Here is a 57,671-nt window from a genome sequence, read left to right as displayed (position 1 = left end):
CGCAATTCCGATATTCGCTGTGGCCAATGCCGGGGCATCGTTCACGCCGTCTCCCACCATCGCAACTTTACCCGATTGACTTAATGATTTAATCATCTCAACCTTTTGCTCCGGCAGTAATTCCGCTTTCACTTCAGACAGCCCCAGCTGCGCACCGATTGCAGCAGCTGTCGTTTCGTTATCGCCTGTCAGCATGACCGTTTTCTTGCCCATTTCATGAAGCTTTTGAATAACAGATAAGCTGCTTCCCCGAACTTGATCCGCTACAGCAATCATTCCGTCAAGACCTGCTTCAGACCAAACAAGCATGACTGTTTTCCCTTGTTTTTGCAAAGCCAGAATCTGCTGTTCCACGCCGTCATCCGTCATATTCATTTCTCTGAATAAATTCGGACTCCCGACATATACTGTACGCTGTTCGATATTCGCCTTCGCACCTTTGCCTGTGATGGACTGGAATTGGTCCACTTCGTGCAATGGAGCCGGCAATTTCTCGGCAGCCCGCATAATGGATGTTGCCAGCGGATGCTGAGAAAATTTTTCAATGGAAGCCGCAATACGCAACAGCTCGTCTTTTGTTAACTTCGAGACCGCAATTACATCTGTAACTTCGGGACGGCCTTCTGTCAATGTACCCGTCTTGTCGAATGCTACTACGTTAATCTGGCCGGTTTCTTCCAAATGAATACCGCCTTTGATCAGGACACCATTACGTGCCGCATTCCCGATGGCAGTGACAATTGCAATTGGGGTTGAAATCACTAGCGCACACGGACAGCCCACAACTAATACGACAAGCCCTTTGTAGAACCATTCACCCCATAGGCCTCCCATTGTGAGCGGAGGAATAATCATGATCAGGACAGCAATCGCAAGAATAGCAGGTGTATAGTATTTGGCAAAACGATCAACAAATTGCTGGGTAGGCGCTTTTTCTGCCTGTGCCTCTTCCACTAAATGAATAATTTTCGCGATCGTTGTATCTTCCGCAAGTTTTGTCACTCGAACTTGCATTACACCTTCTTCATTTAACGTACCGGCAAACACTTCATCTCCGGTCACTTTATGAACAGGCACTGATTCTCCAGTGATTGCCGCCTGATTAACGGATGAATCGCCTTGGATGACTTCCCCGTCCATCGCGATTTTTTGGCCCGGCTTGATCAAAATGACATCATTAATACGCAGATCTTCCACGTCTACCTCGAATTCATTGCCTCCGCGAAGGACGGTCGCTGTAGTCGGTGCGATTTCAATTAATGATGTTATGGAATTCCGCGCTTTGTCGATGGAGTAGCTTTCCAGTGCCTCACTGACAGAAAACAGAAAGACGACTACAGCCCCTTCTGCCCAGTCGCCAATCAATGCTGCACCAATGACCGCAATCGTCATAAGCGTGGACATATCAAATTCCAGTCTGATGAGATTGGTCAGCCCTTCTTTCAGCAGACTGTAGCCGCCAATTACAATCGCAGCCAGAAATAATCCGATCGACAGCCAGTTATTATCACCATTCGCGGCGGATACTGCATATCCTGCCAGTAATAATATCAACGAAGCGATTGTCGTTTGGTTTTCGCGCTTTTTCCAGAAAGGCAGGTGCTGTTTGATCACTCGCTGCTTTTCAGGAAAGACTTTGATGCCATCAAATGCGCCAGCTTCTTCTAATTGCATAATGGACGCATCCCCTGCAACTGTCAGTTTGGAGGCGCCAAAGTTCAATTGGACATCTTCCACAGAATCAATCTGCCGAATGTTTTTCTCGAATTTGGCGGCACAACTTGTGCATGAAAGTCCCTGCAAACGATAGACGTTTTTCTCAGAAGCCATGTTATCAGTCCCTTCAAAAGTTCATTCTTTTCTATTCATATCTTCATTCAATTGTTCATTTGATTGATTGCTTTCAGTATATGCAAAGTAAGGTATTTTGTCAATTTACACACTCAAACAATGGTTTGAATGTAACGCAAAAAAAAACAATCCCCGGATCGCATCCAGCAGGATTGTTTATAAAAATATACAGCCGTAAAAAGATTATCGCACAAGCCGGTTAAATTCATTATAAAGATCGCATAATAAAAGCCTTCGGCACTTCTGCTTCAAAGCGCACCAATTCTCCTGTGCGGGGGTGCAAGAACGATAAAGCAGTTGCATGCAAACCTAATCTGCGGAGCGGATTAGTCACGGAACCGTATTTTTTATCCCCAACAACAGGATGTCCCAGCTCCTCCATATGTACACGAATCTGGTTTTTGCGACCAGTTTCAAGCAGAACTTCCAGCAATGAGTATTCTTTGTTTGCCTGCAGTCTTCTATAGTGTGTAACAGCGTGCTGCCCGCCGTTATCTGTCGGACTTGAATATACTTTGAATGCACTGTTTTCAGTCAGCCAAGAACTGATTGTTCCCAATGCGTTTCTCACTTTCCCTTCGACAAGCGCTGTATACATTCGTTCTTTCACGGAGTCGTTCCATGTCTTCTGCAGCGCTTGCTGCGTTTCTTCATTTTTAGCAAACATCATCACACCTGATGTATCCCGGTCCAATCTATGTACTACAAAAATTCTGTTTTCGGGGTGATTTCTCCGTACGTAGTCTGTTACTTGCCGGTAGGCGGTCATATCTTTTTCTTTCGCAGAAGCAACAGACAGGATACCTGCATCTTTATTGATCACAATCAGATCTTCATCTTCATGCAAAATCGTTACACCCGTCATCTTAGAAATATTTCTGGCGGTCTGATTACTTTGTATTTCAACCTTCTGACCTGGCTGTAATGAGTAATTATGCTGTGTGGTCGTTTGGCCGTCCACTGCTACTTGTCCGCGTTTCAAAATGGACTTCACCGAATTTCGGCTGTTTTTAGAAAGCATTTTCAATAAAAACGGCAGTAGCTCCGTCTGCTCATGCACCGTATATACTGCCGCACCGAATGGCTTTTGTTTTCTTTTCATTTATAGTTGCCCCCACTGAACTGATGTAGTTGAATTATCATTAAAAGCTTGCAGATAGATGTTTGTTACAACGATTTTCACATAATCGGCTGCTGCATTTCAATCCAAGACATAAAAAAAACAGCCCCTAGACATTCGGTCTAATAGGACTGTTATTGTTATAAACCGTGTTCCGACGGTAAATAACTTAGGTTTGGCACCTATGACTCCGACTGGGCTCGAACCAGCGACCTCCACCCTGTCAAGGTGTCTTCCTATGTAAGTCGCTTCATCTTGAATTACTATGGAATGCGCTGTTATGGGTTTTCCGAAAATAACAGTGAATCCTTTTATATCTATTTTTAACACCTTACAATGAATTTTAACACCAATTTAACACCATCGAGTTAACTACCATCAGTGAATTTAATTTATCGATAGTTTATAATTGAGATGTAGGAATGACTTCATAAGCCAACTCGCCGATCCCAAGAATATTATTAAAAACCATTTTAGTGAAAATTGATTCGGTATTTGAAATGGTATATGACTTAACTTTCCAACCATCTACTATTGCTCTTTCACCCATTTTCTCAATATCATAAACAACTTTTTCACTTAGATTTATTGCATCATTATTTTTTGTTTTTACTCGAGCAGTTACTTTAAATACAAAATTATAAATTTGTCTTATTGAAAAATAATCAAGTAAATGATCAAAGACTCGATAATGTTTTTTCTGGATTTCATAGTTACTACCCATTTCTTCTAACCGCCGATATAATAAAGCTACAACCTCATCAATTGCAACATTCTTCCAGATCATATAACAGAACTCTTTGTCTCCTAAAAACTCATCAGCTTTTGGATAAATGAGTCTCTGAATAAAGTAATAGTTATTATCATCAAAAGGGCTTACATTTATTTTATATTTCATTTTAGCTATATCGTATTCAACTCTATCTCCTTCTGCAATTATGAAATATTCGATAGGCATAGTTGAACTTGGCAAGATTATTCTTTCCGCTAGTAAATGTTTAACTATCGACCAAAAAAATAAAAAAGTGGCGGTAGGTCGTTGACTAATATTATTAAAATTCAACTCTTTCGTTTCTTCTACATAGCAAACCTTCACTACTAGGCCCAGGAATAATTTCTCTATTAACCCTAGCTCTTTTTCTGCTATTTTATTTGTTAAAGATCGGTGTATAGTAACCAATCTTTCTCTTTTCTCTTTAGCCTCTTGATGTCGTAGAACTTTTTCAATTAACTCTTTCTCTTTATTTTTTTTAATTGTCTCTAACCGTACGCGCTCCTGCTCTTTTTCGGTTTCTCTCCGATCAATGCATATAGCGTTATCACATATACAGTTTAAATAGTCCTCATCATGTAAACAATGTTCGCAAATTACATTTTTAACCATTAGACTATAGAAATTCTCTCCAAATACATCTCTCACCGGTAATTTCATCCATTTTTCTTTATTACATATTGAACAACTATTAAAAGAAATAGCTGGAAATACTTCTAATAACGGAACCAATGATGTAATCTCAAATATTTCTTTTATGTCTTCTTCTTCTAGATTATTAATATAATAGTCCAACAAGACTTTTCTGAGTTCATTTTCCGATAAATGTTTCAATTGATCACTGAGACATGTACAATTAATCTTCATCTTATTTAAATTCATTCTTTTGTCCTCCAGAAAGAATCAATACTTACTCATCTTCATTGAAAGAACTAACATTGTCAAATACCTATAACTACTAAAATAAAATAGACAGTGTTCTGCTCAGTAGAACTGAACACTTTACCATCGCAAAGATTACAAACGGTTGTAAATATAAATTGCAATTTCTTTAAATGAAAAACACCTTTACTTTAAGTAACTAGGATCTTTTGTTATAATAGTAACCAATAGAGTTTTTTGATCAAACACATTTGTGAGTGGCCTAACCAATTAATCTGCCTAGCAGGACTCTTGTTGGAGTATAAAGACTACCCCTCTTTAAGTGTGCCCAAATGAATATTATAATTTAGAGTTATGAGCTTAGCGGACCTTCAGCAAGCTCTTTTTTGTTTTTATTTTTATTATTTCATTTCAAATCACAGGAGGTGCCTTTTTATGGCATATACTTTTGGTTACTCACTCAGTCCAAAAACAGAACGACTATTAACACTTTTATTATTGTATCGTGGTATGACCGCACGACAGTTAGCTGATTTTTTTTATAAAACACACCAGATTAGTTTATCACAGGAAAAATCTATTTATAATGATCTGGCTAAACTAAAGAAACAGGGGTTAGTTAAATCTATGCGTTTACAACAGAGCGTATCTAAAGGCTCGATATATTATTTAACCCCCTCAGGATATAATTTTACAAAAGATTTACTAAACGTACAGCAAGGGCAAAAAGCTACAGGTTGGATGCCACCCGATTACGGAGTGTATGATGTCGCGGATTTATCATACGAACTCTATTTGCCTCCTTTAAAACAAACGGCTCATCATTTAATGCTAATTGACTTTTATATTAAACTTCATACCTCTAGGGATGATCTATGGGAAGTGCTTCCTCATCGTCACAATCTATATGCAGCAAGAAAATACAAGACAGAAAACGGTGAACAACAATATCGCCCTGATGCTGAAATTTTGATTAACGGAGAGCTTTTCACAGTAGAAATCGACCGTGCAACCGAATCACATGAGCAGCTTCTACAAAAGTTTCGCACTTATAAGAATTACTTAGATAGCCATGCTAACGATTCGAATAAGGACAAATTGGCAGGTATCCTATTTGTTGTAGAATCACGTAGACGAGATCAAGGTATCCGGAGGCGCTGGCACAATATTTTGTCTGCTTTTTTCAAAGTTTTGTTTGCATACAGTAATCAAGTAAATCTGATTCTGACTACCATGGACCAAGTATCGGACACTCTTCATTTTGAACAGCAACGCACTTCTTATAAGGGTCAAATTGAAGAGCGTTTAGACGATTATCTTCCAGATAATCAAGAAGCATATATTCTTTCTCCGCAGACATTTAATGATGCACTAATAGCTTGCGTTCCTATTTCACATTCTAAATACAGATTATTGTTTTGCGAAGTAGCCCATGAATTCGAGAGTGCTATTTATATAAAATATATCCAATTTCAAAAGAGACAGTTACCGAATTATAAGACGAAAATACCCCTGCCGAATTGGGATGATTTGAAATATGTTGATCATTTGAATGTGATTTTCTATCCACAATACAAACCAGTTATCATGGACTCATTTATTAATTATAAAATGAATGCGCAGTTGGAAGATTTATTGTCCTTGTTGTCAAGGAATCTTGATTTCCATAGCTTTAACCCAGTGCTTAATATGCCAGTTAGCTATTAAATACTTATTGGGGCTGTCCTAAAAGTCGAGTCGAAATCACTTCCAGGACAGCCCCAATAAAATTGATGTCTTTTCTGCATAGCAACTCAACAATCTATTCTGCTGCTTCCCACAAAAAACTGAGCTTATTGTGGCTTTCAATTAAAGATTGATCATTTTGAATAAAGTTCGATAACTTATAAAAAAGTTTGATATAATTTACTTGGTATGCTGAATGCCTTAGTTCTGCAAACGGGCCAGATTGTTGAACAAAAAAGGAAATTAGATGGCTCATATTGAATGTTAAAGTTATGCAAATGTAGGTTAAGTAAATAAACATTTTGAGGAATGAGGAGATTTTAATATTTAATGTTAAAACGGGGACCGTTAAAGGGTATAAGGGGTTAGATATTCCTTTTAAAATACTGAGCAGAAGTGAAGTTACTAAAAGCCTAGCAATAATACTTCCAGGTGCAGGATATACCACACAGGCACCACTTCTTCACTACTCAACAGGGGTGTTTTTACATAAATCGTTTGATGTTTTACAAGTTAATTATGGACTACACGAAGTATTTGAAAATTGGTACAATTAACATTGCGAGGAAATTATATTCTGTTTAAGGGGGGAATTTTTTGAAGCTAAAATCTATGGGATTTATTTTCGGAAAATCAACCCTTTTACTTTAACTACATGGATTCAACGCATACACATCAAATCGAAAATATGACGATAAAGAAATTTACTCAAATTTTAAAGGGATAACAAATGTTATCCCTCAGAGTGTAGACAAACTCCGGAAATTTGGAGTTTGCCTACAGTCTTTTTTCTTTTACAATAGAGTAAACACCAGGAAAAGTTGATTTCCGCTGCGGATGGACGCTTTCCGCGGGCACGTCCTCAGCCGCTTCCCTCGCTGCGCTCAGTCCAGGGTCTTCGGCTCGTGCTGTTCCCGCAGGAGTCGCCATCCCATATACGTCAACTTAAGAAAAATTTAGTAATTTATGATTGATCTCCTTTATTTGTTGGTATAAATCCTTACCACGACAAATAAAAGGAGGGATACCTCATGAAGCCTAAACATCCTTTTTATCAGCAGCGTCGATTGTTTACTCTTCTGTCACCCAAAAGAACTTACCGCTATCGCTAGAGAGACTAAGTTTATTCAACGGGAACGCAAGCTGGATATGAATACATTCCTTCATCTTCTGTTTGACCAGCCGGGGGCGGTTGCGGGCTGTTCGTTAATCCATCTGTGTGCGAAGCTGGCCAAACGGAATCGGACGCTATCCAAGCAGGCGCTGGATAAGCGGTTCAACAAAAATGCCGTACAGTTTTTGGAACAGATTTTTCTCCGGTTATTTGACAGCCAATTCCAGATGGCATTCTCTAAGCTTCCCATCGCTACCACTCATCCATTTAGAAGCATGAGAATTTTGGATGGCAGCTCCATTAAATTGCCTGACGCGCTTCACACCATGTTCCCCGGAACCACGGGGGCTGGCGTTAAATGCCAATTGGAATTTGATTATCTGACAGGAAAGTTCTATTATGTGGAACTCCAGCCTGGAAAAGCAGGAGATTCCCCTTCAGGGCTCAGCCGGTTAGAGAGCGTGCAGAAAGATGATCTGCTTCTTCAAGATCTAGGCTATTTCAAATGTGATCTGTTCAGGAAGATTGAAAAGAAAGAAGCATTCTATGTATCACGCGCACGTGCCGACACCATGTTTTATGTGAATTCGCCACATCCGCGTTATCATAAAAATGGAGAACTCATGAAAAAGTACGCACATATCCGGTTGTATCTGGAAGAAGAAGTACAGACCATGAAACCGGGAGAAAGCAGAGAGTTTCCGCGAGTGTATATAGGAAAACATGAACGGATGCCAGCCCGCTTAGTGATCTACCGGATGACAGCCGAGGAACAGAAGCGGCAGGAATTTCGTATCAAACGACGCAAACAGACGAAGCCCGGAACCATTAAACAAAAAGCAAAGGACTTGTCTAGCCTGTCTCTATATGTGACCAATCTGCCCACAGACATTCCGGCATCGGAAATCTGTACACTCTATCGATACAGGTGGCAAATTGAGCTCCTCTTCAAGTCATGGAAATCCGACTTAGGGGTCGCCCCTCATCGAAATATGAAACTGGAGAGATGGATGTGTCATTTGTATGCGGAGTTAATTATTTTCTTATTGAGTGTGCTGCTTACGTATCAAATCCGTCATTACTTTTGGCGAGAGAAACAACTGATACTGAGTGAGCGGATTGCGATCCGGGAAGTGAGTGAACGAGTGTGGAAACTGGTGCAGGCGCGTGCTTCTCCTAAGTGGAGGGAACTGGTGGATGAACTACTCAACGTATTAGCCAGCAATGGCCGGAAGAATGTGAGGGGATCCGGACCCATTCGCTGGCTAACATAAGCACACTATTTTAAAAAAGAACATACTGGGGGTTATTTACTGTGCCTTCAAATCTGTAAAGTGAAGGTTACTAGAGACATTCCCGTATTCCAGCAAATTCAAACCGTTCCAATCAAGAAATAGCTGGTCACAGAACGAGTAAAAAGAAGAAATACACCTTAAGTTGACGTATATGGTCGCCATCCTCCGCTCCAATCAACTGGATACTTGTTGAACATTTATTTGAGGTGATGGAAATGATGACGAAAAATCAGATCAATGAACGCGAACAGTTGGAAATACTGACAATTGAACAGTTGGTGCCGCAAGATCACCTAGTACGGAAACTGGACGCAGCCATCGACTTTTCGTTCATCTATCCACTCGTCGAGGATTTATATTCACCCATCGGCCGCCCGAGTATCGATCCGGTGGTCCTGATCAAGATGACGTTTATCCAATATACCTTCGGCATCCGCTCCATGCGGCAGACCATCAAAGAGATCGAAACGAACGTGGCATACCGCTGGTTCCTTGGCTTCGGTTTTCATACTGAGGTTCCTCATTTCTCGACGTTCGGCAAGAACTACATTCGCCGATTCGCAGAGACGGACTTGTTTGAACAGATTTTCTATCGTGTGTTAAAAGAAGTCGCTGACCGAGGATTACTAAGTCCAGAACACGTTTTCATCGATTCGACTCACGTAAAGGCGAGCGCGAATAAGCGGAAGTTCCAAAAGAAGGTCGTCCGAAAAGAGACCAAAGCGTACGAAAAGAAACTGCAGGAAGAATTGAATATTGACCGCGTGGAAAATGGAAAGAAACCATTCCCGCCGGAAAAGTTTGAGAAGGAAGAGTACAAGGAAATTAAGGAATCAACGACAGACCCCGAAAGCGGCTACTATGTAAAAGATGAACGGACCAAGCAGTTCGCCTATTCCTTCCATGCGGCTACAGACGAGAAAGGATTTGTGCTGGCGAATATCGTGACACCTGGTAATATCCATGACAGCCAGCTGCTGGAGCCATTGGTAGAGAAAATCATTGATCAAGTCGGACGGCCGGTTGCCGTTGCTGCCGACGCTGCCTACAAGACACCGGCTATTGCGAATTACCTGCTGGAAAATCAGATGCTTCCCGTTCTTCCGTACAAGCGGCCCATGACGAAGAAAGAGTTTTTCAAGAAGAGTGAGTATGTCTATGATGAATACCATGATTGCTATCTCTGTCCGGAAGGGCAGATCTTGAGCTACCGCACTACCACAAAAGAGGGTTATCGACAGTATGCCTCTCAGCCTGCCATCTGTGCAGCCTGTCCGGTCATCGACCAGTGTACGCACAGTCAAAATCAGCAGAAGATGATTTTGCGACACATCTGGCAAGACCACTTAGATGTAGCGGAAGACTTGCGGCATCACGATGAAATCAAAGAGATCTACGGCAAGCGCAAAGAAACGATCGAGCGTGTATTTGCCGATGCCAAAGAAAAGCATGGCATGCGATGGACTACCCAGCGAGGGTTAAAAAAATTGTCCATGCAGGCGATGCTGACTTTTGCTGCCATGAATTTGAAGAAGCTGGCCAATTGGACATGGGGAATGCCAATCATGGCGTAAACCATATGGCTATCTAAGTTGAAAATGGAGCTATTCCTCAGTTTTCACTGACGAAATGATAAAAGGGTTGGAAATCGTCACGATTTCCAACCCTTTTGTCTACACTCTGAGGGATAACAAATGTTATCCCTTTCTTCTTTAAATATAATTTTTATTCTTTACTTTTTAATAGCCTTAAGCTGTTTAGCGTTACAAGTAATGTTGCTCCCATATCGGAAAATATCGCTATCCACAGCGTTAACCAACCAGGTATAACTAACAGTAATGCCACTAATTTAATTGCTAATGAGAAGGTAATATTTTGTTTTATAATCGCCAAAGCCTTACGGCTTAAATTAATGGTATATGGCAATTGGCTTAAGTCATCTGACATTAAAGCAATATCGGCTGTTTCTAGTGCTGTATCAGTTCCAGCACCACCCATTGCGACACCAACAGTGGAAGCTGCAAGAGCAGGTGCATCATTCACGCCATCTCCTACCATTCCAACACTTTTATGCTTTCCACGAAGTTCTTTAATGAAATTCAGTTTATCTTCTGGAAGCAAATCTGCTTTAATGTCCAAAACGCCGACTTGTTTTCCAATCTCTACTGCTGTCCTTTGGTTATCACCTGTCAGCATCACTGTTTCAATTCCCATGTTATTTAATTTACCGATGACTTCTTTTGATGATTCTCTTATTTCATCTGCCACTGCAATAAGAGAAAGGATTTCTTGTTCCGTTCCTAACACCATGACTGTTTTTCCTTGCGTCTGCATTTCATTAATCTGTCGTTCTTGATTCCTCTCAATGCTTCCATGTATTTCTTCAAAAAGATTAGGACTTCCTACATAATATAGTTCATTATTTACTATTGCTTTTACGCCTTTACCTGTAATAGATTGAAAGTCTTCAACCAATACTTCATTAAAGTTCAATCTGTTTTCTTCTGCTTTTCTCATAATTGCTGAAGCTAGTGGATGCTGTGATCCCTTTTCAATAGCTGCTGTAATAGTCATTAATTCATTTTCATTTCCACCATACGTTATGATGTCTGTTACGGCTGGCACACCTTTTGTTAACGTTCCAGTTTTATCGAAAGCAATTACTTTTAGAGCTCCTGCTTCCTCCAAGTGTATGCCACCTTTAATTAAAACACCGTTTTTAGCTGCATTCCCTATCGCAGTAACTACGGCAACGGGTGTTGAAACAACCAGAGCACAAGGACAACCGACTACTAACACAGCTAAGCCTTGATAGACCCATATGCTCCAATCAGCTCCAAATAGTAATGGGGGAACAACAGCAATTAAAAGAGCCAAGACGACAATAGCTGGTGTATAGTACTGTGCAAATCTATCGACAAACGCTTGAGAAGGTGCTCGTTCTGCTTGAGCTTCCTCTACCAAATGAATGATTTTCGATATCGTGGTGTCTTCTACCTTTTTTGTTACTTTTACTTCGAGTAAGCCTTCTTCATTCAATGTTCCTGCAAAGACCTCATCATCAATGGTTTTGGTTACTGGGACACTTTCCCCAGTAATTGCAGCCTGATTTAACGTGGATATACCCTTAATAACTGTTCCATCCATGGCTAATTTCTGACCTGGTTTTATGATCATAATATCGCCTACTTGAATATCTTCAACCTGGATCAGTATTTCTTCATTTCCACGACGAATTAGGGCTTCTTTTGGAGCAATATCCATCAACGATTCGATGGATTGTCGTGATTTATCCATTGAATACCGTTCTAACGCTTCACTGATGGCGAACAGGATAACAACCATTGCTCCTTCTCCCCATTGACCAATCACCGCAGCTCCTAAAATGGCAATGGTCATTAGCGTATTCATATCGAACTTAAATCTGCTGAGATTTTTAAGACCTTTAATAAATAGCGAATATCCACCAATTAAAATGGATGCTGCAAAACCAATGGTCGGAAGAATATGTTCTTCCCCATATTGCTCACCTAAGATCCAACTCATAACCAGCAATATTGCTGAAACATAAACTTTAATATTCGCTTTCTGCTTCCAAAAAGGTTCACGCGTTGGCTTTTGTTCTTTTTCATCTCGAACCTTTAAATTTTCAAAAGCCCCTGCTTTTTCTAATTCGTCAATCGTTGTACTCCCTTGAACATAAATCTTAGATGCTCCAAAGTTTACCTTGGCATCCTGAACACCTTGTAATCCTTTTACGTTATTTTCAAAAATATTTGCACAGCTTGTACAGGTAAATCCTTGAACTCGATAGGTTTTCATTTCTGGTTCAGATAATTTGACTTGTTGATCAGACATTTACTTTCCCTTCTTTCTCATGTGCTAATGCATTAACAAATAACTGCTCAACATGCTCATCATCTAGCGAATAAAAAGCTAGTCTTCCTTCCTTTCTAAACTTCACAACGCCTTGCTTATGAAGTGTGCGTAAGTGGTGGGAAGCATTTGCGATCGTAACACCAATAATATTTGCTATATCACAAACACATAACTCCGCACCTTTTAACAAGGCAAAGGTAATTTTTGCTCTGTTTTCTTCTGCAACTGCTTTAAATAATTGGGCAACACCGGAGATATCAACTGTTTGTAATTCGTCTTGTATTCGAGTTACTTTTTCTTCGTCATAACAATAAATCTCACAAGTATCCTTCTCATTCATTTTCTCACCCCCCGTTATCATTCAAGTGACTACTTGATTAAAGTATACTCTTTTGGAGATATTATTCAAGTAAACACTTGAATGGAAAAGAATTGGATTCACAATATAGCTAAAACAACTTGCCATGTAATTTTTCAACTTGATCTTTTAATTGTTTATTTTCGTAAAGTCATGATTTTGAAACATAGAGAATATAATTTCTCACTCAATTTTAGAGTACAATTTAAGCTAAGGTTGGGTGGCATAACTTATAGTTTCGAATCTAACACAATATAAATATGTTAGATTTGCAAAAAAGGGCAGGATCGGTTCTTTGGGGAGTGGAGCTAATCGAGTTTCTTGTTCAACTAGCGGGGCAGGTTAGTTCAACAAGATAAATTTAATATTATACTTGACCGCGTACCTTAGTACGCGGTTTATAATGTTTATAGGGGTGAGTTATATGAGTTACAGAATTAGTGTATTTGCAAAAAAATGCGATGTAAATAAAGAGACGATTAGATATTACGAACAAAGAGCATTATTAAAAGAGCCTTCCCGAACGAATGAAGGTTATAGGATATATTCAGATGATGATGTTAAGCGTGTAAAATTTATCAAAAGAACACAAGACCTTGGCTTTTCATTGAATGAAATCTATAAATTGCTTGGAGTTGTTGATAATGATGAAGTTCGTTGCAAAAATATATTTGAATTTGTATCAAAAAAGGAAATAGAAATTCAGGAACAAATTGCAGATTTAAAGCGTATTGAGTCAATGTTAAGGGACTTAAAAAGTCGATGTCCAGATCAAAAAGCATTACATCAATGTCCAATTATTGAAACGGTAATCTTTGATTGAATATCACCCTTGATTTTATAAATATAAGGAGGAATAAATAGTGAAAAAATATCGGGTTAAAATCATTGGAATGACTTGCACGGGCTGTGAAGAGCATGTTGCTGTTGCTCTTGAAAACATGGGTGCAAAAGAGATTGAAGTGGATTTTCGTCGCGAGGAAGCTGTATTTGAACTTCCGAATGACGTGGAGGTGGAAATAGCGAAAAAGGCAATTTCTGATGCCGAATACCAGCCTGGAGAGACAGAAGAAGTACAACAACAAGAAACGGTGCAACTTGGAGATGAAGGCGATTATGATTATGACTACATTATCATTGGTTCTGGTGGAGCATCCTTTTCATCTGCCATTGAAGCCGCGAAATACGGAGCGAACGTGGCAATCATCGAACGTGGCACAGTGGGTGGAACATGCGTGAACATCGGATGTGTTCCTTCAAAGACGCTGTTAAGAGCTGGAGAAATCAATCATATAGCAAAAAACAATCCGTTTGTGGGATTGCACACGTCAGCAGGCAATGTCGATTTGACTCCATTAATTAAGCAGAAAAACGATTTGGTGACGGATCTTCGAAACTCGAAATATGTTGATTTAATTGATGACTATGGCTTTAAATTAATAAAAGGTGAAGCGAAATTCGTGGATGAAAAAACCGTCGAAGTGAATGGCATGCAGTTATCAGCCAAACGATTTTTAATCGCGACAGGTGCTTCACCAGCTGTACCAAAGATTCCTGGAATAGAAGAGGTAGATTATTTAACAAGTACATCATTACTTGAATTAAAACAGGTTCCAAAACGTCTTACAGTCATTGGTTCAGGTTATATCGGTATGGAATTGGGACAACTATTCCATCATTTGGGTTCAGAAGTAACGCTGATGCAAAGAAGTCCACGACTATTAAAGGAATACGATCCTGAAGTTTCAGAAGCAATCACGCAAGCATTAACAGAACAAGGGATTAATTTAGTAACAGGGGCAACTTTTGATCGTGTTGAACAAGATGGCGAGATAAAAAAGGTTTATGTAACGGTAGATGGCAGGACAAAAGTCGTTGAATCAGACCAGTTACTTGTTGCGACGGGAAGAAAACCAAATACGACGACTTTGAATTTAGAGGTAGCTGGTGTTGAAGTAGGCTCGCGTGGTGAAATTATGATCGATGAGTATTCAAAAACAACGAATTCAAGCATCTATGCAGCAGGAGATGTGACGCTTGGTCCTCAATTTGTATATGTGGCAGCTTATCAAGGTGGAATTGCAGCAGGAAATGCCATCGGAGGACTGAATAAAAAGCTGAATTTAGAAGTGGTTCCAGGGGTTACGTTTACAGCTCCAGCGATTGCAACCGTTGGTGTAACGGAGCAACAAGCAAAAGAGAAAGGCTATGAAGTGAAAACATCCGTCTTGCCTTTAGATGCCGTTCCGAGAGCTTTGGTTAATCGAGAAACAACAGGTGTTTTTAAATTAGTGGCAGACGCAAAAACAATGAAGATATTAGGGGCTCATGTGGTAGCAGAAAATGCAGGAGAAGTAATTTATGCGGTGACACTGGCTGTCAAATTCGGTTTAACCGTGGAGGACCTCCGAGAAACCATGGCTCCATATTTAACAATGGCAGAAGGATTAAAATTAGCTGCCCTTACGTTTGATAAAGATGTATCAAAACTATCTTGTTGTGCAGGTTAAACCTTCATTTATGTGGTGTTATATGAATCAAATGTCTTAGGAGGTTTTTATGAATTATTGTGAAAAGATGAGAGAAATGATTGGGAATTCCCCATTAATCATCGTCCGACCAAGTGTAGCGATCATCAATCAATCAGAAGATATTTTATTGTATCGCTACATAGGCGGAACATGGGGCATTCCTGGTGGCATATTGCAGTTAAATGAGTCTGTTGAGGAATGTATTAAACGAACTGTACAAGAAGATGTTGGTATCACGTTAAATACATTACAGTTATTTGGTGTCTATTCAGGCAAAGAATTAATTAATCGTGTCGAGGAAATTGGATCAGTATCAGACTGTTGCAATTGGCTATCTATGCTCAGAATTTGAAGGAGAACTAACTCCTGATGAGAATCAAGCAATTGAAGCTCAATTTTTTAAATTAGACCAATTACCTTCAGAAACCGATCCTTTTATTAAGAACAAATTACTTGAACTAAAAGGGCAACTTGAAAAAAAGAATACTCCTTGTTGAACTAACGCGTCCTTAGTTGAACAATCGGCCATCTTTACATAGCAGTTTTTCCCTGTTGGTGATGGAGTTAAACAGCTCTTCCTTTTTTATTTGCAATCTGAATCTAACATAGCGTGTGTTACAATTTGCTTAAGTTAGATTGGGGTTTGTGCGTTAAAATGCGTGAGGTATGGAATTAAAATAAAGTTTGCTCAATTTATAGCTATTATCTTCAGCAATCGGGCGCGCGCGACAAGTTCTGTGATAAATGCCTTTGGCATGAAACCACAGGGAATTTATAATACAAATTTCAACTTTACAACAGAAGATAGGAATGAGGAAACCATGTATTCCGAAACTATCTCACCGATACTCCTGCGTGCATCATGAGTGACAGTTCATGGGGTTCGAAGCTCAGGTAGAGTCGGCAGAATGAAGGCTAGAGCCATTCGTTAGAAAAGGTATGCCAACGGATATGCCGGGTGGCTGAAAAACTAGATAGGGTGAGAATGTTCCAGTCTAAAGGAACTGACAAATTTCTGAAGGTACGGGTCTACAGTTTGAACATAGTGAAAGCTATGGCCCATCCAACGATGGGGTGAGTGGTGTGGAGTAAAAGTGCGCCCTCTGAAATACGCTATACCGAACAAAGGCGGTATCCAGCTCACAGGCTTACAGGAAACACCTACGTCTAGAACGGAAAGCTACGTTGTAAGGGACTTGGAAAGCCAAGGAACGTTGAAATAAGGACTGTCATCTAAAACGGTTGCTATAAGGCGCAAGCCGAAATGCATTTATCCTTGTGAGGGTAGGGGCACGACTGATGAATCTTCTGTAATGGAAATGGAGGAACAGCCCCAAGTCTATCCATGAGAACGATTATTTTCTTCACGTGAATGACACCGATCGGGTAAGAATGTGGGAACATCACTCATTTGGAGGGATGCCACAGTGTCAACTTTGAGATATTGGGATTACTACAATATGACGGGAATCTTCACGGATTTATACGAAAGAGCTAGTCAACAGGATACGTTCAGTCGTCTTTACGAGACGGTGACTTCAAGAGAGAACATTCTCTTAGCTTTTCGAACGATTAAATCTAATAAAGGGTCAAAGACCCCTGGTACTGATGGGAAAACCATCAAAGATATTAAAGAGCTTTCGGAAAATGAATTGGTGAAAACCATTCAAACAAAACTAGAAAACTACCGACCTAAGAAAGTCCGAAGAGTATGGATTGAAAAGGAGAACGGTCAATACCGACCTCTTGGAATTCCATGTATTCTTGACCGCGTCATTCAACAGTGTTTTAAACAGGTTCTAGAGCCAATAGCTGAAGTCCATTTCTACAAACACAGCTATGGATTTAGACCATTAAGGTCTACTCATCATGCCATGGCTAGAGTACAACATTTAGTCAATACTGCTCATTTGCATTATATTGTGGATGTTGACATTAAAGGGTTTTTCGATAATGTGAATCATAAACTTCTAATCAAACAATTATGGAACTTAGGCATTCAGGATAGAAAAATATTGGCTTGTATATCCAAAATGCTGAAAGCCGAGATTGATAAAGAAGGCGTCCCATCTAAAGGTGTTCCTCAAGGTGGAATTTTATCGACTTTATTATCGAACGTGGTGCTCAATGACCTTGACCAGTGGGTTGCGGGTCAGTGGGAATTATTCCCTCTTTCGAAAAACTATAAAACAAGAGAAGGTAAAGTGGGCGCTAAGAAGCGTACCGCTTTAAAAGAAGGATATCTTGTCCGTTACGCAGATGATTTTAAAATTCTTTGCCGAGATGGGAAAACAGCTCATAAGTGGTATCACGCAGTAAAGTTGTATCTCAAAGAGCGTTTAAAACTAGATATTTCACCTGAAAAGTCACAAATTGTGAACTTGCGGAAAAGAAAGTCTGAATTCTTAGGTTTTACAATAAAAGCGAATAAGAAAAGAAATAAAAGGGTTGCCCATACGGGCGTTAAAAAGAAAAAGCGGGAGAAACTCAAAGAACAAGCAAAAGTCCATATCTTACGGATAAAAGCCTCCCCAACCACTCAAAATGCTTTACGCTTTAATAGTTTTGTTTTAGGGATTCACAATTATTTTAAGGGAGCTACACATGTCAATCTAGAATTCTCACGTCTTGCTTACGATTTACAAGCCTTTCTGTATAACCGCCTTCGTCCTGTAGGGAAATACGGACGCCCAATCAGACCGAGTACTACTTATAAGAAGTACTTTAGCACAAGGTCTAAAACATTTGAGATTGCGGGGGTTCATCTTTTTCCCATTGGAGATGTACGGACAGTAAATACGATGAATTTTAGTCCGACATTATCACTCTTTACGGAGGAAGGCAGAAAGAAAATTTACGATAAATTAAAGCCGGATGTTCGTTTGGAAATTAGTAATATAATGAAGGCTGTTCTTCCCAACCGAACGGTTGAATACATGGATAATCGCATTAGTCGCTTCAGTATGAAGATGGGGAAATGTGAACTTACAGGTTGGAATTTAACTGCTAGTGAAGTTCATTGCCATCATTATAGACCCAAACATCTTGGAGGAACGGATGAGTTTCGAAATCTCCGTATTCTTCATAAAGATATCCACCGATTAGTTCATCTTATAGATACAGAAATCATCACATCTGAAATAAGGAAATTTGGTTTTACTTCTTCAATGATTAAGAAACTAAACCAATACCGAATGGAATGTGGGCTTGAAACGGTAGTATAATCTCACGTCAAAATGGAACGAAGAACTTATAATCAAGTATCCATCGATAGATGGAACGCAAAGTGCAAGGAAACTTGCACGCTTTGTGTGGAGCGGGGGAAAAGCTGGAGATGATTTCAAAGGCTTACCTATCGCAAACGATTGTTGTAAATATCAACAGCAGAAAATGATCAAAATTTATTATAAAAATTAAACATTATTTCACAAAGACTTACCCCGTTTTGATCAATTTCTTTTTCAAAACGGGTTCTTTTAATTTTCCGTAAAATATGGGTTCACTTGTTGTTTTTAATCATACTTTATTCCAAAGCTACACTTATTAGCAAAACTAATTCTTAGTAACAAACCCCTGATTTAACAGTAACTCTTATGGAAATGCTAGTTACTCTAACAATTACTTAGTAACCGACATTTCTACACACGTGACACATTGATAAATCCCGGATGGCCTGCTTTTTCCCCGGTCATCATCTTTTTCACCAGTCACCCCGAGAATATCCCCTCATTTTGATTCAAGATATAGATCTTAAAGTAATTTTCAGAATCATTTTCGGTCATCTTGCAGTACGTTAATAGGCAGGCTAAAAAGACAAAAATTATATATGCCCATTATACCTTTTTAGCTTTTTACTAAATGTATTATTAACAATCATTATAAGTTTCAACAGTATTACCATCCCCTATTCAACCAAATAGACAAGTGTGATTTAGTTTGGTATTATATTAATAGATCGATTCAAAGGCGATCAGTTACGGTAAAGTAAACCGCTTGTGTTTTGCAAGATAAAAGTGCAGAAGAATGCAAAGTAAAATACATAAGCTTGCCAGCCTTCATTTCAGTATTATTTTTGACGTGATAAAGCGTTTGTTACTCTAAAACTATCTCCCGTAAAATTCAATATATGGGCATGATGTATCACCCGATCTACTAATGCTGCAGTCAATCTAGAATCGCTAAAAACGCGATTCCACTGACTAAATTCCAAGTTTGATGTGATGATTAAACTTTTTTGTTCGTACCAGTCAGAAATCAGCTGAAAGAGGAGTTCTGCCCCTTCCTTATTGAATGGTATGTACCCCATTTCATCCAATATGATAAGGTCTACGTTTTTAAAACGCGCTCTAAACTGCGTTGACTTTCCCTCCTGCCAGGATTTCTCCAATGCTTCTGCTAGATCTGAAACCCGGTAAAATCGTACTTCAAGCCCTCTTTTACACGCATCATAACCAATGGCCGTAGCTAAGTGAGTCTTTCCTGTACCGGGCGCACCGGTTAGAATGACATTCTCTTTGCGCCTGATGAAACTTAACGTACATAATTCTTGCGAATCAATATGAGAGGGAAAATGAATCTGTTCATTCCATTGAAATGCCGAAAGGGACTTCTTTTGCAGAAATCTTGCTTTCTTAATCAATCTCTCGGCTTTCGTTTCTTCCCGTAACTGCAGCTCTTTTTTTAATAAAGCTTCAAGAAATTGAGCAGAATTTTCAAATGGGATATCTGAATAAACATCATGCACGTGCGCTAAGCGCAATGCTTTGCACATGGTCTGTAAATCTTGGGTCATTTCCCCTCACCTTCAATCTGAGGAGCACTCTGAAGCTGATCATACTTGCTCCAATCAATGTTATAGGGATGCGCATCTGGCTCTTTTAACTCGTCCGATTGACCACTTAAGAGTTCGTAGAATTGATTATTGATTTCATTCATTTCATACGTAGCTAAAAGCCCGATAATCCATTGAATACGCTCTTTGCGAATCGAAAGATTAGAGATGTTTAGATATTCAAAGAGTCGACCAGGTAAATAAGCTGAATAACGTGAATAGCTTACTGCCCGTGGTTTACTCAACCATGCTTTCAAGATGGATTGCCAAGGAATCTCGCGATTCTTATGCATATAGGGTCGGTTGTCTTGATATAACGGCTCTCCGTGAGGAGACACCACCTTAAAGCGATCCCAGTACTTCACTACGGATAATTGACTGTAATTATATCCTTTTGGAACATACACCTTCGTTTTATCTAACGTGATTTCTCCATACTTATTCGCTTTTGTTTTCTCCTCTTTGAATACTGGATATTCTTCTTCAGGTAATGCTAAAAGATATTGATGCTCCTCCTCCAGTAACTCTTGTAACGGAACTTGCTTCTTATAGTGAATACGTTGTCGATCTGTCGTTAGTTGCTCTTGCAGTAGCTTTGTCAAGTGGTCTAAGTCCTCTATAACAGGGGCCGGAGTGATAAAGTTATATCGAACATATCCCACCTTATTTTCTACATTTCCTTTTTCGTGACCAGAATATGGATTACAGGCTTGTGGTTCAAATCCATAATGAGTGGCGAACTGTAAAAATTCTTGGGTAAAAGCAGCCTCTTCATTTCTATTCCTTGGTTTCACCACTGCAGTTTTCATGTTATCAATACGGATTGTTCTTGGAATACCACCAAGTTGATCGAAGATAAGTTTCATACCGTGTAAAAGACACTCTTGATTTTCTGCTGGCAATGGGATGGCAAATGCACTGTTACTAAAAGGAAGCGTCATAACCAAACAATGAACATCTCGGTATTTTCCATCCTGCACAGCTTGCATCAATCCGAAATCTAATTGTGCCTCAGCAGGGGGATGGATGAGTCTCTCATAGCTTTTGTCTTTCGTTTCATCCTCCAGGTCTTCTCTTCCTTCACGCCATTCTTGAATATAGTTTGAAACAGTCCGATAGGACCCCTCGAATCCCATCTCTTGCAAGGCCTTAAAAATTCCTTTATTAGTTCTTCTATCTTTTCTTTTAAGCTTCTGATCTTCCCAAAGCCAATCTCCAACAATTTCTCCCCATTTTTCTCTATACATCATTCCCGATCTTTTTCTCTTTGCTTCTTTAGGTAATAGATCACCATCAGCATACTTTTTAGCAGTTCTCCAATTAATTCCTAAGGTTTTAGATATCTTGTTGATAGATAATGATTTCTGATTTCTCATTAGTTTGATACAATTAATTTCAGGCATTGTCAGCATTCCTTTCAACCTCCACTGGTTTTGATTCGACACCAATACAGTAGAGAAGTTTGAAGAGGCTGGCAAGCCTTTTTTTATTGAAACTTACGTTGCAATGTTATGTACTTTTTCATTTCAAAACTATGTACTTCTATTTTGCACTAAACACCGCTTTTTGCTCACAGGCTTAAAGGCGGTTTCTTTATATATAACTAGGTTTTAATATAGTAACGAATTTGAACATAAAAACTAAAGTAAGCCTTCTGATGTTTTATATCAGAAGGCTTATTTATTTTGACATAAACAGTGTTCGTTCCCCCATATTTATTTTAGCGTTTGTACCCCGAAATATAGGTTACGATATTACTCCCTTATCGTAACCTATATGATAAAATGGAGTTATTTAGCGAGCAAATAAATTATTGCAAAGGAGCGGTTCAATGGAGCAAAATGGGAATGTCGTGTATACAGCAGATTTTGAAAACAGAAAACGCCATGCAACTCAGGAACAAAAGATCTTAGAAATCAAAAATTATATCCCGGATGGATATCAAAGCGACATTCGTATGTACCAGAAATACTGCGAAGACACCCAACAGGCAGAAAATCCGGACTCTCTCCTCGATTACTTGTTTGTTTCAATAACAGAGGAAGGCGTAAAGAAAAATACCTGGGAGAAAAGAGTAGTTTCTTTACGAAAATATTTCATTATTAAAAAAGGCATCCAGTTTGATGAGGCGATTCAAACCCGAATTTCTCACACACGTAAACTGTATCGTGAAGAAGGTCGGGAACGTTTGGTAAGGGAAACAGGGAAAGCCCCGGTCGATATAGAAGATTTGCTGCATATCATAGAGCGGCTCGACTTAAGAGCAAAAGCGATCTGTTTGGTGAACCTAGATACTGCAAATCGACCGAATGAAATGGTGAATCTACAAGTCCAGGATTTTCATTTGGATGGTAGGTATGTGAGTGTTTATCTGCGAAAACAGGATAGATGGCACAACAAGCGTTTGCAGCCGGAGACCGTACAAGCAATCCAAGCATACGTCAAAGAGTATGGATTGCAACCCGAAGATCACTTTGTGGGAAGCCGGAGAAAAAACGGGATATTTACAGGCGTTAGAATATCTGAAACTGCCTACCGAAAACAGTTGAAGAAATGGACGGGTTACACTCCCTATAATTTTCGGAAAACAATGGTCGCGTTCATGCACTCGTCTGGGGCTGATCTTTCCACAATTGCTAAACAGACCGGACATCAGTCGCTTGAAACATTAGATAAACATTACCTGACTGTGGCGGATATCACGGTAGATAAATTCATGTGCTACAAAAAATAATAATTATTACTACAGGTGAAATGAGGTTGTCGTGTGGGAACAGAATTGCTGAAAGAGATTAAAGACGTTTTGTCTACTTTTCCTGAATATTGGGAGGACGAGTTATTACTGAAAACAAAAGTCATTGAAGACATGAGGGAATATCGTGCCGACTTGATCGAAACTTTGTTTTCAAATGAAAAGGTTAAGGAAGCCTATTCTATCAAAATTAGAGACGGCTTGTTGTTCAAAGTAGACGAATTTATAGCAATGCTTCGCTTTAAAAATTATTGGGAGAACAGCTACACTCGGTTTAGCAATGAAATCGGACTTGCGAGCGAAGGCAAATATTTACGCTATGATTCTGATGTCGTTTTGGAATTTCCCTTCAAGGACTGTGTTCTTGAAGGAGGAATGACAAAAGAGGATGTCGGAAAGAAAGAAGTTTATTATCATAATGTGCTGGCAAGAGAAGAAATCGATATAATGCTGTCGCCAAAAGTGCTAACAAACATAAAGAAACATGATAAACATGGAGAGCATGAAGTCACTAACATTGATGACAATGATAATCTGATTGTTAAGGGAAATAACCTTATAGCCTTACATTCTTTAAAAGAGCGGTATGCTGGGAAAGTAAAGTTGATATACATTGACCCGCCTTATAATACAGGCGGTGATAGTTTTAAATATAACGATCGCTTTAATCATTCAACTTGGTTGATCTTCATGAAAAATAGACTGGAAATCGCTTGTGAATTTCTGGAGGATGGTGGGTCCATATGGATAAATATTGATGACAATGAGGCCCATTATTTAAAAGTAATGATGGATAGCATTCTCCCTAATGGATTCGTGGCAGATGTCATATGGCAAAAAAGAACTTCCCCAGATGCAAGAGCCACCATAGGTGATGCACATGATCACATTCTGGTATACACAAACAATAAAGAGGCTTTTAAAGTAAATCCTCTCCCTTTGTCCGATGAACAAAGAGCAAGATTTAAGAATCCTGACGACGATCCAAGGGGCCCTTGGGTTTCGACTGATTTTACCGCGCAAGGTTATAGACCGAATCAGATGTATAAGATCATTACACCAGCAGGAAAAGAGTACACCCCATCTCCGGGTAATTGTTGGAAGAGAATTGAATCTGAATATATTAAATTGAAAGAGGAGGGAAGGATGTGGTTTGGCAAGAATGGTGATGCCATGCCGAGAAGGAAAACTTATTTATCTGAATCTCCGGGTGTGGTTGCATGGACCTGGTGGCCGAATAAAGAAGTTGGTCATAATCAGGAAGCAAAAAAAGAATCTATTGCTCTGTTCGGGAAGAACAATCCCTTTTCAACTCCAAAGCCAGAGAGGTTGTTACAGAGAATAATAATGCTATGCACTGACGAGAGAGATATAGTCATGGATTTCTTTGCAGGAAGCGGCACAACAGCAGCAGTAGCACATAAACTCAATAGACATTATATTAGTATTGAACAAATGACTTATGAAATAGACTATACTTCCGAAAGAATGAAGAAAGTCATAGAAGGAGAGCAAGGTGGCATTTCGAGAGAAGTCAGTTGGAAAGGTGGCGGGAGTTTTATCTATGCAGAATTACAGGAGCTCAATATGAAATACATCAGCATGATTCAAGATTCGACTAAGGACGCCGATTTAAAGATTGTTATGAGAAACATGAATGAATCTGCCTATCTTAACTTTAAAACAGACATACAGAAAGCCACAAACAAAAATAGCGGTTTTCAAGAATTGTCTTTCGATGAAAAAAAACGGCTCTTGATTAACGTATTAGATGCGAACCAACTCTATCTGAGCTATTCCGAGATAGATGATGCCAAGTTTGAGGTGCCTGAATCTATCAAGGCATTTAATCGTTCTTTCTATGCAAAGGACGGTGAGAACGAGTGAGTCGAGAAATTCTTCACGCCCAGATCGAAGACGAGTTCAGTAGAATATTCGTAACGCCGCCGGACATCCCCCAATATGTACCCGATAACCTGAACCATGAATTGCGTCTCTATCAAGAACAGGCATTACGTCATTTCATGTTCACACAGCAGTCGGATGCGGCGGATATCGCATTCAATCACCAACTGTTTCATATGGCCACGGGTTCGGGAAAAACGTTGGTGCTTGCCGCTTCTATTCTGTATCTATATAAAGAGCATGGCTACCGAAATTTCCTATTCTTCGCTGACAGCGATGCCATCGTGAAGAAGACAATAGACAACCTGACAAATAGTGCCTCGCCAAAGTACCTGTTCAATCCGTTGGGCATCGTTATCGAAGGGGAAACTGTCCAAATCAAAACTGTTGATGTGTTCCCACATCAACCTGCATCGAACACAATCTATCTGCAAGTAACAAGCATTCAAAAATTACACGGAAACCTTGACGAGCCGAAAGAGAACGGACTAACCTATGTCACACTCGAAGACCTGAACATCGTGATGCTTGCAGACGAAGCTCACCATTATTTCGCAGAGACAAGGCGCAATCAGAAAAGGGTTTCCAAGCAGGAAGCCGAAGCTCGTTCCTGGGAGCGGACAATCGAGAGGTTGCTGTCTTTAAATCCTAAGAACCGGCTTTTGGGTTTTAGTGCTACCTTCAATCTTGATAATGAATTGTTATTCGAAAAACTACAAAACCGGATTGTCTACCAATATGATCTAACACGTTTTATGGGATCAGGCTATTCTAAGAACGTAGTACTATTGCAGGCGAATGAGGACGACCAACAGAAAATCCTTAATGCTGTTCTTCTAAGTCAATACCGTAAATACATCGCGAGGGACAACGGAATTGACTTGAAGCCTATCATCCTATTCAAGTCGAATACGATTGCGAAGTCGCTTGCAACCAACCATGTATTCACCGACATGATCGAGAACTTGACGACGCGGCAACTTGAAGAAGCAATAGATAAAGGAATAAGTTTATACGCCAGTACGAAAAGTATTTTGGGGAAAATGTTCAACTACTACAAAGGATTGGAACTGGCCACTCTCATTCGTGATTTGCAATGGGACTTTGCGGATGAAACAATATTGAATGCGAACGATTCAAAATTTCTGTCAGAAGAAAACACACTGCTGCTAAACACGCTCGAAGAACAGGACAACCCTATTCGAACCATATTTGCAGTTGCTAAACTAAACGAGGGATGGGATGTGCTCAACCTGTTCGATATAGTACGGATCAGTGAGGGCGCAAGCAAGACTCGCAACACGACCGACAGCGAAGCGCAACTGATTGGACGGGGTGCGCGGTACTATCCCTTTATCTATGAAGGAGAAAAATCGTATCAACGACGGTTTGACATGGCAGACAGCGATTTGAAAGTAATTGAGATGCTACATTACCATACAATCAACGAGAATGCCTATATCCAGAATCTGTACAAGTCGTTAGAAGCCGCTAAGATTCAAATCAAGGAAGATGGCAGCACTCGACTTGAAGCTAAAATCAAATCGAAATTTAAGCTGACTGATTTATATAAGTATGGAAAAATCTATATTAACCGTGTGATTTCTACTACTCCTGACGAATACCAGGCATTTGAGGACTACAATGTATCTTCTGACTTCGAAATGGATTACGAAACCACCGTGGAAAAAGTATATGGAACTAACCGTGAAGTGATGAGTTCAAGGACACATGTAATAGAAATGACAGTAGATCGACGCCTACTGCAAAAAGCAATTCAACGCAATCCTTTCTACCATTTTTGCAATTTAAAAAAGTATATCCCAAGTATTTCGAGCATTGATGAATTTATAGAGAATGAGAATTTTCTTGGCGGCTTGAAAATCACATTGATTGTTCCTATTGGACTAACTGCTAAAGATCTAACGCCTACTGAAAAACTAAAGACAGTTGAAAAATTTCTGTCTCAGGCAGCCAACAGCATTCGATTAAACTATATGAAGTTAAAAGGAACACCAGTCTTTTATGGCGTACAATTTTCAGAACTTATCAAGGATTATTACGTAGAGGTCAACCAAGTCCGTGGTAGGGTTAATACGATGCATGAGGTTGTTCAGGAACGAACTATGCGGGACCTAGATTGGTATATCTATGATAAAGCAATCGTCAACGGTCTTGAACGAGACTTAATTGATTTTATTAACAATTATATAGAGACTCTGCAGGAGAAATATGAAGAAGTTTACCTCATTCGTAATGAGCGAAAAGTTCGGGTGACAGAAATTGGTGGTATCAGGGGTTTCATGCCGGATTTCTTGCTCTATCTGAAAGATGAAAATTTTACTTACCAAGTGTTCCTGGAGCCTAAGAATAGTAAATTACATGAAGCGGATCAGTGGAAGGAGAACTTTCTATTGGAGTTAACCACTAGGGATGATATAGAAGTGTTGAGCGAAAATGAAAATATGCGTCTTATTGGAATTAAGTTTTATTCAGACGATGAAGAAAAAAGACGTAATTTTAAAGAGGACTTTAAAGAGAAGTTGATTGATCTTCCATCGACTTAATACCCCCACACCCCCAATAAGCCCCTAGAGTATGATTGTTGCTAAATGATGCGGGGACATAGAGTAATCCCATAAGCCCACATTACCCCCAGTATTTCAATTGGGGGTAACGGGGACTAGTGTTCTTTTCGTTGCCCCCGCTTTATCCAGCATTGTAAAAGCATTTTTTATACTTGGGGGTAAAGGGGGTATCATCCTTGTCTTTTTAGTAAAGTTGGATTAATTCTTATAAATTCCTTTAGCCCAACCTTTTCATTTCTGATATAGTGCATTTCCTCAAGCTTTTTAAGAACCTCCCTTAATTCTTGCATTTTGTTGAACTTTCTTTTCACTAATTGCTGTAGATCTCTATATAAAATTACGTCCTGTCCTTTAGAGGTATCCAAAATACGTTTTAAAACGTACCTTAAGATATTTTCATTTTCAACGTTACCCATAATTCCAAAAGCTTGCTCAGCATGACTAAGAAAATAATCACGCAAAGCATTTGCTCTTTGTAATGTCTCGTAATTAATAATTAGCGGAATATCCGCTATTTCCTTAGTAATATTATCTGCTATATGAAATAACGCTGCTATTCGTATAATTTGACCAGTTAATTTTCCAATCCATCCCAGATAACCTTCAGATACGTCTTGATTTCTCAACATTAGTTCCCTTTCCTTTTCTAATCGTAGCATATAACTATAAGCTTCATCATCTAGCGTTATTCTTTTCAGTTTATCTAGTGGATTACTGTTTTCTTCGCTGTTTTCGACAATATTGTAACCCAGCATTTTTTGCATATTGGAGTAATAAAGATTACTAACTCGATAATCCAGTTCCTTCGGATCCTCATGTCTGTAACCTAATAAAGACGCTGGCAACGCATACAAAAATCGTTGTGTTAATCCTCGGTTGCTAAAACCAATTGGTAGTTCTTGAATTACTGAAGGTTGTACAAATAGCCCTATAGTTAATCGAGGTTTTTGTAGCACAATAGAAGGTCGATTCAGCCTATCTATTGATGTATAATCTGCTGAGTAAGCTTTTAAGTATATATCGATGTTTGGTTTGTTACTATATCTACCCGCTATCATCTCGAATGCCTCAGCTCCCTCAGAAGATAGTATGGCCATGCGCTCATTATGTTGAAACATTAAATCCGCTATCTTCTCTGGAGTAGAGTCCGAGGTAATATATCGGGGAGCAATTATTTCTTCCTCCTCTGCAAGCTCTTCTGCAATTTTAGTTGCTTCTTCCAGGATTTCTGGGTCCCCTTTTTTTGCATACTGTGCCTCTAGTGTCGCTAAACGACTCTCTTCCATTTTTCGTTTGATTTTACTTTTTAATATGGTTGATTTTGTTCGTTCCATTTCCGTTTTTTCGAAGTCTGAAATTGGCGATATAAAACGGTTAAAAATAGCGCTTTTTCTATTCGCTGAACTGAGTGAAACGACCATATATGTGTTTATCGTCTCTATCCAGCCTTCTTTCGGTGAAACGACGAACTTATCTGCCAATGCTGTTGATAATGCTGCTATACTAGCTAAGGCAGATGCATCGACTGGTGTTTGCGTCTCTTCTGCCACTCCGTAAATATAATCCTTAATCCACTCAGGAAAGACTTCTACTTCAATGGTCGGTAAGACTTGTTTATTGAAAGGAAGAGGGATTTCCCATTCATCTATTTTCTCATTATTGTGTTCTATTAAAGCTACTATGTTATTATTTTGAATCATTTACTACCACGCCGCCTAGCGAGTTCTATTCCGGCTATGCTGTTTATTGTTTTATATAGTTCTTCTTGTGTGAGTGGCGGTCGATTTTGCTGATTCCATAAATTAAGCAACTCGGTGATTAAAAGAGGATCAACATAACGGCGAAATAAATGACCGGATAATATTGCTGCTGCATTGTTTCTTCCTTCTCCCTCTGCAACTCCTCTCGCAAGGTTACTCCAATAGGAAGATGAATGTTTCTTTGTCCTCCTTCCAGATTTATTTTCAATTAGCATTTTGACAAGCCATTTTGGGGCTTCAGTGATCTCAGTTCGTAGTGGATGAGATGACAACTCCCAAATATATCTTCGTTCACTTTTGTGCTGAGAAGGGGGAACAATAATATAACCACCATCCCCCCTAATGTCCAACCCCGGATAAAAATTAACTTTGCTTTCTATTCCCTCTTGATAATTAAAAACATAATGTAATCCCTGGGAACCCGTTATTGATTGAACTGTATTTGGCAAATTTCCGTATTTATTAACTAATTCATCTAAAGTCAAACGACCGTCACATTGCTTAATATCAACGTCTAAAACAAATATATTTGATTCTTTTCCAGTCCTTACTCCGATATTCGCCATCGGGTGTTTAACCCACCATTTTTTAATTTGATCTATACTAGTTGTAGCACTATAAAAACCATTTCGTGGTATCGGGTGTTTTGCTATGTTTGTGCACCCTCCCTTGCCGCAAGAGCATCTGCCATTAACTAGATAATGGACAGGAAATACATGCCATTGGAGTTCATTTGCATATGCAATTGCTGCTTTCAACATTTTACTTGCTTCTGCTGCAGCATTGACTTCATGACCAAGGTAAGGTACATTTGTATTACTAAACATCTAAATTACCTCTTTCCTAACCACCTCATTTCTTAACGACAAGAAACGAGGTTTTTAATTTAGTAAACTTCTTTACCAGAGTTTGTTCCTCCACCGACTAACCATTTTTCAATTGACTCCCTGTGAAACAAAACCTTCCCTCGTACGCGCACGTTTGGGATTTGACCTTCCCGCACCATTGCATAAATTGTATTTAAAGACACCTCATTTCTAAAAAAATCAGATCTTAATTCTTTTACCGTTAGAATAGTTTTTGTCTGTCCCATAATTTTCTCTCCCTAATTTTTTTTGAGGTAAATAAAAAAATACCCCTCTGAAAAAACGACAAATTGTGCCAATGCACAAGTCATTTTCTCAGAGGGGTATTCCCTTTAGATTATATTAATTTTTTAGTTGACATAATCGTACCACCGATTACAATATGAGTCAACATCTTTTCTTTCAGTAACAATCATTATAATCAATTGACTTGGATTTAGAAATATTATAATAACGGGAGGCTAAAGAAAATGTCTATAGTTGAGCGTGGAGAAAATTCTTATCGTTTTACTGTTTATGTAGGTAAAGATGCAAATGGTAAATACAAGAGAGAGACAATGACATACAAAGTTACAGAAAAATTCACACCTAAAAAACTAAAAGAACATTTAGACCATGAATATTTAAAATTTAAACAGCAAGTAATGTCCGGGGAATATATAACCCCCGAGAAAATGAGTTTCGTTGAATTTTCCAAGGATTGGGAGAAAAAATTTGCCAAGATAGAGCTTTCGGAAACTACCTATCAAAACAGGTACTTGGTACTGAAAAATCATATCCTCCCTGTAATTGGACATGTGACTATAGATAAAATAAAACCCATTCTATTAGTGGATCTTTTAGAAAATTTAACGAGAAAGGATGGAAAAGATGGTGAGCTGTCCGTTTCTGCTAAAGAAGATGTTTATAAAGCACTAATGAGTGTTTTTAAGTATGCAAAGCAATGGGGAATCATTAGTATTAATCCAATGGATGGGGTAAGTAAGCCAAAGGCAAATAAGTCAACTAAGAAATCAACTTTAAATATATACGAACTTGATGAAATCGAATTACTATTTAAGGCAGTCGAAAAAGAAGCGTTCCATTGGCGTGTGTTTATTTCCTTAGCTTTAGCTGCTGGTTTACGTAGGGGAGAATTATTGGGCTTAGAATGGTCAAAAGTAGACTTCGAAAATAAGCGTATAGACATCGATACTACAATCGTCAAGGCAGATGGGGCTTTGATTAAAGGTCCCAAGTCAAAGGCCTCAAACAGGCTTGTGGCGATTCCTGAATCGATTATAAAGGAATTAGAGTATTATAAAGATTATTGGATAGCAGAAAAAAATGCTATGGGTTCCAAGTGGATTGAACAAGAAAGATCGTGGCTGTTTTGTAATGAAGATGGAACACATTTTTATCCGGATACTCCTTCAACCTGGTGGAGAAGATTTACGGAACGCAATAAAATTAGACATATAAGATTACATGATTTGAGACACACTTCAGCATCGCTCTTAATAGCCGAAAATGTCCATGCAAAAGTGATAGCTGAGCGATTAGGTCACTCAAAAATAAGTGTAACAATGGATACTTACGGCCATTTATTAAGATCGGCGGATCAAGATGCAGCAGCAAAGTTGAATAATCTATTTTTGCGAAAATAACAAAGAGTTATCTACTATACTCTTTTTAAAAAGAGAAAGGGTTGTTGAATTTGGCAAATCGAAAAAAACGTGTTTTTCAACATATTATGGCAGATGATTCTATAAAGATTATTAGACAAACGTTTCCAAGAGAATGGATAATTCGAGAGTACACTCCTGACTATGGGATTGATCTCAAAGTTGAGATTTTTGAAAGTGTACAGGGAAATAATTATGAAGCATTAGGTGAGTTCTTCTTTGCTCAGGTCAAGTCAGTTAAGAGCATAGAAACCAAGGTAATGCAAGTCAGAAGCAGAACCAACGTAGCACAGTATCCTCTCCACTATACAGGTAGTGAAAAAGTTGAGATTGAAGTTATCAAATTCTCACTTGATACTGATACAATTGTTACAGTTCACTCCATGGGAGCTGCTATCCCTGTCTATTTATTATATGTAGTATTAGATACACAACAAATCTTTTATGTTTGTTTAACTGACTATATTGAAAAAGTACTAATTCCCGAGGATCCAAGTTTTAGGGATAAAGGGGAAAAAGTAATCAATATACCTATTAGTAACGAGATAACATCTGACGCATCAACGATTTTCCCATTGAGATTTAGCGCAATCAGAATGAAATTTTATGCTATGTTTGTTAAATTTAATTACCAACGCAAAGAGATTAATTATAGTATTGAAGGTATGAAGGATATGGAAAACGGGCGTAAAATTGAAAAACTTAACCTGTTTTTCTATCAAATTCAATACTTTCTGAACGATATTATGGACAATGACATTTGGAGATATATTCATAACTGGGGTGCTCTTCAGTTGTGCTTTAATGATTTACATTCATTAAATGAAAAAATATCAATAAACATAAAGATGTTGGCCAACGAGTCTGAAAGTGACAGTATTTATGAGCACAATCCCCCTTTGATCCTCCATGACATAACTGCTTGTTGGGATAGGTTAGTTAACCTTGAGGATATGTATGAAGAAATTGTTAGAGAAAAGAATTTACCAACATTATTTTCTGAAATCATGAAAGACTATGATGCTGAGAGTAGCGTATAACAACAATTTAAAATAAGAAGCCATTTCAATATGGGTTCTTTCAGTCTGTTGACAAAGTAGAAAATTACTTTTCTAGGCACTGGAATTTCTCTTTGAAGGTTGATCTTCGCTTCAGGCGGATGCGTTCCGCAAGGCGTGCGTCAAGCCCCCCACCTTTGCTGACGCTGGGCCTTTCGGGTATTGGCTGTCACGCTGATCCTGCGGAAGTCGCCGCTTTGTTGTGCTGCAATCAACTGGTGTCTAACTTGGCCACTTGTCTACAAGCTCTAAAAACCCATTTTAATACGGGTTCTTTGTCTTAACGATAATATCTAATGTTCAGTTTGAATTTCATTGAAAAGCAAAATTATAGTGTTGACTAGGACGTGCAAAAAATTCTATCTACGATTGGGCGTATTACGTTTTATTGAAGTCAACAATCGCAACTATCTATCACAGATAAAGAAGCGCTTGGCTATTTCAAAATAAACAACTGATCCTCGACCTCAATTATTGACGATTATAATCTTTTGTCTTAATCAATTCTAAACATATTAATTAGCTCATTTAACTTGTTTCCAATATTACTACGAACAAAGGTATTTGAATCAGTTGCAATCATCAATCCGCCAGTATTTATAACTTGTAAGTTACTCAACTTCATTAAGGAAGATCTGAACTCCATCAACTCTTCGTTATCCAAAATCAATTTATCAAGTTCATCCCCTTTCTGTTCATACTCCTCTGGCCTTAACCGTAAAAACAACATAGTAGAATTCACACTTTCTGCATTTTCATCTTCGGGCAAACTCGTTAGAAAGTTATAAGCCTTATTAAAGTACTCAATATCCCAGTCATTCATATTCTGAAGAGCGTGAATAATAATTGAACTTGTATAATCAATCTTTTGAGTAGAAAGCAAAATTTCACCTGCAAAATAACCTAATATTTCTGAGCTTCTTTCAGAAACGGAATTTAGAGCTCCATCTAATATTCCAAAAAATTTTTCCCTGGAATGATCATGACTTAGAAATTCTTTTAGGCTCTCCCTATCTTTGTCATCATATTTTTTTCCTTGTTCGTTTATTTTTTTTGAAAATCCTTTCAAAAATCGTTTCATTTTTCTTTCCTTGTGGTAATTCCAGATATGTTTAGCTACACCTAACATTTTTAAAGGAGTATTATCCATCACTTGTCCAATCGTTTCTAAAGAGTCTTCTGCAAAAGAATCAAGATCGCTTAAAATTTCTTGAAGATTTCTTAATGATAAACTTTTTTCTTTTGACAAATTTATCCTCCCCTAGCCTCTAAATGATTTTTTTATCATTAATTTTCTCACTGTATATGAGAATTCGACTCTTAAAACTCAAAAATTTACTGCCTCTATATACTTTGAATAAAAACTTTTCATAAAATAACAGAGCAACTGTTTAACGCTAATTTCAATACTATACAGGGATAGCAAGGGACATGACTTAAGCCATCTAAGAAATGAAGAGCGTGCGTCTTTGAAGTCGATCGTCTTCCGCTACAATGAGCTTACTGTCCATAAAGTATAATCCCTAAAGAAAATAAAGGAAATGGCCCTTTGATGAATATGGTCTGTTTTACAACATACTATTCCAACATCTACGGTTAACAAGTCTCTATTTAAGATAGCTACAGATATGCAAGCAGCACCGCAACTACGAGGAGATTCAGCGTGTATGGAAAGACTCCACAGCGTTGCAAAGGATGCTTAATGCACCTTCTCCGGGAAGCACCAGACAGAAACGCTGGTCATCGTCGAAAATGATAAAATCCAGATCAAATTATTTACTGTTAACTTTTTTTGATTTATTTACTTTGATTTTTAACACCAATTTAACACCAACCTACAAAAAAAAGACCCCTAGGCATCCGGCCTAATAGGATCTCTTGGCGTTAAAGAACCGTGTTCCGACGGTCTTTAACTGGGTTTGGCACCCAATGACTCCGACTGGGCTCGAACCAGCGACCTCCACCCTGTCAAGGTGGCGCTCTCCCAGCTGAGCTACGGAATCGAAAATACTAGGATGTGCACAATAAGCAGTTACGCTCTCAAGCACAAATACTATAATAGCATCATCTCGCCCTATTGTAAACAAAGAAATTAAAAATCGATAATTTTTCTATTCCGTCAGAAAAATTACCGATTTTTATGGATATACGTTACATTGTTCAGAGGATATTCTCCTTTCAATTACTGCATTGGATTTGCATTTTCTTCCATCGGTTCTTTTTCAAAATATAAAAACTCCTCATGATCCAGCTCATTCATTCTTTCTTTATTGAAGCCATGTGCCAAGTGACCTTCAAAAACAGTTTCCCACCAAGTGTCTTGTGTATTCATTTTATCTCTCTCCTTTTGGTTTGATTGGTTTCTGTACCGATCTGTATATTTTGGCTGTTGTGATTGATTTGCTTATATGTAGTATATACATAACTGACAGTGGCAAAACTGCGCAATTAGTCCAAAAATGATTCATTCTTTTCTAGACCTTTGACTTCTTGACTTTCCTGTAATTCTGTGAAATGAAAATACCTTTTTAGCGATAAAACCAAGTAAATACTAGACTCTTCATCTATTGAAGATGTACAAGCACTCTAGTTCTTTTTTATCAATCAATCTAGTGTTTATGACAGGCAAATTGAAAAACAGAAACTTTGAACAGCCGGACAATAAAAAACGGCTTGCCTGCTCGCAATATTTGAGCAGACATGCCGTTTTTTTTAATTTGAAGCCAGTTTTGGCGGATTGTTTTTTCTGTTCCCCATAAACTGAAATGCAAGTAAGATAACGAATAGCACTAAGCCGATAACGTCGGTCAGGGTTTCCGGGTAAATCAGCATCATTCCCGTGGCAATCGTTACGATTCGCATAATCCAGTTTAATTTACTGTACCAATAACCAATCAATCCTGCGCCAATCGCGATCATCCCGACAATTGCGGTCATGGTGACCCATATAATCTCCGTCACGCTTGAATCCAGCATCAGCATTGCGGGATTGAAAACAAACATATACGGAATGATAAAGGCCGCAATCGCAAGTTTTGCAGAAGTAACACCGGTCTTAATTGGATCTCCGCCTGAAATACCCGAGGCTGCAAAAGCGGCCAGCGCAACAGGCGGCGTGATATCTGCGATAATACCGAAATAGAAAACAAATAAGTGTGCAGATACTGCCACTACAATCGGCACAGCTGCACCTGCCGGCTCACCCAGCATCAGCAGCGTAATAATGGCTGGCGCTGCGATTGTAGAAGTGATCACGTAGTTTGCAGTCGTTGGAGAACCCATCCCCAAAACGATTGCTGCAAACATCGTGAAAATCAGTGTCAGTAAAATATTACCGCCTGCTGCTGAGATCAGACCTGTTGCCAAACTTAGCCCGAGTCCGGTTTTCACTACCACACCAACAATGATACCTGCACAGGCCGTCGCTGCCGCAACAGCCAATGCTGTCCGCGCACCGTCAACCAGCGCATCGATCATATCACGAAGACCGATTCTTGTTTCTTTACTGATCGCACTCACTACAATCGTCAGTACAATACCGAGCAGTGCGGCTTTCATCGTTGGAATGCCCGCTAATAAGAACACGATAATTCCTGCAATCGGCAGCAGTAAATAAATCTTTTTCAGCGTCTCTTTACGGTTCGGAATTTGTGATGCATCCATCCCCTGCAAGCCTACGCGCTTTGCTTCAAAATGGGTCATAATCCAAATTCCCGTGAAGTACAGCAGCGCAGGAATAGCCGCAGCTTTGGCTATTTCCCAATACGTTACCCCGCCAATGAACTCAACCATCAGAAACGCAGCCGCGCCCATAATCGGCGGCATAATCTGCCCGCCTGTAGAAGCTGCTGCCTCCACTCCGCCAGCGAACTCTTTACGATAACCCAGTTTTTTCATCATCGGAATCGTATATGAACCCGAACCTACTACGTTAGCGACAGAGCTTCCAGAAATCGTACCTTGCAGCGCACTTGAGAAAATAGCAACTTTCGCCGGTCCGCCGGTTAAACGGCCTGCAAGTACTACTGCCAGGTCATTAAAATAGGTGCCGACGCCCGTTTTTACCAAAAATGCTCCAAACAGCAGGAAGACGAATATGAAGGTGGCCGATACGCTGATCGGTGTACCGAGAATCCCGTCTGTCGTAAAGAACATTAATTGAACGAGATTTTCCACACTTTGCCCGCGGTGTGCGAGGAATCCGGGAAAATACGGTCCAAAGAACGCATAAACCAAGAACACGATTGAAATAATTGTAATTGGCAGTCCCACCGCACGTCTCGCCGCTTCAAGCGTTAACAGAACAGCTAAGATACCAATCACTAAATCAATATCAGATACACGTCCCACACGAAATACCAGTTCATCAATGAACAGCGGCCAATACAAACCGACCGCTACTGCCAATAACGATAAAATAATATCGTAAAACGGCACCTTGTCGCGGCGCACACCAATTTTCTTTCTGGCAGGAAACAGTAAAAAAATGAGCGATAAGGCAAACCCTAAGTGAATGGAACGTTGGATTTGCGCTGTAAACGGTTTACCAATCGCAGTGTATAATTGGAAAATAGAAAATGCCAGTAAGCCAAAAAACACAATTTTACTGAGCAGACCCTTCAAGTCCCGCGTATTGGATTCAGGGTCGTATTTTTGAAGAATTTCGAGTTGCTCTTGTTCTGAAAGCGTACCCATTTCTTCATCTGAGATGGGGGAATTATTTTTTTCCCGTTCTTTGTTAGTTTCCATCTACTCTAGCTCCTTTCAACAACTCATAATTTGATACCTTGGCCACATAAAATTCATAGGAATGACCTTTTTGAAGAAATTCTTTCAGATGATAATCTTTTTGCTGATATCGCAAAGACAGATCGGCATTTACTCTTCCTACATAAAGAACAAACGAGTCAATCACGCGGTTTTCGAATGTAAGCGTATAAACACCATCTTCCACTTGCAGCGTTTCGCCCTCTTCTGCGTAACCCGGCAATCCGATAGCTACGTCTTCATACTGCATACATTCGAAACGGAGCTTTTCATTTTCAGTAATGAGATATTGTTCCTTCACATTGGATAAGTGTATCGAATGAATATAGTTAATTTGAAAATGCCGGTCTTCACGCAATGGAAGGTAATATACTTCGTGCTGTTCGCTCCGAACTTCCTCAAGTACGATTATTTGCCTGTATGGATAAAACAATGCGATCAGCAACACAATTCCTGTCAGAACAATCGGCAGCAGAACGAATCTACGTAATTTCATCCGCTTATCCCTTTCTGTTACTCTCTCATCAGTAGTCGTAATAGTATATGAATTGCGCCAATTTCACGCAAAAATCAAGAACGGGACGGCCAAAGCTTTCGCTTCACCGTCCCCTCTGATCATGTCAAAAAAAACATTCTTGCCAATTAGTTTACTTCATCAAAGTATTTCTGCGCACCCGGGTGAACAGGAATACCAATACCGTTCAAGCCGCTCTCCGCTTTAATCAAAGCGCCTTTAGCATGCTGGATTTTTGAAGCATTTTCATAAATTGCTTTTGTAATCTGGTAACCAAGCTCTTCAGAAATATCATTTTGCATAACGAGCATTGCACCTACTGATACCGCAGGAGTATCCTCCTTAGAACCATATGTTCCGGCAGGGATGATTTCTTTTGCATAGTATGGATATTTCTCGATTAATTCGTCAGCTTTTTCATCTTCAACCGGAACAATGAATACTTCCGCAACAGCGTTCAGACCTTCAACAGCACCTGTTGGAGTTCCAGCTGTAATGAATGCAGCGTCGATTTGTCCAGCCTGAAGACTTTCTTGTGATTCACCAAAATCCAAGTTTTGCGGTTTGATATCGCTCATAGATAAACCGTGGATTTCAAGCAGTTGCTCAGCATTTGCATATGTTCCAGAACCTGGTGCGCCTACTGATACACTTTTGCCTTTCAAGTCTTCAAACGTTTTAATTTTGTTTTTCTTCAATGTAACCAATTGAACTGTTTCCGGGTAAAGTGAACCGACTGCAGATACTTCGTCAATTACTTCTCCGTCAAACATCATTTCACCTTTCGATGCGTAATAAGCGATGTCTGTTTGCACGAATGCGATATGAGCGTCTCCATCTTTAAGTGCCGTCATGTTCGCAGCAGATGCCTGAGATACCTCAGCAGTTGTTTTAATGCCAGTTTCCTGGGTGATGAATTCAGCAAATGAACCGCCTAATGGATAATAAGTTCCTTGTGTTCCCCCAGTCAGCAAGCTCAAAAACTTGTAGTCTTGCTCTGTCTTGCCTTCGTCTTTGTTTCCGTCTGCAGCTTTATCTCCGTCTGCTTTTTCATCGTTACCGCAAGCTGCGAGTACAAGAAGTGCAAGCATGGAAATCAGCGCCAACAGGCGAAGTGAGTTTTTCTTCATGTGACAATCTCCCCTTTTCTATTTGTAGTCATACACATTTTCATTCTACCATGAAAGCGCTTTACCTTGTCAATATTTTATGATCATTTTGTTCTAGTTGATAAATTAGGAGATTAGGAGAGGATGGCAGGCAGCAATGGGCTGAGGTATGATCTATTATTTTATTGCCCAGCGGCGCTTTTTGGATAGCGAGGGGAATTAGGGGTAAGTCTTTTTTAATGGGGTGTTGGGGCGTTGCTCGACTGATTGTTGGGGATTGAAGTTAGAAGGTGTCCGTTTTTAGGACCCGCGCCGGCACGTGGGGGATTGCCTTTCGTCATGAGCCAGCTGGCGATAGTGCGCGCCAACTGTCTCATGACTTCGGCCGACCCCGCAGTTGTGCCTGCGCTGCTGTGTGGAAGCTATTCATGTACTCTTTTAAAAGAGAAGAAGTGCAGTACGCAGCCGTCCGCAAGCGCCCGAGTGAGTTCAATGCTGTTTTGGCTCTAGTGTTGGGATCGTTGCTCGACTCGTTATTGGATGTTGAAGTTAGCAAGTGCCAGTTTTTAGGACCCGCGCCGGCACGTGGGGGATTGCCTTTCGTCATGAGCCAGCTGGCGGTAGTTCGTGCCAGTTGTCTCATGACTTCGGCCGACCCCGCAGTTGTGCCAGCGCTGCTGAGTGGAAGCAAGTCAGGTTGTTGTTTAAAAGAGATGAAGTGCAGTGACTCGCTGCCGACGGGGGTATGCTTAGGCAAATGAAGTGTCATACTTGCTTCCTCCTAACTAAACGGAGGCGCCTTACAAGCGGTCGGCGAAGTGATGAGACTGACAGGCGGTCTTCCTGTCTGGCTCATTGCGTAGCCATCCGCCAGCGCCGCAGTGGCTTCAATGACGTTCCCCTTCTCTTCTCACAAGACGGCAGACTATGTGATCCAGTTGTTAAGTACAATGCAGAACACTGTCGGCACTGTGCTTAACATTTACGTTTACTTTTCCTAAACCAGAAGCCACAGTGACTCCCCCTAACTGAACGAAGGCGCCTTACAAGCGGTCGGCGGAGTGATGAGACTGACAGGCGTTTTTCCTGTCTGGCTCATTGCGTAGCCATCCGCCAGCGCCGCAGTGAGTCCAAAACCGTTTCGCTTCTATTTTTATAATGATGTCAACTTGTGGAAACCAGTTAGGATGCAAAAGAGCTGAACGCGGTCTGCCCTGCAATTCTCTATCTCATTTCAAAAACCAGAAGCCAATGTGACTATCCCTCACTGAACGGAGGCGCCTTACAAGCAGTAGGCGTAGTGACGAGACTGACAGGCGATTTTCCTGTCTGGCTCATTGCGGAAGCCATCCGCCAGTGCCGCAGTGGCTTCAATGACGTTACCTTCTCTCTTCACGATGACGGCAACCCGCGTAATCCAGTCATGATTCACAAGGGCTGAACGCCCTCTGTTTAGCACTTCCCTGTTCCCCTTGCAAAAAAGCGGCCGCATTGGGTTCATAGACGGATGCACCGGACATAAAAAAGACTGCCGCTAGTTATGATCTAGGGCAGTCCCGCTTCGTTCATCAGCTCTTACCATTTTGCACATCTTCAAACGTCAGGCCCGCCTCTTGCAAATCGCGCGTTCTGTGGGCAATTCTGGACGCTGCACACGCCGCGACACTCGCTACGAGATCATCAAGGAACGTGTGGATCCCGATTCCCTTTTTCGTATCCAGGTCGTTAATAATGCCAATTTTGTTCTTATCCAAGTGACCGAACGTCGTAACCGCAATCGAGCCATATGTGTACACTGCGCCTAATGCGATCGTTTCATCCACTCCGAATAACCCCTCGTCCGATTCGACAATTTGCTGAAGCGGTGCTGACAGCTGGCCTCTTTCTGCGATTTCATCCAATTCCACTCCGACTAAAATTGCGTGCTGCAGTTCGCGTTTGCGCAGTACGCTTTCTACTGAATCCACACATTGTTCAAGTGACAGCCCCTTATTATAAGGAACTTGCATTTCATAAACGATTTTTGCAATATCTTCAATTTTAACCCCTCGGCGCAACAGCGCATCTTTTGTTGCAGCTGTTACCACATCTGAATGAACAATTTTTTTACCTGCTACCATATTATTTCTCCTCTCTCTTCATATCCAATAGTCTTCACTGGCTTTACACTGTTAATTATCGGTATGATAATTATTAAGTGTACATTAATTATGGAGGTCCTACAAAATGAATCCAGGAAAAATCGAAGAAATCCGTTTTTACAGCAAAGAGTTACAGGAGGAAATGGAGCTGCTGATTTACTTGCCCTCCAGCTACTCTCCTTTATACAAACATAACGTCATGCTCGTTTCCGACGGCAAGGATTATTTCCAGCTTGGCCGAATCGGCAGGGTTGCCGATGAATTAATGGAAGAGGAAATCATTGAACCGGTGATTATCGTAGGAATTCCATACAAAACTGTAAAGGAACGCCGGCGCATGTATCATCCCGAAGGCGACCGCCATCAAGCGTATATCCGCTTTTTAGCACATGAGTTAATCCAGTATATTGATGAAACCTATCCAACATACCAAATGGGTGCTTCACGAACCCTGATTGGTGACTCTTTGGCTGCGTCAATTTCATTATTAACAGCATTAAAATATCCAAATTGCTTTGGAAATGTTGTTCTGCATTCTCCGTTCGTCAACGAACATGTGCTTGAATCTGTTCGTGCCAATCAAAATCCTGCCGCGCTGTCTATTTATCATGTCATCGGGAAAGAAGAAACATACGTCCCGACGACTTCTGACGGCAGACTTGATTTTCTGACTCCTAACCGTGAACTGCACAAAGTCATTAAAGAAAAAGGATTCCCTTTCTTCTATGAAGAACTTGACGGCGACCATACATGGAAGTCCTGGCAGCCGGATATCCGCCGGGCACTGATTGAAATTAATAGCCTTTAGTAATAGAAGAGGACAAACGTGGCTGTTTTCTGATATACTTGAGTAGATGCACAGTAAATTCAATCAATTCACAAGGAGGCAATCTTAAATGAAATACGGTATTGTTGCATTCCCTTCAAAAAAACTTCAGGATTTGGCAAATGGCTATCGCATGAGATATGATCCGCATTATGCGCTGATCACTCCGCACATGACGCTGAAAGATCCTTTCGAAGCGAATGATAAGGAAATTGAGGAAGTAGCAAAAGCGTTAAGAGAAATTACGATCAAGAACAGCCCTTTTGAGTTGAAAGTTACAAAAGTCGGCTCATTCGCGCCGACTACGAATACGATTTACTTTAAAGTTGTGCCAAATGATGAAATTCTTGCTTTACACAAAGATTTAAATGCCGATTTTTACCATGATTCTACTAACTATTCATTTGTACCGCATGTGACGATTGCACAGAAACTGACTTCCATTGAGCATGATGATGTGATCAACCAAATGAAAATGGTTGGCGTTGATCATTCTGAGATCATCGACCGTATCCATTTACTATATCAGCTAGAGGATGGATCGTGGACAGTTTACGAAACATTCCGTCTTGACCGGGAGTCCTGATTTGCAGATCACAGTGAAGATTGTATCAGATGAAAAGGGACGGCAGGATGCCTACACTGTCCGCAAGAAAGTATTTGTGGAAGAGCAGGGCGTCCCACTGGTTCTGGAATTGGATGAATACGATCAGGACGCCATCCACTTCGTCGTATACGATGAAGATCATCAGCCGATCGGTGCGGGCCGCATGAGAGGGCTCGTTAATGCCCATGCAAAAATCGAAAGAATTTGTATTTTGCAGGAGCACCGCGGGAAACATCTGGGCAGTTTGATTATGAATACGTTAGAAGATCATGCCAAAAAGAATTCGATGAAGAAACTTATTTTGAATGCGCAATCCTACGCTGTGCCTTTTTATGAGAAACTGGGCTACGTCGTCACATCGCCCGAGTTCATGGATGCGGATATTCCGCACCGTGCGATGGAAAAGGTGTTACCGGCGGATTGTCACATTAAATAAAATATCCCTGACAACTGATGATCAGCTGTCAGGGATATTTTTTAGATTTGTCATACATAAGCGTTAATTGCCTGGCCTTTACCTACGACGTTTGCAATTTCAGGTGAGAGCTGTGCCGGATTCGGAGCGATAAATCCTTTTTTTACTAAAGGTTGAGGTGCACGTTTCTTCTGTTGCTGCAGTTGCTCCTCACGACGTCTGTCTTCCTCTTCCAAGACTTCTTCCCAGTAGCTTGATTCCTCATTATTCAGACGTACAGGATGTACACGGCCAATGTAAGCAAAGTTATGACGGTCATTATTCATGCGCTCTGCATATTGCTGCGCCTGATAATTTTGAATCGGTAATATATATCCCATGATGTGCACCTCCTTTTATATTTCTTCACTTTTACTATATCCACTCTATAACACAATTAAACCTCATTTAGAAAATTATTTTAATTGCCGCCAAGTAATTTGGTAATGTCATTCAGATTTAGTCCTTTGCCGCTTTGAAGGATAGAGTTGACCAATTCATCTTCCATCGGCTGCGGAACATCTTTCTTTGCCACCTGGCTGACTTTCTGAATAATTTTCCTGACTTGTTTTTCATCTTTAAAATCGGCAAACTGAATAGCATTTGCTAATGCAAAGACTTCTTCCATTGGGACACCTGTTTTGGATTCTATTTTTCGAAAGAATGAATCATTCATATTAGGCTCTCCTCCTTAGAAATAGCTTCTGCCTACAATAATGAGTAGGATAAACAGAACTACGATCAAGACGAATGAAGAACCGCAATATCTTCCACCATATCCCCCGCCGTATCCAAAACCACCTTGACCGTAAGATGGATAACATCCGTACATAAAAACCCCTCCTTCCTTTCTTCTCTACTATATGCAAAGAAGAACGAAATGGAGAGGGCGATTGAATCGTTTAGACATTTCCTTTTGAAGTAAACAACAAAGCGCCGATTAATCCAAAAATAATAGCGGCGCTGATTCCTGAGCTCGTCACTTCGAACATACCTGTGACAACACCAATCAAGCCGTGCTTTTCCGCTTCCGCCAATGCACCGTGTGTCAATGCGTTGCCAAAGGAAGTGATGGGAACCGTTGCCCCGGCACCAGCAAAATCAATCAGCGGTTCATACCATCCGATGCCGTCCAGGACAGATCCCGCCACGACCAGCGAACACAATGTATGCGCAGGCGTCAGTTTGGCTACGTCCATCAATAATTGACCAATAACACAAATCAGGCCGCCTACTATAAATGATGTAATATAAATTGAAATCATTCTGGTGTCACCTCATCCATCGTCAGTTCAACCGCGTGGGCAATACACGGAATCGTATCGCCTTGCTGAAACGACAAAGGAGACAGCAGTGCGCCTGTCGCAAGTAAAAGCACACGCTTATATTCCCCAGTCATCAGCTTTTGGTATACGTCAGAAAAGAATACGGCCGCAGAACAACCCGAACCGCTGGCCCCCGCATTAAAGGAAGGATCTTTCCCGTAAAATTCTTCCCCGGCATCCCTGAAGTTCTTCGTATGCGGCAGTCCATTTTCATTGGCCAGCGCTTTAAAAATAGTAAAACCATTGCTGCCTAAATCACCGGTAATAATCGTATCGTAGTCATCAACCGTCATACCGTGTCCCGATAAATGATTCATCAGTGTTTCACTGGCTGCCGGCGCCATCGCCGATCCCATATTCAATGGGTCCGTCATCCCCATATCTACCACTTTACCGACTGTCGCGCATCGAATTACCGGGGTCCCCGGTTTATGCTTTCCAACCAGCACAGCGCCGGCCGCAGTCACTGTCCATTGCGACGCTGCGCCCTTTTGCGAACCATACTCAATCGGATAGCGGAACTGCCGCTCAATTGCGTTATGCTGACTTGAAGAACCTGCAACAATCCAGTCCGCTTGTTTTGCCTCTGCCAGCAAAGCGGCTGTTATTATAGAAGATACAGAGGTTGCACAGGCTGAAAATAAACCAATGTACGGTATCGCGAGCGCCTGCGCAGTAAAATTTGACGGTGTCATCTGGTTCACCAAATCGCCGGTCAGAAAGAAATCGATTTTGTCCGGCTGCTTTTTGGATTTACTCAGTGCAATGAGTACGGCATCATACATTAACTGCTGATGGCCGTCTTCATTTGTAGGCAGATCACAACGTTCGTCATCATATGTTTTATCAAATTGCTGCGCAAACACACTTTTCTTTTTTTCCAGCGGCCCCGCTGTAACGCCTGTCGCATGAATACTCGGCATGGAATGGAATGTTAAAATGCCCTGTTTCACCATGAGACGACACCAAATTTCACTAGAATCGTTTTAATCAGTGCCACAACGAAAGCTGAAAATACGCCGAATAAAATGACCGAACCTGCCAGCTTAAACATATTGCCGCCCACACCGAGCACATAGCCTTCTGACTTGTGTTCGATGGCTGATGACACGACCGCATTGCCAAAACCGGTAATCGGGACCGCTGCGCCCGCACCGCCAAATTGCGCAATTTTCTTGTACAAACCAAATCCTGTCAGGAGCATGGCAATGAAAATCATCGTGGCGACTGTCGGGTTACTTGCCGTACGCTCTGTAAAATCAAAATAGGTTATATAGAAGAGCGCGATAAATTGTCCGATTAAACAAATGAATCCGCCCGTAAGAAAGGCTTTAATTACATTTTTCATAACAGGAGGTTTAGGTGATAACTCTTTCTCTATCTGGGCATACTTTTCTTGTTGCATCACGTTTGCTCCTTTTCAATGGATTTTATTTTATCGATTTTTTTCCGGAAATGTTTCTGCTCCTTTTTATTCATTAATTTATTGGTTTCCAGCAGCACTTTACTGTCGGCAGAAACAGTGACTTTCATATCTGGATAATCCTTTTTCAATTTCTTTTTAATATCCGAAGCGACAGTCTTCTTTTGAAATCGGGAAAACGTATTCACGCGAATTCCTGCCAGCAATTCATCTTCATATAGAAGAACTTTCGCCAATTTCACATGTTCATTGCCTTCCAGCACTTTCTTCAGTGCCGCTTCATCATGAGCAGTGGTATTTTCAATATAAATTCCTTTTTCATTGCAGCCTGCCAAAAAGCACAGCAATATCAGTAGAATACTTAACCTTTTCACAATCGACGCCTCCCTTCCTGCTAGGATGGATCTTTCATGCGGGATTTATGCATATTGAGTAAAACGCCCTGTCACTGGAATTCAGCCTGCATAAGGTATAGAGAACGATAAACAGGAGGTGGACAGTAGTGGGTTGTGAAAAGAGAGACAGTCACCATGGTGGCTGTCATAAGTCAAATTGTATTTGTGAAGTGGTGCGGTTTATTCAACGCGTCCAAAATACAAGTCCAGAAGTGGACTGTGTAGAATGTGATACCGATTGTTTCATGGCGCCATTGGGCAGTTTAGTCAGCCCGGTCAGAGGCCGCGTCAATACACGCGTATTCAGCCTTCTGACGGAAAATGGAGATTATTTTAAAGCGGTCTTCCGGGGCGGAAGCAAGTATAAACCGCATCCGAAAATGATGGCTGATGACACAATGAACAGCAAAAAACCTTCATGCCATCACACAAGTTGCGTTTCCGTATTCTTCCGCGTGCAGAAAGTCTTTGATTCTTGCTGCGCAACGCTTCAAGTATTACAGCCTTTATATAACGGGCAACCGTTTGATATTATGAAGGACGGAAAGATTTGCTATGAAAAAATCTGTAAAGTGAATGGTTTTGGACCTACGAATACTTGTTTAACAGTCGATTTAAACTGTTTCTGCGGTATTCAGTGTGTCGATGATGTCTTCATCGATTTCTGCGATGAGGGCTGATTCAAAGGCTTGCAATGCGAAGAGGCGAACCCTGATCATCGGGGTTCGCTTTTTATATTCTGCCCACTTACATGAAATTGTAGACAACGGAAAAGGCGAACCTTTGCGCAGGTCCGCCTGATAAGCCGTTAATTAATAAATAGAAAATGATTGCTGTTTCCAACGGATATCCAAAATGTCCTTGATGGGAACCGAGGTCAAATTACCGTCAGATTGGACCCACACGGTTTCGTTCTCCAGATTGTGAAGCTTACCTTTGACCGAACCGCTTTCGGTAATCATTTCTAGCGGCTGGTACAGTTCTTTGCGAAGCGGATGATGCAAGTACTCCAGCTTATTTTTGATCTCTGGATTGTGGAGTGCTTCTTCCGGTTCCGGTATGGCTGGCGATTCCGGTACGGCTGGCAGTTCCGTCCGCTCGGCACCGCGTGAATGTTCCAATTCGAAAATAGACGTGCTTTCCTCTTCCAGAACATGCGTATATCGGTATTTCCTGATCACGGGGCTTGAAATAAACATCAGCGGTTTTTCATGACGCATCTTGATCACATCCTTTTTGTTTAGCTTATGTAAGCTAAACGCCTAATGTTCCAAAACAAAAAAACAGTATCCGCAGTTCACAAGGAACTGAGGAATACTGTTGCTAAACCCAGATAGATGATGATACTGATAACATCGTTAAGTGTCGTAATGAAAGGACCTGACGCAACGGCAGGATCCACTTTAAGCTTGTGCATGAACAGCGGGATGAAAGAGCCTGAAATGGTCGCCACGAATATGGAAACCATCATGGCAGCACCTACTAACAGCGCAATGACAATTTCATGCTTCCAGATGAAGATCAGTAATACGACAAAAATTGCACAGATGACACCTGTGATGATTCCTGTGCCCGCTTCACGAATCAATAATTTCAGCTTGCTTTCATCCTCAATATCACGAGTTGCAATACCGCGAACCGCAACAGCCAGAGACTGTGTTCCACTGTTTCCGGCAGTTCCGGCAATCAATGGAATGAATGCCGCCAATAGAGCGACCTGTGAAATCGTTTCAGTAAATAAGTCAATCAAATTTGCTGTCAGCATTCCAAGCACCAATAAAATAATCAGCCATGGAATCCGTTTTTTCGCTGCTGAGAATGGATTTTTATCAAATGTATCCATCGTTGATACACCGGCGAGTTTAGAATAGTCATCCGATGCTTCTTCATCGATCACGTCAATAATATCATCTACTGTAATAATCCCTAAAATATGCTGCTGGAAGTCGACAACCGGAACGGCAAGGAAATTATAGTCCTGAATGGTTCGGGCAACGTCTTCCTGGTCATCGGAAACCGATACACTGACGACACGATCACTCATAATTTGACGAATTAATGTATCTTCATCCGCAATAATCAAGTCACGCAATGATACAACTCCCGTCAGGCGCTGTCTGTCATCCACGACGAAAATATAGTAGACCGTCTCGGCACTCGGGGCTTCACTGCGCAATATGGTCATAGCGGAACGCACAGTCGAATTTTCGGAAACTGTAACGTATTCTGTCGTCATAATCGAACCGGCAGTATGCTCTTCATAGTGAAGCAAAGCTTTAATTTGAACAGCTGCTTCTTTATCCATTAATGTCAGGTAGCTGACGACTTTCTTTTTATCAAGTTCTTTCAGGACATCTACGGCATTATCCACAAACATGTATGAAATCATCTCTGCGGCATAAGTCGCGTCCATCTCCTCAAGGAACTCTTCATATTCATCCTCTTCAATTTCACTTGTTTCGAATATCTCCGCAAGTTCTTTTGGCGACAGATAAAAATACATTAATTCCCGAAGCTCTGAACCTACTTCTTCATAAAAAATTGCCCGATCATATGGATGAAGTGCCAGGTATTCCTGCCTGAACGAATGAATATCTTCATTGCTCAGCAATCCGCGCAGCTTATCTTCATCCAGTACAACTTCATTTTTCATCTGTTCTGATTGAGTAGTCATGATTCCACACCTTCCCCTCTGCACTTACCGTACGCATCCCGCGCACTATTTGATTCCCGAATACTGCATTCCATTCTGCACAGCAGGGAGTTGAATATCTTGCAAACAGTCTTGCAACGGCCCGCTTTGCCGTAAGTAATATGCCATATCTTCCGGCAGCGGACTGGTGAAATCTATCCGCTCCTTCGTCAATGGGTGCAGAAAACTGATGCCGGAGCAATGCAGCGCCTGGCGTGCAAACATATTCCCATTCGCGCCGTATAAATCATCGCCGACTAAAGGATGACCTAACCATTGCATATGAACACGAATCTGATGTGTGCGTCCAGTATGAAGGTTCAGGTTCACGATGGAAAACCGGCCTGTTTCATGATGATAATGTCCAGTAACTGAAACATCCGTTTTGGCATATTGCCCGTTTTCGCATACCGTGCGTTCAATGATACTGCCTTCTTTCCTTCCAATCGGCTGCTCTACCGTTATAAAAGAAGGAGTAATAATACCTTCGGCAAATGCCGTGTACTGCCGGCGAAAAAGTTTTTCTGACATTTGCTTACTTAATAAATGATGAATATGACGATTCTTCGCTGCACAAATAATACCTGACGTGTCCGTATCCAAACGCGTCACCATATGCACAGTAGAAAGAATGCCTTCCCGTTCAAATTTTCCGCAGACAAAATTCGCAAGCGTTCCAAACGGATGATTGCGTGAAGGGATTGTACTTTGTCCGGCAGGCTTATCAAGCACCAGAATAGTCTCATCTTCATATAAAATGGACAGTTCGCCATCTTGAGGCGTCAGGCCGTCACTCACTTGCTCAGGCGGAAATAATACTGACACGCGATCGGCCGGCTGCAGTTTGTAGCGGACATTTTGCCGCTGTCCATTGACCAATATTTCTCCGCCCTGATATTTAATCGCAGTTAACGTCGTTTTGGAAATGTCATGCTGCGCCAAAAAATCCCGCAATAGTCCGCTGTGCGTCACATCAAAATGCAACTGAAATAACGAGTTATTTTTTTTCATCGTCTTCACGTTCATAGATTAGCTCGCTCGCCACAAATGATTCATTGACACGTTTCCAGAATGGGAACGGACGGAAGCGGGCAAAGCCCATTTTTTCATTGGATACTTTGTACTCGATCGACTTTACATCTTTGTGCAGAAGCTGCAGGTGGTCGACTGTCACCATGAAATCCGGTCCTTTAACAGGAGTCAGCGTACAAATATGATGGTCCGGCAGAATTAGCGGAGACCCCACCGTACGGAATACGCGGTTATTAATCGAAGCCATTTCGGTCAGCTGCATTGACGGCAATGAAGGATGGATGATGGCTCCGCCCAAAGACTTGCTGTAAGCGGTCGATCCGGACGGCGTAGACATACAGAGTCCGTCGCCTCTAAAACGCTCAAAGTGCTCGCCGTTTAATTCAACATCCATAACGAGCGTCACTTCAGGCGATTTTACTGTGGATTCATTCAGCGCTAAATAGGAAGCACTTTTTTCAGAGTGCCGGTAATTAATTGTGACTTCGATTAACGGATATTCGATGACTTCATATTCCTGTCTCGCAATCAAAATGACTAATTTTTCTATCTCAGAAGGTTTCCAATCCGCATAAAATCCCAAATGACCTGTATGAATTCCGACAAACGATGTCTTATCCAGTCGATGTATATATTTATGAAATGCATGCAGAAGCGTCCCGTCCCCGCCGATTGACAACACAATGTCGGGTTCTTCTTCGTCGTATTTCAATCCGAAATCCCGCAAATACACTCTCGCTTCTTTCATTAACTTATTCGAAATCTCATCGTTGCGTGATTGAATCGTAAACTTCATAACGTCACTTCCCTTCCTTTTTTGAAATTTTTCTGCCATATATTAATTCACCTTTTCCAGGACAGGTTTGAATATTTCTTCCACAGCGGTGCTGAATTCTTCACCGTAATTATCATTTCCTTCAATATTAAAGATAAGAGCGTGCATTTCTTCCGCCGCACCCGTCAATGATACTTGCTGATCTTGCCAAATCAAAACAGGTTCTGCCTGTTCCAGCAGCATATCAGCGAGACCCGCCCACGTTTCTTTCGGAAAATACGCATAGCGATAGCCAGACTCATGATCAAAGATGTAAACAAACAGCTGCCGATCTGTGTCTGTCAGCATTTTTCCGGTTGGAGAACCTAAAGGCCATTCTGCTTCAGGATTCATGATAAAGTGAATTTCACTGCCATGCCGGCTTGTTTCTATAATTTTATTTGTCATATCCACGACATCCACTTCCTTATTTAAAGTCTTTACGTTCAGTCTACCATATGACACACGCAGTTGCATTTTGTTATTATGCATTGCGCTCAGAAAGTTGGTATAATAGATATAACAAACTAAACGATAAATTTTTCTTTGAAATTAGGGGGAGAAAGTGTGAATCTAGACCCACGTAATATGCGTCTGCTGCTGGAAATTAATACGCTGCAGACTCTTGGCGCTGTTCAATCCTTCAGTGCCAACTCTTCGGCCGGAACCAATGAATTTCAAACGATGCTGACACAATTGATGGCGGGCGATCATCTTGGTCCTGAACTGGCAGGCACAGCTGAACAGCTGCTGAGCCAAGGAACAAATGCCCTGCCATTCAGTCTGCCTTCCCGTCCTGCTGAAACAGCGGCGGCTGTGATGCCTGACTCGGCACCTGTCAGTTCAAAAACACAGTTCGCAGATATCATCAAACAGGCGGCGGATACATACCAGCTGCCAGAAAAACTGATTGCTGCCGTCATCAGGCAGGAATCCAATTTTAAAAGCAATGCCGTAAGCCGTGCAGGTGCAGCCGGGCTTATGCAGCTGATGCCGGGCACAGCCAAGCATCTCGGTGTGACAAACCCGATGGATCCGCAGCAAAACATCATGGGCGGCGCCAAATACTTGCGGAAAATGCTCAATCAATTCGGCTCAAACGAAATGGCACTCGCAGCATACAATGCAGGTCCAGGCAACGTGAAAAAATACGGAGGCATCCCGCCTTTTAAAGAAACACAAAACTACGTGAAAAAAGTAATGACCTATTACAGTCAGATGGTCTGATTCTTTGCTTTATATATAATCCCCTTTCACAGGGTAATCGTAAACAAAAAAATGTCCTGCGCAGGTTCTTTCCGACCGGCCGAACAACTAAAATAGTTACACACCCTGTCCGCAGCGGGCATAAATCAAATCTTTCCCGGTTCCAGCGAAAGCCACTGAATTCAAGGGCCGGCAAACATCTGACTCCAAATCTGATATATAACAAGGAACAAAATAAGTTCTTTTATTTGTATAGAAAAACGTTCGTTGATAGAATATAGACAAAGATATACGAAGGGGTGTGAATGCAATGACCCGAAAACCTGTCATCCCTTTTGAGGAGATCGGCGAAAAAAGGTTACACGAACTGATTGATAAATTTTATGAAAAAGTAGCTGTTCACCCAGACCTTTATCCGATATTTCCTGATGATTTATCCGAAACAGCCCGGAAACAAAAACAATTTCAGACACAATATCTGGGTGGACCTAACCTATTCACCGAAGAACATGGTCATCCTATGATGAAAGCCCGTCATATGCCTTTCCCTATAACACCTGCACGCGCTGATGCATGGCTTGCCTGCATGGCAGAAGCGATGGATGATGTAGGACTGGAGGGACCACTTCGGGATGTATACTATAAACGCCTTGTCTTAACAGCCAACCACATGGTAAATAGGAACGAGGAGGAAGATCAGTGAACTATCTAACCGTAATCGATGATACGTTGCACTATTCTGCTTCAGCAAAGCCCATTGAACTTTATGTCTTTCTGGACCCGTACTGCAAGGACTGCTGGTCGCTACAGCCGATGCTGCGCAAAATGCAAGTCGAATATGACCACTATTTCACGTTGCGGATTGCACTGAAAACGCCAATGACAAAACTGAATGTCCCTTCTTTAATTGATCCAAAAGACGCCAAGTCGACTAGGCGGTCAAATCCTTGTTTCCCTAACATCGCAGTAAAAGCTGCTGAATTTCAGGGGAAACGGGCGGGCTTCCGGTATTTGTCTTGTTTACTCGAATATTCATTTCTGAAAAATCGGGATGTCGCATCATATTCAGTGCTGGTGGAAATTGCTGCACGCGTCAACTTAGACGTCGATGAATTCATTGCAGACTTCACTTCTGATGAAACCATGCGTGCCTTGCAGGTCGATATGTATCTGGGGAATGAAATGGAAGTGGATGAAGCGCCGGCTTTCGTCTTTTTCAACAGTAATATTGAAGATGAAGGTTTAAAAGTGAGCGGTCTATATGACTATGAAATTTACGAGCAGATTCTTGAAGAACTGATCGGAGAGCCGCTTTTACCGGAAATGCCGCCGTCCATCGATTCGCTTTTCGACCGTTTCGACTTGCTGACAACGGGCGAAATCGCAGAAGTATGCCATCTGACGGAAAAAGAAGCGGAACGCGAATTAAAGAAACGTTTGCTTAAACAGGAAATTGAAAGACTTCCATTGCAAGACCGTACCATTTGGCGAAAAAAACAACCAAACTGTTCACTCATTAAACAGCACTCATAACTGGCTGCAGCCCCCATTTTGGGGCCACAGCTTTTTTATTTGCATAAAAAGAAAAGAGCAATCGCTCCTGGGGGGGAGTGACTGCTCTTTTTCAAAGGGAATGGGAGAAATGTTCACGTTCAAACAAAAGGGGTGTATGTTTGGTATGTGATTTATTCCACATTCATACCATATCATAAATATTTATTGACTTCAACAATTTACAACAGCTTTCATTCATATGTCACAAACTTTGTCATTGCTTGTCGAATCGATTAGCCTGAATTTACTGTCTATTTTCCAGTAATTGTTCTAATTCAAGTAAACGTTCTTCAAATACGCGGCACGCGTCTTCAATTGGCTTTTCCGACGTCATATCAACGCCCGCCTTTTTGAGCACTTCTATCGGATAATCAGAAGATCCTGCTTTCAGGAAGTTCGTGATATATCGTTCGACGGCCGGCTCGCCCTCTTCAAGAATCTGTTTGCTCAATGCCACTGCCGCACTGTATCCTGTCGCATACTGATAAACATAATAATTCATATAGAAATGCGGGATCCGTGCCCATTCCAATCCAATTTCCTCATCGCTGACAATCGCATCACCATAATACTTTTCATTGAGTGCATAATATTCTTCCGTCAGCTTCTCAGCCGTCAATGGAACACCCTGCTGATCCAGTGTATGGATCAAATGCTCAAATTCAGCGAACATCGTCTGGCGGAACACCGTTGCGCGGAATCCGTCGAGCCAATAGTTCAGTAAGTAGATTCTTTGATCTTCATCTCTCGTCACTTTCAATAAGTGGTCATTCAGCAGCGCTTCATTCACAGTTGAAGCAACTTCCGCCACGAAAATGGAGTAGCCGCTGTAGATGAACGGCTGGTACTTACGGGAATAATAGCTGTGCACACTGTGACCGAATTCATGCGCCAGCGTAAATAAGTTGCTGACATTGTCCTGCCAGTTCATTAGGATGTAAGGATTTGTTCCATATGAACCCGATGAATAAGCTCCTGAACGTTTCCCTTTATTTTCACGTACATCGACCCAGCGGTTCTCAAGACCTTCTCTGACGACCGATCTGTAGTCTTCACCGAGCGGATGGAAACTTTCCAGCATCGTTTCTTTCGCTTCTTCATACGTATACTTCATCTCTGTGTCTTCCACGAGCGGAGTATAAATATCCCACATATGAAGTGTATCGAGCTTCAATACTTTCTTGCGGAGCGCTATATAACGGTGCAATAAATTTAAGTTATTGTTAATCGTAGAAACCAGATTCTCATACACTTGTTCGGGAATATGGTTATTCGATAACGCAGCGGCTCTCGCTGAACTGTAATTACGGATTCTTGCACTGACATTATGTCCTTTGACGTTTCCGCTCAATGTGGAAGCGAACGTATTTTTGAACTCGCCGTACCTTGCATACATCTCTTTAAATGCTGCCTCGCGCACTTTCGGATCTTTACTCTCAAGGAAGCGCGAGTAGCGGCCATGCGTCAGCTGTATTTCATTGCCTTCTTCGTCTTTCACCATTCCGAAAGTTAAATCCGCATTATTGAGCATACTGAATGTCTCAGAAGACTTCCCTGTCACTTCTGATAACTGTGCAATCAGCTCTTCCTGTTCGGATGAAAGCACATGTGCACGCTGAGCATTCAATTCCTCAAATTCCTGCTTATACAAACGCAATCCTTCATGCGACTCAATCGTTTCATTCAACTTCTTCTCATCAATCGAAAGCAGTTCAGGTGTGAAGTAAGACAGTGCTGTAGATATTTTCACGACTAGTGTTCTAATGCGTCCGTCCATTGCCTGATAGAAACTGTTTGTTGTATCCTGATCTGTTTTCAAGTGTGCATACGTATAGAGTCTGCGCAGGCGCTCTGCCAATTTATCGCGATATGTCAATGCTTCAAACAGCGGACGCGCACCATTTCCAAGTGTGCCCTTATACTGCTCCGCTTCATTGGCCATCTCTTCGATTTTGCGGTACTCTGCATCCCACGCTTCGTCGGATGCAAATATATCCTCCAGGCGCCACGTTTCTTCTTCAGATACCTCATCGCGCGTCAACACTCTGTTGTCATTTGTCAATCCAATTCCTCCTTCACCAATTTCACCAGTATTTGTCTCTTTTATATTTTCTCAATTCCGGGCATGCATTGCAAGAAATCTCCCTGCCAGGATTCCCGGCACAAAATCTCCTCCGCTGAATTGATCCATACGATAGATATCTATGCGCCGCTGTCTCAAGAAATCCACATAGTGTTTACAAGCATCCAGCTGCTTCACGGAGTCACCTTCAAATGTCTTGACGAATGAATGAAGGACCCCCGCGTCCAGCTGGAATTGTGTTCTCCGTGTTTGTCTCATGGCCGCAATAAGCAGCAGCTGCCATTCGCTGTCCGACTCTGTAAACGCCTCTTGTCCGAGCGTAGGCACGCCTATCCATGCCGGCAGCTGAATAGGCTGTATACGCATTTCATAACAAGCCCGTAAAAACCGATGATGGATACCTCTTTGATTATACCCAATTACCGAGCGAAGATACTTGCGCCGCGCAGTCAGATAATGGCGTGCCAATTCCTGTATCTCCGCGCTCGACGGCGCTGCGGGAACGGCAAACGGAACTGTCTGGTGTTTCATGCGCATAACAGAGTGACAGACCGCAAACTGGGTGCCGCGAAGGTGTATGAAATGACTGAGATAATGGAATTGCTGCTTTTCTGGGTTGTATGTGAGAAATATGGATAATTGTTCACTGGCGACGGAGTCTATGTGGCGAATAAAATGTTGCTGGAAGCGGGAGAAACGATGAGTGAGAACGGATGCCGAGGAGGACTGGATGGCGCGCGGTGTCACGAGGATCCAAATTGGCAGCATAGCCAGCATGCGGTATCCCGCATTACGTTCGTTAACGTGGGAAATTGGGATGGTGCTGCATTGGAATTCGATCGGCACTTGCTGCGTTTGCCATGTGACGAGCAGATCCGGCCGCTGTTTGATGTCCGGCAAAAACGGTTCCAGTACAGTTGGCAGCTGATGGGCTGTGAATAGTTCATAGAGTTGGGTTTTGCCGAGCAGATGGGTTGGGGACTCCCCTTCTGAGAAGCTGTCCCGGCAGTTGGTTTGCTGCTGGTGAGAAAAGTGGGGTATGACGATTTCGCCGACTTTCAGGAGTACTTGTTCTTTGCACTGAGGACAATGAAAGGTTTCGTTTTTACGCCATTCCCGTAAGCTGGCCGGGGTCATCTGCCGTGTCAGCACGACTTGCTTCCCGCTTGCTGTATGAGCTGTTAACAATGACTTCACACTCCTTCCTTTTCTATACTACGAATTTTCTGAAAGGTTGGCAAGTGGGATTTTATATTTTTTTGATTTGGGGGCGTTGCTCGGCTGGTGATGGGTTGTTGGGTTGTTGGGTTGTTGGGTTGTTGGGTTGTTGGGTTGTTGGGTTGTTGGGTTGTTGGGTCGTTGCTCGACTCGTTGGCGGGCGCTAGAAGTTAGCCAGTGTCCGCTGTTAGGACCCGCGCAGGCACGTGGGGGATTGCCTTTCGTCATGAGCCAGCTGGCGAAGAGCGTGCCAGTTGTCTCATGGCTTCGGCCGACCCCGCAGTTGTGCCTGCGCTACGGGGTCGATGCAATCCAGGTTGTTGTTTTAAAGGAGATGAAGTGCAGTGACTCGTTGCCGACTGGCGTATGCTTAGGCGAATGACGTGTCATACTTGCTTCCTCCTAACTAAACGGAGGCGCCTTACAAGCGGTCGGCGAAGTGATGAGACTGACAGGCGATCTTCTTGTCTGGCTCATTGCGTAGCCATCCGCCAGCGCCGCAGTGAGTTCAATGCTGTTCTAGCTCTGGTTTTAGGGTCGTTGCTCGACTTTTTGTCGGG

The 57,671-nt window shown here is 41.2% G+C and carries 50 protein-coding genes and 1 tRNA gene (1 of these 51 cut by a window edge); 19 read left to right on the top strand and 32 right to left on the bottom strand.

The window, feature by feature from the left end; genetic code table 11:
* The 3 genes from SporoP37_RS13720 to SporoP37_RS13710 form a co-directional block, all read right to left on the bottom strand.
* Nucleotides 1-1,830: the 5' portion of a heavy metal translocating P-type ATPase gene (locus SporoP37_RS13720; RefSeq protein ID WP_085431262.1), read on the bottom strand. Its footprint begins 273 nt before the window's first position; only the first 1,830 of its 2,103 coding nucleotides appear in the window; it begins with the start codon at nucleotides 1,828-1,830; its stop codon lies beyond the left edge, outside the window.
* Nucleotides 1,831-2,059: 229 nt separating this feature from the next.
* The gene (locus tag SporoP37_RS13715) at nucleotides 2,060-2,953 is read right to left on the bottom strand and encodes an RluA family pseudouridine synthase (RefSeq protein WP_085431261.1); all 894 of its coding nucleotides are present in this window, start codon (nucleotides 2,951-2,953) and stop codon (nucleotides 2,060-2,062) included.
* A gap of 421 nt (nucleotides 2,954-3,374) precedes the next feature.
* Entirely contained in the window at nucleotides 3,375-4,625 is a 1,251-nt protein-coding gene (locus SporoP37_RS13710; protein ID WP_085431260.1) for a hypothetical protein, read from the bottom strand.
* A 435-nt stretch (nucleotides 4,626-5,060) separates the two neighbouring features.
* On the opposite strand from SporoP37_RS13710, the gene SporoP37_RS13705 reads away from it, so the two are divergent.
* The 3 genes from SporoP37_RS13705 to SporoP37_RS13695 all read left to right on the top strand — a co-directional run bounded on the left by SporoP37_RS13705 (nucleotide 5,061) and on the right by SporoP37_RS13695 (nucleotide 10,333).
* Nucleotides 5,061-6,332, top strand: coding sequence for a replication-relaxation family protein (locus tag SporoP37_RS13705; RefSeq protein WP_158233628.1), 1,272 nt, complete (start codon nucleotides 5,061-5,063; stop codon nucleotides 6,330-6,332).
* A gap of 1,062 nt (nucleotides 6,333-7,394) precedes the next feature.
* Nucleotides 7,395-8,738 carry an IS4 family transposase gene (locus SporoP37_RS13700; RefSeq protein ID WP_157118655.1) on the top strand — a complete coding sequence of 448 codons (1,344 nt, stop codon included), beginning with the start codon at nucleotides 7,395-7,397 and terminating at the stop codon, nucleotides 8,736-8,738.
* Nucleotides 8,739-8,974: 236 nt separating this feature from the next.
* Nucleotides 8,975-10,333 carry an IS1182 family transposase gene (locus tag SporoP37_RS13695; RefSeq protein ID WP_085431258.1) on the top strand — a complete coding sequence of 453 codons (1,359 nt, stop codon included), beginning with the start codon at nucleotides 8,975-8,977 and terminating at the stop codon, nucleotides 10,331-10,333.
* Nucleotides 10,334-10,484: 151 nt separating this feature from the next.
* Here SporoP37_RS13695 and SporoP37_RS13690 read toward each other — a convergent pair whose 3' ends face one another.
* Both SporoP37_RS13690 and SporoP37_RS13685 read right to left on the bottom strand, forming a co-directional pair.
* Nucleotides 10,485-12,617, bottom strand: coding sequence for a heavy metal translocating P-type ATPase (locus SporoP37_RS13690; protein WP_085431257.1), 2,133 nt, complete (start codon nucleotides 12,615-12,617; stop codon nucleotides 10,485-10,487).
* Nucleotides 12,610-12,978 (bottom strand): ArsR/SmtB family transcription factor, encoded by a 369-nt coding sequence (locus tag SporoP37_RS13685; RefSeq protein ID WP_085431256.1) that lies wholly within the window; start codon nucleotides 12,976-12,978, stop codon nucleotides 12,610-12,612. The genes SporoP37_RS13690 and SporoP37_RS13685 overlap by 8 nt, the downstream gene beginning before the upstream one ends.
* A gap of 442 nt (nucleotides 12,979-13,420) precedes the next feature.
* Between SporoP37_RS13685 and merR the strand changes: the two genes are divergently transcribed.
* The 4 genes from merR to ltrA all read left to right on the top strand — a co-directional run bounded on the left by merR (nucleotide 13,421) and on the right by ltrA (nucleotide 18,751).
* The gene (gene merR / locus SporoP37_RS13680) at nucleotides 13,421-13,819 is read left to right on the top strand and encodes a mercury resistance transcriptional regulator MerR (protein WP_085431255.1); all 399 of its coding nucleotides are present in this window, start codon (nucleotides 13,421-13,423) and stop codon (nucleotides 13,817-13,819) included.
* 70 nt (nucleotides 13,820-13,889) lie between these two features.
* A complete protein-coding gene (gene merA, locus SporoP37_RS13675) occupies nucleotides 13,890-15,506 on the top strand; it encodes a mercury(II) reductase (protein ID WP_443028619.1) in 1,617 nt (538 codons plus the stop codon).
* Between the two features lie 49 nt (nucleotides 15,507-15,555).
* Nucleotides 15,556-15,879 carry an NUDIX domain-containing protein gene (locus SporoP37_RS13670; protein WP_232329771.1) on the top strand — a complete coding sequence of 108 codons (324 nt, stop codon included), beginning with the start codon at nucleotides 15,556-15,558 and terminating at the stop codon, nucleotides 15,877-15,879.
* A 1,075-nt stretch (nucleotides 15,880-16,954) separates the two neighbouring features.
* A complete protein-coding gene (gene ltrA, locus SporoP37_RS13665; protein ID WP_198160031.1) occupies nucleotides 16,955-18,751 on the top strand; it encodes a group II intron reverse transcriptase/maturase in 1,797 nt (598 codons plus the stop codon).
* Nucleotides 18,752-19,593: 842 nt separating this feature from the next.
* On the opposite strand, the gene istB is transcribed toward ltrA, so the two are convergent.
* Nucleotides 19,594-20,319, bottom strand: a complete 726-nt coding sequence (gene istB / locus SporoP37_RS13660; RefSeq protein WP_085430033.1) for an IS21-like element helper ATPase IstB — start codon at nucleotides 20,317-20,319, stop codon at nucleotides 19,594-19,596.
* A complete protein-coding gene (gene istA / locus SporoP37_RS13655; protein WP_335696860.1) occupies nucleotides 20,316-21,734 on the bottom strand; it encodes an IS21 family transposase in 1,419 nt (472 codons plus the stop codon). The genes istB and istA overlap by 4 nt, the downstream gene beginning before the upstream one ends.
* Nucleotides 21,735-22,189: 455 nt before the next feature.
* Here istA and SporoP37_RS13650 point away from each other — a divergent pair, with 455 nt between their 5' ends.
* Genes SporoP37_RS13650 through SporoP37_RS13640 form a run of 3 tightly spaced genes read left to right on the top strand, consistent with a single transcriptional unit; the run spans nucleotide 22,190 to nucleotide 27,582 of the window.
* Nucleotides 22,190-23,092, top strand: coding sequence for a tyrosine-type recombinase/integrase (locus tag SporoP37_RS13650; RefSeq protein WP_085431253.1), 903 nt, complete (start codon nucleotides 22,190-22,192; stop codon nucleotides 23,090-23,092).
* A gap of 33 nt (nucleotides 23,093-23,125) precedes the next feature.
* On the top strand, nucleotides 23,126-24,997 hold the full coding sequence (locus tag SporoP37_RS13645) for a site-specific DNA-methyltransferase (protein WP_085431252.1): 1,872 nt from the start codon (nucleotides 23,126-23,128) through the stop codon (nucleotides 24,995-24,997).
* Nucleotides 24,994-27,582, top strand: coding sequence for a DEAD/DEAH box helicase family protein (locus SporoP37_RS13640; protein WP_085431251.1), 2,589 nt, complete (start codon nucleotides 24,994-24,996; stop codon nucleotides 27,580-27,582). The genes SporoP37_RS13645 and SporoP37_RS13640 overlap by 4 nt, the downstream gene beginning before the upstream one ends.
* Before the next feature lie 191 nt (nucleotides 27,583-27,773).
* Here SporoP37_RS13640 and SporoP37_RS13635 read toward each other — a convergent pair whose 3' ends face one another.
* The 3 genes from SporoP37_RS13635 to SporoP37_RS13625 are packed head-to-tail and all read right to left on the bottom strand — an operon-like array spanning nucleotide 27,774 to nucleotide 30,456.
* The gene (locus SporoP37_RS13635; RefSeq protein ID WP_085431250.1) at nucleotides 27,774-29,303 is read right to left on the bottom strand and encodes a YfjI family protein; all 1,530 of its coding nucleotides are present in this window, start codon (nucleotides 29,301-29,303) and stop codon (nucleotides 27,774-27,776) included.
* Nucleotides 29,300-30,190 (bottom strand): bifunctional DNA primase/polymerase, encoded by an 891-nt coding sequence (locus SporoP37_RS13630; protein WP_085431249.1) that lies wholly within the window; start codon nucleotides 30,188-30,190, stop codon nucleotides 29,300-29,302. The genes SporoP37_RS13635 and SporoP37_RS13630 overlap by 4 nt, the downstream gene beginning before the upstream one ends.
* A gap of 59 nt (nucleotides 30,191-30,249) precedes the next feature.
* Nucleotides 30,250-30,456, bottom strand: coding sequence for a helix-turn-helix domain-containing protein (locus tag SporoP37_RS13625; protein WP_085431248.1), 207 nt, complete (start codon nucleotides 30,454-30,456; stop codon nucleotides 30,250-30,252).
* 243 nt (nucleotides 30,457-30,699) lie between these two features.
* On the opposite strand from SporoP37_RS13625, the gene SporoP37_RS13620 reads away from it, so the two are divergent.
* Entirely contained in the window at nucleotides 30,700-31,875 is a 1,176-nt protein-coding gene (locus SporoP37_RS13620; RefSeq protein ID WP_085431247.1) for a tyrosine-type recombinase/integrase, read from the top strand.
* 50 nt (nucleotides 31,876-31,925) lie between these two features.
* Nucleotides 31,926-32,933 (top strand): DUF4365 domain-containing protein, encoded by a 1,008-nt coding sequence (locus tag SporoP37_RS13615; RefSeq protein ID WP_143565483.1) that lies wholly within the window; start codon nucleotides 31,926-31,928, stop codon nucleotides 32,931-32,933.
* A 514-nt stretch (nucleotides 32,934-33,447) separates the two neighbouring features.
* Here the strand turns inward: SporoP37_RS13615 and SporoP37_RS13610 are convergent.
* From SporoP37_RS13610 to SporoP37_RS13580, 8 genes are all read right to left on the bottom strand, one after another.
* Entirely contained in the window at nucleotides 33,448-34,200 is a 753-nt protein-coding gene (locus tag SporoP37_RS13610) for a hypothetical protein (protein ID WP_085431245.1), read from the bottom strand.
* 681 nt (nucleotides 34,201-34,881) lie between these two features.
* Nucleotides 34,882-34,954: transfer RNA gene (locus SporoP37_RS13605), tRNA-Val, on the bottom strand.
* 179 nt (nucleotides 34,955-35,133) lie between these two features.
* Complete coding sequence (locus tag SporoP37_RS17330; RefSeq protein ID WP_198160030.1) at nucleotides 35,134-35,283, bottom strand: hypothetical protein; 150 nt, start codon at nucleotides 35,281-35,283, stop codon at nucleotides 35,134-35,136.
* Between the two features lie 380 nt (nucleotides 35,284-35,663).
* Nucleotides 35,664-37,700 carry a TRAP transporter permease gene (locus SporoP37_RS13600; RefSeq protein WP_081244200.1) on the bottom strand — a complete coding sequence of 679 codons (2,037 nt, stop codon included), beginning with the start codon at nucleotides 37,698-37,700 and terminating at the stop codon, nucleotides 35,664-35,666.
* Nucleotides 37,690-38,214: a DUF1850 domain-containing protein gene (locus tag SporoP37_RS13595; RefSeq protein WP_085431244.1), complete on the bottom strand. Its 525-nt coding sequence runs from the start codon at nucleotides 38,212-38,214 to the stop codon at nucleotides 37,690-37,692. Before SporoP37_RS13595 ends, SporoP37_RS13600 begins: the two co-directional genes overlap by 11 nt.
* A 146-nt stretch (nucleotides 38,215-38,360) precedes the next feature.
* Complete coding sequence (locus SporoP37_RS13590; protein WP_081244198.1) at nucleotides 38,361-39,362, bottom strand: TAXI family TRAP transporter solute-binding subunit; 1,002 nt, start codon at nucleotides 39,360-39,362, stop codon at nucleotides 38,361-38,363.
* A gap of 1,261 nt (nucleotides 39,363-40,623) precedes the next feature.
* Nucleotides 40,624-40,800 carry a hypothetical protein gene (locus SporoP37_RS17105; protein ID WP_155961374.1) on the bottom strand — a complete coding sequence of 59 codons (177 nt, stop codon included), beginning with the start codon at nucleotides 40,798-40,800 and terminating at the stop codon, nucleotides 40,624-40,626.
* 109 nt (nucleotides 40,801-40,909) lie between these two features.
* Entirely contained in the window at nucleotides 40,910-41,461 is a 552-nt protein-coding gene (locus SporoP37_RS13580; protein ID WP_081244197.1) for a phosphatidylglycerophosphatase A family protein, read from the bottom strand.
* 106 nt (nucleotides 41,462-41,567) lie between these two features.
* Here SporoP37_RS13580 and SporoP37_RS13575 point away from each other — a divergent pair, with 106 nt between their 5' ends.
* The 3 genes from SporoP37_RS13575 to SporoP37_RS13565 all read left to right on the top strand — a co-directional run bounded on the left by SporoP37_RS13575 (nucleotide 41,568) and on the right by SporoP37_RS13565 (nucleotide 43,351).
* Nucleotides 41,568-42,290, top strand: coding sequence for an alpha/beta hydrolase (locus SporoP37_RS13575; protein WP_085431242.1), 723 nt, complete (start codon nucleotides 41,568-41,570; stop codon nucleotides 42,288-42,290).
* Between the two features lie 88 nt (nucleotides 42,291-42,378).
* The gene (locus tag SporoP37_RS13570) at nucleotides 42,379-42,894 is read left to right on the top strand and encodes a YjcG family protein (protein ID WP_081244195.1); all 516 of its coding nucleotides are present in this window, start codon (nucleotides 42,379-42,381) and stop codon (nucleotides 42,892-42,894) included.
* Nucleotides 42,895-42,901: 7 nt separating this feature from the next.
* Nucleotides 42,902-43,351, top strand: a complete 450-nt coding sequence (locus SporoP37_RS13565) for a GNAT family N-acetyltransferase (protein WP_233190059.1) — start codon at nucleotides 42,902-42,904, stop codon at nucleotides 43,349-43,351.
* A gap of 50 nt (nucleotides 43,352-43,401) precedes the next feature.
* Here SporoP37_RS13565 and SporoP37_RS13560 read toward each other — a convergent pair whose 3' ends face one another.
* The 7 genes from SporoP37_RS13560 to SporoP37_RS13530 form a co-directional block, all read right to left on the bottom strand.
* Nucleotides 43,402-43,710, bottom strand: a complete 309-nt coding sequence (locus SporoP37_RS13560) for a hypothetical protein (protein WP_085431241.1) — start codon at nucleotides 43,708-43,710, stop codon at nucleotides 43,402-43,404.
* Nucleotides 43,711-43,790: 80 nt separating this feature from the next.
* Nucleotides 43,791-44,045 (bottom strand): stage VI sporulation protein F, encoded by a 255-nt coding sequence (locus SporoP37_RS13555; protein ID WP_085431240.1) that lies wholly within the window; start codon nucleotides 44,043-44,045, stop codon nucleotides 43,791-43,793.
* Nucleotides 44,046-44,060: 15 nt separating this feature from the next.
* Nucleotides 44,061-44,114, bottom strand: a complete 54-nt coding sequence (locus SporoP37_RS17760) for a YjcZ family sporulation protein (protein WP_231293356.1) — start codon at nucleotides 44,112-44,114, stop codon at nucleotides 44,061-44,063.
* Between the two features lie 157 nt (nucleotides 44,115-44,271).
* A complete protein-coding gene (gene spoVAE, locus SporoP37_RS13545) occupies nucleotides 44,272-44,634 on the bottom strand; it encodes a stage V sporulation protein AE (RefSeq protein WP_081244190.1) in 363 nt (120 codons plus the stop codon).
* Nucleotides 44,631-45,650 carry a beta-ketoacyl-[acyl-carrier-protein] synthase family protein gene (locus SporoP37_RS13540; RefSeq protein ID WP_085431239.1) on the bottom strand — a complete coding sequence of 340 codons (1,020 nt, stop codon included), beginning with the start codon at nucleotides 45,648-45,650 and terminating at the stop codon, nucleotides 44,631-44,633. Before SporoP37_RS13540 ends, spoVAE begins: the two co-directional genes overlap by 4 nt.
* A complete protein-coding gene (spoVAC, locus tag SporoP37_RS13535) occupies nucleotides 45,644-46,099 on the bottom strand; it encodes a stage V sporulation protein AC (RefSeq protein ID WP_081244188.1) in 456 nt (151 codons plus the stop codon). The genes SporoP37_RS13540 and spoVAC overlap by 7 nt, the downstream gene beginning before the upstream one ends.
* Nucleotides 46,099-46,491 carry a hypothetical protein gene (locus SporoP37_RS13530; RefSeq protein ID WP_085431238.1) on the bottom strand — a complete coding sequence of 131 codons (393 nt, stop codon included), beginning with the start codon at nucleotides 46,489-46,491 and terminating at the stop codon, nucleotides 46,099-46,101. The genes spoVAC and SporoP37_RS13530 overlap by 1 nt, the downstream gene beginning before the upstream one ends.
* A gap of 128 nt (nucleotides 46,492-46,619) precedes the next feature.
* On the opposite strand from SporoP37_RS13530, the gene SporoP37_RS13525 reads away from it, so the two are divergent.
* Complete coding sequence (locus SporoP37_RS13525) at nucleotides 46,620-47,192, top strand: CotY/CotZ family spore coat protein (RefSeq protein ID WP_081244186.1); 573 nt, start codon at nucleotides 46,620-46,622, stop codon at nucleotides 47,190-47,192.
* A 132-nt stretch (nucleotides 47,193-47,324) separates the two neighbouring features.
* Here SporoP37_RS13525 and SporoP37_RS13520 read toward each other — a convergent pair whose 3' ends face one another.
* From SporoP37_RS13520 to SporoP37_RS13500, 5 genes are all read right to left on the bottom strand, one after another.
* A complete protein-coding gene (locus tag SporoP37_RS13520) occupies nucleotides 47,325-47,732 on the bottom strand; it encodes a hypothetical protein (protein WP_085431237.1) in 408 nt (135 codons plus the stop codon).
* 77 nt (nucleotides 47,733-47,809) lie between these two features.
* Nucleotides 47,810-49,186, bottom strand: a complete 1,377-nt coding sequence (gene mgtE / locus SporoP37_RS13515) for a magnesium transporter (protein ID WP_085431236.1) — start codon at nucleotides 49,184-49,186, stop codon at nucleotides 47,810-47,812.
* A 45-nt stretch (nucleotides 49,187-49,231) separates the two neighbouring features.
* On the bottom strand, nucleotides 49,232-50,215 hold the full coding sequence (locus SporoP37_RS13510; RefSeq protein ID WP_099662789.1) for an RluA family pseudouridine synthase: 984 nt from the start codon (nucleotides 50,213-50,215) through the stop codon (nucleotides 49,232-49,234).
* Complete coding sequence (locus tag SporoP37_RS13505) at nucleotides 50,202-51,032, bottom strand: NAD kinase (protein WP_081244871.1); 831 nt, start codon at nucleotides 51,030-51,032, stop codon at nucleotides 50,202-50,204. Before SporoP37_RS13505 ends, SporoP37_RS13510 begins: the two co-directional genes overlap by 14 nt.
* Before the next feature lie 42 nt (nucleotides 51,033-51,074).
* Nucleotides 51,075-51,515, bottom strand: coding sequence for a UPF0738 family protein (locus SporoP37_RS13500; RefSeq protein ID WP_157118654.1), 441 nt, complete (start codon nucleotides 51,513-51,515; stop codon nucleotides 51,075-51,077).
* A gap of 102 nt (nucleotides 51,516-51,617) precedes the next feature.
* Between SporoP37_RS13500 and SporoP37_RS17670 the strand changes: the two genes are divergently transcribed.
* The 3 genes from SporoP37_RS17670 to SporoP37_RS13485 all read left to right on the top strand — a co-directional run bounded on the left by SporoP37_RS17670 (nucleotide 51,618) and on the right by SporoP37_RS13485 (nucleotide 53,789).
* A complete protein-coding gene (locus SporoP37_RS17670; protein ID WP_232329770.1) occupies nucleotides 51,618-52,277 on the top strand; it encodes a lytic transglycosylase domain-containing protein in 660 nt (219 codons plus the stop codon).
* A gap of 289 nt (nucleotides 52,278-52,566) precedes the next feature.
* A complete protein-coding gene (locus tag SporoP37_RS13490) occupies nucleotides 52,567-52,959 on the top strand; it encodes a globin domain-containing protein (RefSeq protein ID WP_081244181.1) in 393 nt (130 codons plus the stop codon).
* On the top strand, nucleotides 52,956-53,789 hold the full coding sequence (locus tag SporoP37_RS13485) for a DsbA family protein (RefSeq protein ID WP_081244180.1): 834 nt from the start codon (nucleotides 52,956-52,958) through the stop codon (nucleotides 53,787-53,789). The genes SporoP37_RS13490 and SporoP37_RS13485 overlap by 4 nt, the downstream gene beginning before the upstream one ends.
* A 265-nt stretch (nucleotides 53,790-54,054) precedes the next feature.
* Here the strand turns inward: SporoP37_RS13485 and pepF are convergent, their stop codons facing one another.
* Complete coding sequence (gene pepF, locus SporoP37_RS13480; protein ID WP_085431232.1) at nucleotides 54,055-55,872, bottom strand: oligoendopeptidase F; 1,818 nt, start codon at nucleotides 55,870-55,872, stop codon at nucleotides 54,055-54,057.
* A 51-nt stretch (nucleotides 55,873-55,923) separates the two neighbouring features.
* Nucleotides 55,924-57,081, bottom strand: a complete 1,158-nt coding sequence (locus tag SporoP37_RS13475) for a competence protein CoiA (protein ID WP_158233660.1) — start codon at nucleotides 57,079-57,081, stop codon at nucleotides 55,924-55,926.
* Nucleotides 57,082-57,671 lie beyond the last annotated feature (590 nt).

The organism is Sporosarcina sp. P37 (genome assembly GCF_002109365.1).
In the GTDB taxonomy this organism is placed as follows: domain Bacteria; phylum Bacillota; class Bacilli; order Bacillales_A; family Planococcaceae; genus Sporosarcina.
The sequence above is the reverse complement of the archived record's forward strand: the minus strand, read 5'-3'. Positions and strand labels throughout refer to the sequence as shown.

Bases quoted from the DNA above. Each gene is read 5' to 3' on its own strand.
- SporoP37_RS13715 (WP_085431261.1), bottom strand. From the start codon at position 2,953: ATGAAAAGAAAACAAAAGCCATTCGGTGCGGCAGTATATACGGTGCAT.
- SporoP37_RS13710 (WP_085431260.1), bottom strand. From the start codon at position 4,625: ATGAATTTAAATAAGATGAAGATTAATTGTACATGTCTCAGTGATCAA.
- SporoP37_RS13705 (WP_158233628.1), top strand. From the start codon at position 5,061: ATGGCATATACTTTTGGTTACTCACTCAGTCCAAAAACAGAACGACTA.
- SporoP37_RS13695 (WP_085431258.1), top strand. From the start codon at position 8,975: ATGATGACGAAAAATCAGATCAATGAACGCGAACAGTTGGAAATACTG.
- SporoP37_RS13690 (WP_085431257.1), bottom strand. From the start codon at position 12,617: ATGTCTGATCAACAAGTCAAATTATCTGAACCAGAAATGAAAACCTAT.
- SporoP37_RS13685 (WP_085431256.1), bottom strand. From the start codon at position 12,978: ATGAATGAGAAGGATACTTGTGAGATTTATTGTTATGACGAAGAAAAA.
- merR (WP_085431255.1), top strand. From the start codon at position 13,421: ATGAGTTACAGAATTAGTGTATTTGCAAAAAAATGCGATGTAAATAAA.
- merA (WP_443028619.1), top strand. From the start codon at position 13,890: ATGACTTGCACGGGCTGTGAAGAGCATGTTGCTGTTGCTCTTGAAAAC.
- SporoP37_RS13670 (WP_232329771.1), top strand. From the start codon at position 15,556: ATGAATTATTGTGAAAAGATGAGAGAAATGATTGGGAATTCCCCATTA.
- istB (WP_085430033.1), bottom strand. From the start codon at position 20,319: ATGACCCAAGATTTACAGACCATGTGCAAAGCATTGCGCTTAGCGCAC.
- istA (WP_335696860.1), bottom strand. From the start codon at position 21,734: ATGAGAAATCAGAAATCATTATCTATCAACAAGATATCTAAAACCTTA.
- SporoP37_RS13650 (WP_085431253.1), top strand. From the start codon at position 22,190: ATGGAGCAAAATGGGAATGTCGTGTATACAGCAGATTTTGAAAACAGA.
- SporoP37_RS13635 (WP_085431250.1), bottom strand. From the start codon at position 29,303: ATGATTCAAAATAATAACATAGTAGCTTTAATAGAACACAATAATGAG.
- SporoP37_RS13630 (WP_085431249.1), bottom strand. From the start codon at position 30,190: ATGTTTAGTAATACAAATGTACCTTACCTTGGTCATGAAGTCAATGCT.
- SporoP37_RS13625 (WP_085431248.1), bottom strand. From the start codon at position 30,456: ATGGGACAGACAAAAACTATTCTAACGGTAAAAGAATTAAGATCTGAT.
- SporoP37_RS13620 (WP_085431247.1), top strand. From the start codon at position 30,700: ATGTCTATAGTTGAGCGTGGAGAAAATTCTTATCGTTTTACTGTTTAT.
- SporoP37_RS17330 (WP_198160030.1), bottom strand. From the start codon at position 35,283: ATGAATACACAAGACACTTGGTGGGAAACTGTTTTTGAAGGTCACTTG.
- SporoP37_RS13600 (WP_081244200.1), bottom strand. From the start codon at position 37,700: ATGGAAACTAACAAAGAACGGGAAAAAAATAATTCCCCCATCTCAGAT.
- SporoP37_RS13595 (WP_085431244.1), bottom strand. From the start codon at position 38,214: ATGAAATTACGTAGATTCGTTCTGCTGCCGATTGTTCTGACAGGAATT.
- SporoP37_RS13590 (WP_081244198.1), bottom strand. From the start codon at position 39,362: ATGAAGAAAAACTCACTTCGCCTGTTGGCGCTGATTTCCATGCTTGCA.
- SporoP37_RS13580 (WP_081244197.1), bottom strand. From the start codon at position 41,461: ATGGTAGCAGGTAAAAAAATTGTTCATTCAGATGTGGTAACAGCTGCA.
- SporoP37_RS13575 (WP_085431242.1), top strand. From the start codon at position 41,568: ATGAATCCAGGAAAAATCGAAGAAATCCGTTTTTACAGCAAAGAGTTA.
- SporoP37_RS13570 (WP_081244195.1), top strand. From the start codon at position 42,379: ATGAAATACGGTATTGTTGCATTCCCTTCAAAAAAACTTCAGGATTTG.
- SporoP37_RS13560 (WP_085431241.1), bottom strand. From the start codon at position 43,710: ATGGGATATATATTACCGATTCAAAATTATCAGGCGCAGCAATATGCA.
- SporoP37_RS13555 (WP_085431240.1), bottom strand. From the start codon at position 44,045: ATGAATGATTCATTCTTTCGAAAAATAGAATCCAAAACAGGTGTCCCA.
- spoVAE (WP_081244190.1), bottom strand. From the start codon at position 44,634: ATGATTTCAATTTATATTACATCATTTATAGTAGGCGGCCTGATTTGT.
- SporoP37_RS13540 (WP_085431239.1), bottom strand. From the start codon at position 45,650: ATGGTGAAACAGGGCATTTTAACATTCCATTCCATGCCGAGTATTCAT.
- spoVAC (WP_081244188.1), bottom strand. From the start codon at position 46,099: ATGCAACAAGAAAAGTATGCCCAGATAGAGAAAGAGTTATCACCTAAA.
- SporoP37_RS13520 (WP_085431237.1), bottom strand. From the start codon at position 47,732: ATGCGTCATGAAAAACCGCTGATGTTTATTTCAAGCCCCGTGATCAGG.
- mgtE (WP_085431236.1), bottom strand. From the start codon at position 49,186: ATGACTACTCAATCAGAACAGATGAAAAATGAAGTTGTACTGGATGAA.
- SporoP37_RS13510 (WP_099662789.1), bottom strand. From the start codon at position 50,215: ATGAAAAAAAATAACTCGTTATTTCAGTTGCATTTTGATGTGACGCAC.
- SporoP37_RS13505 (WP_081244871.1), bottom strand. From the start codon at position 51,032: ATGAAGTTTACGATTCAATCACGCAACGATGAGATTTCGAATAAGTTA.
- SporoP37_RS13490 (WP_081244181.1), top strand. From the start codon at position 52,567: ATGACCCGAAAACCTGTCATCCCTTTTGAGGAGATCGGCGAAAAAAGG.